The organism is Candidatus Eremiobacteraceae bacterium, assembly GCA_035710745.1.
Taxonomy (GTDB): domain Bacteria; phylum Vulcanimicrobiota; class Vulcanimicrobiia; order Eremiobacterales; family Eremiobacteraceae; genus JANWLL01.
On sequence record DASTCX010000016.1, the window covers coordinates 173014 to 229972 of the forward strand.

65 protein-coding genes (2 of these 65 running past the window's edge) are annotated in these 56959 nt (G+C 63.1%); 54 read left to right on the forward strand and 11 right to left on the reverse strand.

The genetic code is table 11. The features are described from left to right. On the reverse strand, positions 1–176 hold the beginning of the coding sequence (locus VFO25_06485) for a hypothetical protein (protein ID HET9342542.1). Its footprint begins 439 nt before the window's first position; only the first 176 of its 615 coding nucleotides appear in the window; the start codon lies at positions 174–176; its stop codon lies beyond the left edge, outside the window. 121 nt (positions 177–297) lie between these two features. Between VFO25_06485 and VFO25_06490 the strand changes: the two genes are divergently transcribed. The 4 genes from VFO25_06490 (at position 298) to mqnC (ending at position 5665) form a co-directional block, all read left to right on the forward strand. Then, entirely contained in the window at positions 298–2565 is a 2268-nt protein-coding gene (locus VFO25_06490; protein ID HET9342543.1) for a DNA translocase FtsK, read from the forward strand. 85 nt (positions 2566–2650) lie between these two features. Continuing rightward, complete coding sequence (locus VFO25_06495; protein ID HET9342544.1) at positions 2651–3742, forward strand: CofH family radical SAM protein; 1092 nt, start codon at positions 2651–2653, stop codon at positions 3740–3742. Beyond that, the gene (locus VFO25_06500) at positions 3739–4587 is read left to right on the forward strand and encodes a menaquinone biosynthesis protein (GenBank protein ID HET9342545.1); all 849 of its coding nucleotides are present in this window, start codon (positions 3739–3741) and stop codon (positions 4585–4587) included. The genes VFO25_06495 and VFO25_06500 overlap by 4 nt, the downstream gene beginning before the upstream one ends. Beyond that, complete coding sequence (gene mqnC, locus VFO25_06505; protein ID HET9342546.1) at positions 4580–5665, forward strand: cyclic dehypoxanthinyl futalosine synthase; 1086 nt, start codon at positions 4580–4582, stop codon at positions 5663–5665. Before VFO25_06500 ends, mqnC begins: the two co-directional genes overlap by 8 nt. A gap of 177 nt (positions 5666–5842) precedes the next feature. On the opposite strand, the gene VFO25_06510 is transcribed toward mqnC, so the two are convergent. From VFO25_06510 to mnmA, 4 genes are all read right to left on the reverse strand, one after another. Further along, positions 5843–6400, reverse strand: coding sequence for a hypothetical protein (locus VFO25_06510; protein ID HET9342547.1), 558 nt, complete (start codon positions 6398–6400; stop codon positions 5843–5845). Beyond that, on the reverse strand, positions 6397–6906 hold the full coding sequence (locus VFO25_06515) for a hypothetical protein (protein HET9342548.1): 510 nt from the start codon (positions 6904–6906) through the stop codon (positions 6397–6399). Before VFO25_06515 ends, VFO25_06510 begins: the two co-directional genes overlap by 4 nt. Then, the gene (locus VFO25_06520) at positions 6903–7565 is read right to left on the reverse strand and encodes a hypothetical protein (GenBank protein ID HET9342549.1); all 663 of its coding nucleotides are present in this window, start codon (positions 7563–7565) and stop codon (positions 6903–6905) included. Before VFO25_06520 ends, VFO25_06515 begins: the two co-directional genes overlap by 4 nt. 108 nt (positions 7566–7673) lie before the next feature. Beyond that, positions 7674–8807: a tRNA 2-thiouridine(34) synthase MnmA gene (mnmA, locus tag VFO25_06525; protein ID HET9342550.1), complete on the reverse strand. Its 1134-nt coding sequence runs from the start codon at positions 8805–8807 to the stop codon at positions 7674–7676. A gap of 163 nt (positions 8808–8970) precedes the next feature. Between mnmA and VFO25_06530 the strand changes: the two genes are divergently transcribed. The 8 genes from VFO25_06530 to secA all read left to right on the forward strand — a co-directional run bounded on the left by VFO25_06530 (position 8971) and on the right by secA (position 17719). After that, the gene (locus VFO25_06530) at positions 8971–9723 is read left to right on the forward strand and encodes a RodZ domain-containing protein (GenBank protein HET9342551.1); all 753 of its coding nucleotides are present in this window, start codon (positions 8971–8973) and stop codon (positions 9721–9723) included. Then, complete coding sequence (locus tag VFO25_06535; GenBank protein ID HET9342552.1) at positions 9716–10204, forward strand: YajQ family cyclic di-GMP-binding protein; 489 nt, start codon at positions 9716–9718, stop codon at positions 10202–10204. The genes VFO25_06530 and VFO25_06535 overlap by 8 nt, the downstream gene beginning before the upstream one ends. Further along, positions 10204–11580 carry a 30S ribosomal protein S12 methylthiotransferase RimO gene (rimO, locus tag VFO25_06540; GenBank protein HET9342553.1) on the forward strand — a complete coding sequence of 459 codons (1377 nt, stop codon included), beginning with the start codon at positions 10204–10206 and terminating at the stop codon, positions 11578–11580. The genes VFO25_06535 and rimO overlap by 1 nt, the downstream gene beginning before the upstream one ends. Before the next feature lie 53 nt (positions 11581–11633). Then, positions 11634–12944 carry an LCP family protein gene (locus VFO25_06545; protein ID HET9342554.1) on the forward strand — a complete coding sequence of 437 codons (1311 nt, stop codon included), beginning with the start codon at positions 11634–11636 and terminating at the stop codon, positions 12942–12944. A gap of 10 nt (positions 12945–12954) precedes the next feature. Next, positions 12955–13773 carry a polysaccharide deacetylase family protein gene (locus VFO25_06550; GenBank protein ID HET9342555.1) on the forward strand — a complete coding sequence of 273 codons (819 nt, stop codon included), beginning with the start codon at positions 12955–12957 and terminating at the stop codon, positions 13771–13773. Further along, positions 13770–13982 (forward strand): hypothetical protein, encoded by a 213-nt coding sequence (locus tag VFO25_06555; protein HET9342556.1) that lies wholly within the window; start codon positions 13770–13772, stop codon positions 13980–13982. The genes VFO25_06550 and VFO25_06555 overlap by 4 nt, the downstream gene beginning before the upstream one ends. A gap of 15 nt (positions 13983–13997) precedes the next feature. Then, positions 13998–14531, forward strand: a complete 534-nt coding sequence (raiA, locus tag VFO25_06560; protein ID HET9342557.1) for a ribosome-associated translation inhibitor RaiA — start codon at positions 13998–14000, stop codon at positions 14529–14531. A 491-nt stretch (positions 14532–15022) separates the two neighbouring features. Further along, positions 15023–17719 (forward strand): preprotein translocase subunit SecA, encoded by a 2697-nt coding sequence (secA, locus tag VFO25_06565; GenBank protein HET9342558.1) that lies wholly within the window; start codon positions 15023–15025, stop codon positions 17717–17719. Between the two features lie 133 nt (positions 17720–17852). On the opposite strand, the gene VFO25_06570 is transcribed toward secA, so the two are convergent. From VFO25_06570 to VFO25_06580, 3 genes are all read right to left on the reverse strand, one after another. After that, on the reverse strand, positions 17853–18323 hold the full coding sequence (locus tag VFO25_06570; protein ID HET9342559.1) for a hypothetical protein: 471 nt from the start codon (positions 18321–18323) through the stop codon (positions 17853–17855). 259 nt (positions 18324–18582) lie between these two features. Next, the gene (locus VFO25_06575) at positions 18583–18996 is read right to left on the reverse strand and encodes a nuclear transport factor 2 family protein (protein HET9342560.1); all 414 of its coding nucleotides are present in this window, start codon (positions 18994–18996) and stop codon (positions 18583–18585) included. A gap of 72 nt (positions 18997–19068) precedes the next feature. Then, on the reverse strand, positions 19069–19878 hold the full coding sequence (locus VFO25_06580) for a MerR family transcriptional regulator (GenBank protein HET9342561.1): 810 nt from the start codon (positions 19876–19878) through the stop codon (positions 19069–19071). A gap of 284 nt (positions 19879–20162) precedes the next feature. Between VFO25_06580 and VFO25_06585 the strand changes: the two genes are divergently transcribed. The 25 genes from VFO25_06585 to VFO25_06705 all read left to right on the forward strand — a co-directional run bounded on the left by VFO25_06585 (position 20163) and on the right by VFO25_06705 (position 39237). After that, positions 20163–20663, forward strand: coding sequence for a hypothetical protein (locus tag VFO25_06585; protein HET9342562.1), 501 nt, complete (start codon positions 20163–20165; stop codon positions 20661–20663). Positions 20664–20867: 204 nt separating this feature from the next. Beyond that, positions 20868–21740 carry a zinc-binding dehydrogenase gene (locus VFO25_06590; GenBank protein ID HET9342563.1) on the forward strand — a complete coding sequence of 291 codons (873 nt, stop codon included), beginning with the start codon at positions 20868–20870 and terminating at the stop codon, positions 21738–21740. Between the two features lie 25 nt (positions 21741–21765). Beyond that, on the forward strand, positions 21766–22080 hold the full coding sequence (locus tag VFO25_06595) for a hypothetical protein (GenBank protein ID HET9342564.1): 315 nt from the start codon (positions 21766–21768) through the stop codon (positions 22078–22080). A 318-nt stretch (positions 22081–22398) separates the two neighbouring features. Beyond that, positions 22399–22953: a DUF308 domain-containing protein gene (locus tag VFO25_06600; protein HET9342565.1), complete on the forward strand. Its 555-nt coding sequence runs from the start codon at positions 22399–22401 to the stop codon at positions 22951–22953. Positions 22954–22965: 12 nt separating this feature from the next. Next, positions 22966–23634, forward strand: coding sequence for a rhomboid family intramembrane serine protease (locus VFO25_06605; GenBank protein ID HET9342566.1), 669 nt, complete (start codon positions 22966–22968; stop codon positions 23632–23634). A gap of 22 nt (positions 23635–23656) precedes the next feature. Next, positions 23657–24079, forward strand: a complete 423-nt coding sequence (locus VFO25_06610; protein HET9342567.1) for a hypothetical protein — start codon at positions 23657–23659, stop codon at positions 24077–24079. A gap of 98 nt (positions 24080–24177) precedes the next feature. Beyond that, positions 24178–24576 (forward strand): DUF1801 domain-containing protein, encoded by a 399-nt coding sequence (locus tag VFO25_06615; protein HET9342568.1) that lies wholly within the window; start codon positions 24178–24180, stop codon positions 24574–24576. Then, on the forward strand, positions 24573–25271 hold the full coding sequence (locus tag VFO25_06620; protein ID HET9342569.1) for a DUF899 domain-containing protein: 699 nt from the start codon (positions 24573–24575) through the stop codon (positions 25269–25271). Before VFO25_06615 ends, VFO25_06620 begins: the two co-directional genes overlap by 4 nt. A 36-nt stretch (positions 25272–25307) precedes the next feature. Beyond that, positions 25308–25880, forward strand: coding sequence for a hypothetical protein (locus VFO25_06625; GenBank protein ID HET9342570.1), 573 nt, complete (start codon positions 25308–25310; stop codon positions 25878–25880). A gap of 99 nt (positions 25881–25979) precedes the next feature. Beyond that, complete coding sequence (gene prfB / locus VFO25_06630) at positions 25980–27035, forward strand: peptide chain release factor 2 (protein ID HET9342571.1); 1056 nt, start codon at positions 25980–25982, stop codon at positions 27033–27035. A 125-nt stretch (positions 27036–27160) separates the two neighbouring features. Beyond that, entirely contained in the window at positions 27161–27415 is a 255-nt protein-coding gene (locus VFO25_06635) for a hypothetical protein (protein HET9342572.1), read from the forward strand. 102 nt (positions 27416–27517) lie between these two features. Beyond that, positions 27518–28411 (forward strand): glycosyltransferase family 2 protein, encoded by an 894-nt coding sequence (locus VFO25_06640; GenBank protein HET9342573.1) that lies wholly within the window; start codon positions 27518–27520, stop codon positions 28409–28411. Continuing rightward, complete coding sequence (locus tag VFO25_06645; GenBank protein ID HET9342574.1) at positions 28387–29076, forward strand: uracil-DNA glycosylase; 690 nt, start codon at positions 28387–28389, stop codon at positions 29074–29076. The genes VFO25_06640 and VFO25_06645 overlap by 25 nt, the downstream gene beginning before the upstream one ends. 2 nt (positions 29077–29078) lie before the next feature. Then, positions 29079–30173, forward strand: a complete 1095-nt coding sequence (gene rlmN, locus VFO25_06650) for a 23S rRNA (adenine(2503)-C(2))-methyltransferase RlmN (GenBank protein ID HET9342575.1) — start codon at positions 29079–29081, stop codon at positions 30171–30173. Positions 30174–30207: 34 nt separating this feature from the next. After that, positions 30208–30582: a cupin domain-containing protein gene (locus VFO25_06655; GenBank protein HET9342576.1), complete on the forward strand. Its 375-nt coding sequence runs from the start codon at positions 30208–30210 to the stop codon at positions 30580–30582. A gap of 14 nt (positions 30583–30596) precedes the next feature. After that, positions 30597–30989, forward strand: a complete 393-nt coding sequence (locus VFO25_06660) for an MmcQ/YjbR family DNA-binding protein (GenBank protein HET9342577.1) — start codon at positions 30597–30599, stop codon at positions 30987–30989. 28 nt (positions 30990–31017) lie between these two features. Further along, positions 31018–31392, forward strand: coding sequence for a glyoxalase superfamily protein (locus VFO25_06665; GenBank protein HET9342578.1), 375 nt, complete (start codon positions 31018–31020; stop codon positions 31390–31392). Further along, a complete protein-coding gene (locus VFO25_06670) occupies positions 31389–32303 on the forward strand; it encodes an ATP-binding cassette domain-containing protein (protein HET9342579.1) in 915 nt (304 codons plus the stop codon). The genes VFO25_06665 and VFO25_06670 overlap by 4 nt, the downstream gene beginning before the upstream one ends. Beyond that, a complete protein-coding gene (locus VFO25_06675; GenBank protein ID HET9342580.1) occupies positions 32300–33619 on the forward strand; it encodes an ABC transporter permease in 1320 nt (439 codons plus the stop codon). The genes VFO25_06670 and VFO25_06675 overlap by 4 nt, the downstream gene beginning before the upstream one ends. An 82-nt stretch (positions 33620–33701) precedes the next feature. Beyond that, a complete protein-coding gene (locus VFO25_06680) occupies positions 33702–34433 on the forward strand; it encodes a beta-ketoacyl-ACP reductase (GenBank protein HET9342581.1) in 732 nt (243 codons plus the stop codon). An 81-nt stretch (positions 34434–34514) separates the two neighbouring features. Next, the gene (locus tag VFO25_06685; GenBank protein HET9342582.1) at positions 34515–35264 is read left to right on the forward strand and encodes a 3-oxoacyl-ACP reductase; all 750 of its coding nucleotides are present in this window, start codon (positions 34515–34517) and stop codon (positions 35262–35264) included. After that, positions 35261–37063, forward strand: a complete 1803-nt coding sequence (locus VFO25_06690; protein HET9342583.1) for an alpha/beta fold hydrolase — start codon at positions 35261–35263, stop codon at positions 37061–37063. The genes VFO25_06685 and VFO25_06690 overlap by 4 nt, the downstream gene beginning before the upstream one ends. Positions 37064–37078: 15 nt before the next feature. Continuing rightward, complete coding sequence (locus tag VFO25_06695) at positions 37079–37438, forward strand: helix-turn-helix transcriptional regulator (protein ID HET9342584.1); 360 nt, start codon at positions 37079–37081, stop codon at positions 37436–37438. Positions 37439–37501: 63 nt separating this feature from the next. Continuing rightward, positions 37502–37822: a hypothetical protein gene (locus VFO25_06700; protein HET9342585.1), complete on the forward strand. Its 321-nt coding sequence runs from the start codon at positions 37502–37504 to the stop codon at positions 37820–37822. Between the two features lie 104 nt (positions 37823–37926). Then, the gene (locus VFO25_06705) at positions 37927–39237 is read left to right on the forward strand and encodes a glycine--tRNA ligase (GenBank protein HET9342586.1); all 1311 of its coding nucleotides are present in this window, start codon (positions 37927–37929) and stop codon (positions 39235–39237) included. A gap of 26 nt (positions 39238–39263) precedes the next feature. Here VFO25_06705 and VFO25_06710 read toward each other — a convergent pair whose 3' ends face one another. Further along, positions 39264–39692 (reverse strand): Lrp/AsnC family transcriptional regulator, encoded by a 429-nt coding sequence (locus VFO25_06710; GenBank protein ID HET9342587.1) that lies wholly within the window; start codon positions 39690–39692, stop codon positions 39264–39266. Positions 39693–39973: 281 nt separating this feature from the next. Between VFO25_06710 and VFO25_06715 the strand changes: the two genes are divergently transcribed. The 4 genes from VFO25_06715 to VFO25_06730 all read left to right on the forward strand — a co-directional run bounded on the left by VFO25_06715 (position 39974) and on the right by VFO25_06730 (position 45345). Continuing rightward, entirely contained in the window at positions 39974–40378 is a 405-nt protein-coding gene (locus tag VFO25_06715) for a hypothetical protein (GenBank protein HET9342588.1), read from the forward strand. Positions 40379–40463: 85 nt separating this feature from the next. Beyond that, positions 40464–43250, forward strand: a complete 2787-nt coding sequence (gene ppdK / locus VFO25_06720; GenBank protein ID HET9342589.1) for a pyruvate, phosphate dikinase — start codon at positions 40464–40466, stop codon at positions 43248–43250. A 74-nt stretch (positions 43251–43324) separates the two neighbouring features. Next, positions 43325–44407 (forward strand): deoxyguanosinetriphosphate triphosphohydrolase, encoded by a 1083-nt coding sequence (locus VFO25_06725; protein HET9342590.1) that lies wholly within the window; start codon positions 43325–43327, stop codon positions 44405–44407. Beyond that, complete coding sequence (locus tag VFO25_06730) at positions 44404–45345, forward strand: hypothetical protein (protein ID HET9342591.1); 942 nt, start codon at positions 44404–44406, stop codon at positions 45343–45345. Before VFO25_06725 ends, VFO25_06730 begins: the two co-directional genes overlap by 4 nt. Here the strand turns inward: VFO25_06730 and VFO25_06735 are convergent. Further along, positions 45332–45472 carry a hypothetical protein gene (locus VFO25_06735; GenBank protein HET9342592.1) on the reverse strand — a complete coding sequence of 47 codons (141 nt, stop codon included), beginning with the start codon at positions 45470–45472 and terminating at the stop codon, positions 45332–45334. The two genes, VFO25_06730 and VFO25_06735, sit on opposite strands and share 14 nt — an antisense overlap. Here VFO25_06735 and VFO25_06740 point away from each other — a divergent pair. The 3 genes from VFO25_06740 to rpoD are packed head-to-tail and all read left to right on the forward strand — an operon-like array spanning position 45453 to position 48888. Further along, positions 45453–45851 (forward strand): hypothetical protein, encoded by a 399-nt coding sequence (locus VFO25_06740; GenBank protein ID HET9342593.1) that lies wholly within the window; start codon positions 45453–45455, stop codon positions 45849–45851. The genes VFO25_06735 and VFO25_06740 overlap by 20 nt on opposite strands. Positions 45852–45857: 6 nt before the next feature. After that, the gene (dnaG, locus tag VFO25_06745; GenBank protein ID HET9342594.1) at positions 45858–47630 is read left to right on the forward strand and encodes a DNA primase; all 1773 of its coding nucleotides are present in this window, start codon (positions 45858–45860) and stop codon (positions 47628–47630) included. 10 nt (positions 47631–47640) lie between these two features. After that, on the forward strand, positions 47641–48888 hold the full coding sequence (gene rpoD / locus VFO25_06750) for an RNA polymerase sigma factor RpoD (GenBank protein HET9342595.1): 1248 nt from the start codon (positions 47641–47643) through the stop codon (positions 48886–48888). A gap of 2 nt (positions 48889–48890) precedes the next feature. Here rpoD and VFO25_06755 read toward each other — a convergent pair whose 3' ends face one another. Continuing rightward, a complete protein-coding gene (locus VFO25_06755; protein HET9342596.1) occupies positions 48891–49169 on the reverse strand; it encodes a hypothetical protein in 279 nt (92 codons plus the stop codon). Positions 49170–49425: 256 nt separating this feature from the next. On the opposite strand from VFO25_06755, the gene VFO25_06760 reads away from it, so the two are divergent. From VFO25_06760 to VFO25_06805, 10 genes are all read left to right on the forward strand, one after another. Further along, entirely contained in the window at positions 49426–51012 is a 1587-nt protein-coding gene (locus VFO25_06760) for a HEAT repeat domain-containing protein (GenBank protein HET9342597.1), read from the forward strand. Between the two features lie 128 nt (positions 51013–51140). Further along, positions 51141–51692: a hypothetical protein gene (locus tag VFO25_06765; GenBank protein ID HET9342598.1), complete on the forward strand. Its 552-nt coding sequence runs from the start codon at positions 51141–51143 to the stop codon at positions 51690–51692. Beyond that, positions 51680–52375, forward strand: a complete 696-nt coding sequence (locus VFO25_06770) for a hypothetical protein (protein ID HET9342599.1) — start codon at positions 51680–51682, stop codon at positions 52373–52375. The genes VFO25_06765 and VFO25_06770 overlap by 13 nt, the downstream gene beginning before the upstream one ends. Before the next feature lie 65 nt (positions 52376–52440). Then, positions 52441–53100 carry a FliM/FliN family flagellar motor switch protein gene (locus tag VFO25_06775; protein HET9342600.1) on the forward strand — a complete coding sequence of 220 codons (660 nt, stop codon included), beginning with the start codon at positions 52441–52443 and terminating at the stop codon, positions 53098–53100. A gap of 1 nt (position 53101) precedes the next feature. Further along, positions 53102–53365 carry a FliM/FliN family flagellar motor switch protein gene (locus VFO25_06780; GenBank protein ID HET9342601.1) on the forward strand — a complete coding sequence of 88 codons (264 nt, stop codon included), beginning with the start codon at positions 53102–53104 and terminating at the stop codon, positions 53363–53365. Continuing rightward, positions 53362–54018 carry a flagellar type III secretion system pore protein FliP gene (locus tag VFO25_06785; GenBank protein ID HET9342602.1) on the forward strand — a complete coding sequence of 219 codons (657 nt, stop codon included), beginning with the start codon at positions 53362–53364 and terminating at the stop codon, positions 54016–54018. Before VFO25_06780 ends, VFO25_06785 begins: the two co-directional genes overlap by 4 nt. Before the next feature lie 10 nt (positions 54019–54028). Beyond that, positions 54029–54298: a flagellar biosynthetic protein FliQ gene (locus VFO25_06790; protein ID HET9342603.1), complete on the forward strand. Its 270-nt coding sequence runs from the start codon at positions 54029–54031 to the stop codon at positions 54296–54298. Beyond that, complete coding sequence (locus VFO25_06795) at positions 54295–54996, forward strand: flagellar biosynthetic protein FliR (protein ID HET9342604.1); 702 nt, start codon at positions 54295–54297, stop codon at positions 54994–54996. Before VFO25_06790 ends, VFO25_06795 begins: the two co-directional genes overlap by 4 nt. Before the next feature lies 1 nt (position 54997). Continuing rightward, positions 54998–56059: an EscU/YscU/HrcU family type III secretion system export apparatus switch protein gene (locus VFO25_06800; GenBank protein ID HET9342605.1), complete on the forward strand. Its 1062-nt coding sequence runs from the start codon at positions 54998–55000 to the stop codon at positions 56057–56059. Further along, a protein-coding gene (locus tag VFO25_06805; GenBank protein HET9342606.1) for a flagellar biosynthesis protein FlhA crosses the window boundary here: on the forward strand, positions 56056–56959 show its 5' end (the start). 1142 nt of this gene lie beyond the right edge of the window; 904 of the gene's 2046 nt are visible here — the first part of the coding sequence; the start codon lies at positions 56056–56058; the stop codon falls past the right edge of the window. The genes VFO25_06800 and VFO25_06805 overlap by 4 nt, the downstream gene beginning before the upstream one ends.

Below are 56959 nucleotides of genomic sequence, written 5' to 3' on the forward strand. Positions count from 1 at the left end.
TTCGAGACGTCGAACGAGGCGCCGCCGCCGAGCGCGTGCGCGATGTCGTCGACGCTCGCGTACCAGACGCCGCCGACCTGCACGGCGCGTATGTCGTGCGACTTCCCGGCGATCACGAAGTGAAGCACGTTCGCACCCAAAGCGATCGCGGCTCCCGCGAAAGCGCAAACGATCACCGCTATGGCCACTCTTGAAAATCTGCTCATGTCGTCGTCCTCAACGCATCGATGCACGTAGAGGGTTCCCCACGCTACGCAGGCCGCATTCCGGCGGCCATCGAACGTGCGTGCGCACGGGATGAAACGCGCGAAAGCGGCTGCTAAGTCGCGCCGGGTCGATCCGCTTCCGAGACTGACGCTCAACCTCGAGATCGTCGGCGTGGCTCTTCTTGCCATCGCCGCCTACGTCGCGCTCGCGCTGTGGGCGCCGAAGAGCGCCGGCTGGTTCGGTCCGGGACTCGCCTCGACGATCGGCGTTTGGTTCGGAGCGGCGGCTTGGATCTCGGTAGCGGGCCTGGTCGTCGTCGCTATCATCATCTTCCTGGAGATCCACGTCGTCCGCATCATGGCGTTCATGGCCGCCTGCGCGGCCGGCGAGTTTCTCGCTCTTGACGCCGCGCTTGGGATGTCGTCTCGGGGCGGAGCCGCCGGAAACGCCATTGCTTGGGGTCTCTCGCACGTCTTCGGTGCCGGCGGCGCAGACATCGCGATCGTCTTCGCCATCATCGCCTTCGTCGTCGCTCCTACCGGAGTCTCGATGAAGAAGACAATGGCGGCCGGTGCGGTTTGGGGAGCAGGCGCCATCGCCCGGCTCAGATCTGCGTATGGGGCCATCGTCGCACAGAGCGCCACCGCTCGCGAAGCCGATATCGAAGTTTCGAAGCTTCCGGCGATCCGTCGCGAGCCGCCGCAACCCGAGCGCGTCGACAAAGCCGTGATGGTCGAAGACCCGGCTGACGTCGCACTCGCCGAAATCGTGCCTGAGGCGGTCGTCGAGCGACCGGCGGCGACGCCCGTCGCGGAGCGCGGGATGCCGGAGCCGGTCACGACATTCGAGGCAGTGGAGAAATCCGCTCCGCCAAAGCCCGCGCGCGCTGCCGCGACGCCGCGGAGCGACAACGGCGACGCACCTATGCGCCTTACACCGGCGGGATACCGATTGCCGGATTTCGCCCTGTTCAACCCGCCGGAGAAAAGGGCGCACAGCGAAACGAGCGCGGCGAAGCTGCTCGAGGACACACTCGCATCGTTCGGCGTCGGCGTCACGGTCACGCACATCGAGCGAGGTCCGACCGTCTCACGTTACGAGCTGACGCCCGAGCGCGGCGTCAAGGTCAGCGCGATCAAGGCGCTTTCGGACAACATCCAGCTCGCGCTCGCTGCGCAAAGCGTTCGGATCGAAGCGCCGATCCCCGGCAAGGCGGCTGTCGGCGTCGAGGTCCCCAATTCGGCGGTCTCGATCGTCGCTATCCGCGAGATCCTCGACTATCTTCCCAAGGGCGACAACAAACTTTCGATCGGATTCGGAAAGGATATCACCGGCCGGCCGATCGTCGCCGACCTCGGTCGCATGCCGCACCTTCTCGTCGCTGGCGCGACCGGCGCCGGCAAGAGCGTCTGCCTCAACGTCATCATCGCCTCGCTCATAGCGACCTGCACGCCCGACGCGGTCCAGCTCCTCCTCATCGATCCTAAGCGCGTCGAGCTCATCGAATACAACGGCATCCCGCATCTGATCCGCGATTGCATCGTCGATCCGAAGCTCGCCGCCGGCGCGCTCTACGAGCTGACGAAAGAGATGGATACGCGCTACGAGCGCTTCGCGCGAGCGGGCGTGCGCAAGATCGAAGAGTACAACCTCGAGAATCCAGACGATCGCATGCCGTACATCGTCGTCGTCATCGACGAGCTCGCCGACCTCATGCTCGTCGCGCCGACGCGCGTCGAGACGAGCATCTGCCGGATCGCGCAGCTCGCCAGAGCGACCGGCATCCATCTCGTGGTCGCCACGCAGCGTCCGTCCGTCGATGTCATCACCGGTCTCATCAAAGCGAACATCCCATCGCGCATCGCGTTCGCGGTCTCGTCGCAAGTCGACTCGCGGACGATTCTCGACATGGCCGGTGCAGAACGGCTCCTCGGCCGCGGCGACATGCTCTTCTTGCCGATGGACGCGCCGAAACCGGTGCGCGTGCAAGGCGCGCTCGTCACGAGCGCGGAGATCGAGCGGCTTTGCGAATTCTGGCGCGCGCAAGACGATCCGGAGAACCGCATCGAGTTCGAAGTCGACGAAGTGGAAGAAGACGGCACGGGTCCGGCCGACGAGCTCGCATTCGATGCTGCGAAAGTCATCGTCGAACGTCAGATGGCGAGCGTCGCCTTGCTGCAGGCGGAGCTCAAGATCGGCCATCCGCGGGCGGTGCGGCTCATGAAGATACTCGAGGAGTATCGCGTCGTCGGACCGTCCGAAGGAACGAAGCCGCGCAAGATCCTTGTGGGGACGGGCGACGTCGACACGCTTGCGACGATTCTCGCACCCCGCCGCTCCGAGCAGACGCTGCTGTAGCTCTTTGGGAGCGGTCGACCGCCGCGGCCGTTCGATACCGGACACCCCTAGAGGTCGGCCGGGGCATGCGTGGAACCGCTCGGAAATGGCGTCCCCAACGCTCGAGTCGATCGCCGAGAAGGTTCGCGCGCACGCGCCGTTGACCCGAGAAGAAGGCGTCTTCCTATACAAGGAAGCGCCGTTTCACGCCGTCGGCAAGCTCGCGAACGAGCTTCGGACCGAGAAGAACGGGAAGCGCGCGTACTACGTCTTCAAACGCTACCTCAACACGACGAACGTCTGCTATGCGGGCTGCAAGTTCTGTTCGTTCGCCGCGCACGAGAAAGAAGAGCGCGCGTACCGGATGTCGGTCGACGAGATCATCGAGAAGGCGTGCGCCGAGCCGAACGACTACGACGAGTTGCACATCGTCGGCGGGCACGATCCGAAGCAGACGAGCCTCGACTTCTGGATACCGATGATCGAGCAGCTCCACGCGCGCATCCCGCACGTCCAGCTCGCGTTGTTCACCGCTGCCGAGATCGACTACATGTGCAAGCGGGCGCGCTGCTCGTACGAGGAAGGCCTGACGCGCATGCGCGATGCCGGTCTCACGTCGCTCAACGGCGGCGGCGCGGAGATTCTCGTCAAACGCGTGCGCGATATCGTCTGCCCGCATAAGGCGTCGGCCGAAGAGTGGCTCGAAGTCCACCGCGTCGCGCATAGGCTCGGCATCATGACGAACTGCACCATGCTCTACGGCCACGTCGAGACGGTCGAAGAACGGGTCGAACATCTCGCGCTGCTGCGCGAGCTCCAAGCCGAGACCGGCGGCTTCAAGTGTTTCGTGCCGCTCGCGTTCCATCCCGAGGAGAATGAGCTCGAGGAATACGGCTGGACGCAGGGCATCGACGATCTCAAGACCATCGCCGTGTCGCGCCTCATGCTCGACAACATCGATCACATCAAAGCGTACTGGATCTCGTACGGCATCAAGCTCGCGCAGCTCGGACTCCATTTCGGCGCCGACGATATCGACGGCACCGTCAACAACGAGCAGCACATCTATCGCGACGCCGGCAGCAAGACCGATCAAAGCACGCCTGCGGAGCAACTGCGCCGTGCGATCGAAGAGGCGGGCTTCGTGCCTGCTCGGCGGAACCTGCTCTACAAAATGATGGAGCCTGCGACCGCATGACCCGCGAGCCGCTGCGCTGCGGGCGCATCTCCTACACGAACGACCTGCCGATCTACGCCGCGTTTGACGCCGGAGCCGTCGAGTGCCCGGCGACGCTTGTGTCCGGGGTGCCGACGCGGCTCAACCGGATGCTCGTCGAGGGCGAGCTCGACGTCAGCCCGATCAGTTCGTTCTTCTGCGCCGAACATGCGGGCGAGCTGCTCGTCCTGCCGGGCGTCTGCATCGGCTCGCGCGACGCGGTGCGTTCTATCTATTGTATATCGTCGACGCCGCCGCGCTCGCTCGCCGGCGTTCCGATAGCCGTGACCGGCGAGAGCAGCACCGGGCGCAACCTCTTCGCGACGATTTGTGCGGAGAGCTACGGCTTCGCGCCCAGGTACGTCGAAGCCGACGACCCCTTCGAGGCGTATCGTAAGGACGGCTCGCCGTGCCTGCTCATCGGCGACAAGGCGATCGATGCCTATCTCGCGGCCGGCAGTGGCGACTCGTACGATGTCGGCGAGCTGTGGCATGGATTGACCGGCAAGCAAATGGTCTACGCCGTGTGGGCCGTGCGCCGCGAGGCGGCGGAACGCCGCCCCGACGAAGTCGACGCGCTCTCGCGCTCGCTCATCGACGCGGCCGCGTGGGGGATGGCGAACATCGATCGGGTGATCGCCGACGCACAGGCGCGCATCGGCCGTCCCGACGGTTTCTACGCCGACTACTACCGCACGCTCGATTTCTATTTCAACGAGAGCGCGCGGCTCGGCCTCGAGACGTTCTACGGACTCGCGGCGAAACACGGGCTGCTCGCTCGCGTAAGCGGATTGAAGATGTTCACGAAGGATTTGGCCCGTGTCTGACGTCAACGCGCTGCTCGACCGCGCCGCCGAGGGCGGACGGCTGACATACGATGAGGGCCTTCGCGTCTACCGCGAAGCGTCGCTCTATGATATCGGTGCAGCCGCGCACCGAAGGCGCACGGCGCTCTATCCGGGCGACGACGTCTCGTACGTGATCGACACGACGATCAACTATACGAACATCTGCGACGTCCACTGCACGTTCTGCGCGTTCTTCCGGCCCGAAGGACATGCCGAAGGCTACACGATGTCGATCGACGAGGTGTTGAACCGCGTTCGATGGGCGGCAGACCAGGGCGCGACCCAGATCATGATCCAGGGCGGCGTCAATCCGCAGATCCCGATCTCGTACTACATCGAGCTGTTCGAAGCGGTCGGTACCCAGTTCCCGCACGTCGATATCCATTCGCTCTCGACGAGCGAGATATGCGGGATCGCGAAGCGCGAATCGATGACGGTCGAAGACGTGCTCAAGACGCTGCGCGCCGCGGGCTTGAAGTCGCTGCCGGGCGCCGGCGCGGAGATCCTCGTCGAGCGCGTCCGCAAGCGCATCTCAGCGCGCAAGATCGATGATGACCGGTGGATCGAGGTCATGCGCGTCGCGCAACGGCTCGGGATGCCGACGACCGCGACGATGATGTTCGGATCGATCGAGACGGATGCGGAGCGCATCCAGCACCTCGACGTCCTTCGCGAGCTTCAGGACGAGACCCACGGATTCACCGCGTTCATCCCTTGGTATTATGTGCCGTTCAAGACGCCGCTCCGCGGCAAAGAGTCCAACGGCCTCGAGTATCTGCGCGTGCTCGCGATCAGCCGCCTATACCTCGACAACTTCGCCCATCTGCAGTCGTCGTGGCTGACGCCCGGGATGAAGCTCGGTCAGCTCGGCCTCATGTTCGGCTGCGACGATATGGGCGGCACGATCCTCGAGGAGAAGGTCGTGACGCTCGCGGGCAGCACGAACACTGCACACCGCTCCGATCTCGAGCGCGCGATCCGCGCCGCGGGCTACAAGCCGGTCATCCGCGACACGTACTTCAACAAGCGCGACTACCCGCTCGCTACATCGGCGTAAACAAGGGCGAACGAAAGATACGGGGAGCGGTCGAGATTTATCTCGACCGCCGCGGTCCTTCAAAACAATTCAAGGGGAGCGGTCGAGATTTATCTCGACCGCCGCGGTTTCTCCAATGCAAGGCCGTCTCCGGTCGAGCTGAAGCTCGACCGCTCCCTTTTCGGGGCACGCCGCGCGCTACGGCTTCGAGGCGATTCGCAGGAAATCGATGAGGCTGTCGACCGGCGGCGGTAGGTCCTTGCGGTGGATCATCGCCGTCATGTAGGCGTCTTTGGTCGCGTTCGGCGCGAAGGCGGCGAGCCGTTTGAGAAAAGCCCGCAAGTTCAGCTCGCTCGAGTAACCGGCGTCGGGACCGAGCGCCTTGCGAAAGTTGAACGACTGCGCGAGCAGATACCAAACCTCGGAAACGCCGTCTACACGAAGGGCGACGACGTGGTCGAGGTTCTGGTTCGTCGCCGTCGCCTCTTTGCCGCCCGATTGCCTCACGACCGGCATTCCGATCGCAGCGGTCGCGACGAGGGTTCCATAGTCGAGCGTTCGCGAGGCGTCCTTGATGACGACGATCTGGTCGTGCCGGATCTGTGCTCCTGACAATGCCGAAATCGCCCCGGAAGCGACATCGCGCGACCCCTCGCCACCACGCAAGCTGATCGAAAGCGCGCTCGCCTTATCGTCGAACGTCAGCAGATCGATGCGCGCATTCGGAGGCGGGGCGTAGGACTGGGGTTCGCTCACCGCGAGACGACCTTGAAGAACTCCATAAGGCTGCCGAGCGGCGGCGGCAGCGGCAGATCGGCGAGAAGCGCGGTGACGAAGCCGTCTTGAACCGCTTGGGGGGCGAAGGTCGTCAATCGTTCGAGCAGCAAGCGCAAGTTCTGCTCGAGCGCGTTACCCGCTTGGGAGCCGAGGCTTTTCCGGAAATTGAACGAGTCGGCGACGAGATACCATAGCTCGCCGACCTTCGCGGCACGAATCGCTATGACGTATTGACGCACCTCGGTCTTCGTCTCGCCTTCCTTGCCCATCATCACTTCGACGAGCGACGGCGACACGAGCGGCGCCGGATGGAGCCCTTCGCTGCGGATCTCGGCTCCATGGATCGCCGAGATGGAGGCCGGCGACACGATGCGCTCGGATCCGCCGTCGTCGAGCTGCACGCGCAGCTGGTTGTCGCCGAACTCCATGCTCGCGATGCGCGCGTTCGCCGGCAGCGAGATCTGGAAGTCGTCCGTCTCCGTCATGTCGACCATGGCTCCGATACGAAGTTGAACACATGCTGGTCGGGATAAAGACCGCCCACCTTGGCCTTCGTGAGCGCGCTCATGAGGGTAAGCCCGTCGGCGCTCGCCTGCGTTATCGAGATGACGTTGAACGGCGCCAGCGGATCGTTCGGGTTTGCGGCCGCCAACTCGATGATGAGCCCGTCGGTGTAGTCGTAGTAGTCGCGCGTCCGCGTGTCAGTCGTCCCGACAACGACGTCGTACGCATCGCGACGACCGGTGCGCTTCGCCTTGTGCGCTTTGAACGCCGCCTTCATCGCGTCTTCTTGGATGCCGAGCGAGATGCCGAACGGGCCGACGTAGGTCGCGTCGTCGGCGACCGTGATCGCGACGACCTTGTCGTTCTCGAGCAGCACTTGTCCGAAGCCGTACGTCATGACGTACGCGGACACGTTATTGGTCAGCGAGAAAGGTGCTTGCGTCTTCGCATCGCCGAGGATCGACTCGACCTGATCCTTGGTCATCCCGGGATGGACGCCGGCCTTGTAGCCGTTCGTCTGCGGCGCCTGCGGCCCGCACGCGACGAGCGACGCGCTCAACGCGCAGGCGATCGCGAGTGGGAGCAGCAGGCGGCCCGGGAGCCCGCGACGGCGATCATCCGCTTGCCAAAGTGGCGCCACAACGACCCCGTACCTGATTGCGCCGGGGCCATCCTTCTTGGAAGGCGCATTTGCGAAGCGAGCTGTGACCGCCGGCAACCCGATCGCCGGAGCCAATCCGGCACGCCTTTAGGCCTCGATGATGCCGCTCGCTACCACTTCGTCGGCGGCCGTATCGTAAAGCACGAGAAGCTGACCGGGCGAAACGACGGGTGCGGGTTCGCGCAGCCTGACGACGAGCCGGTCGCCTTCGAGCGTCGCGTCGGCAGCCAATGCCTTGCTTCGATATCTGCAGACGGCGAGAAGACCGGCGCCGCGCTGCGACGCCTCGAACAGCTCCGGCCGAAGGACGTTCGCTCGACTGCACGCGATTTCAACGCGCTCGAGATCCTCGCGTCGTCCGATGACGACGGCGTTCGCCCGACGATCCGTCTTCACGACGTACCACGGTCCATCGCCGAGACCCGAAGCGGCTATCCCTCGCCGCTGACCGACGGTATAGCCGAGCAGCCCATCATGCGCGCCGACCTGACGACCGTCGACCGTGACGAGCGGACCGGCGACTGCACCGTCGGGATGCCTTTCGAGGATGAACTTACGATAGTCGCCGTCGACGAAGCAGAGATCCATCGAGTCGGGTTTGTCAGCGATCGCGATCTCGAGTTCGCGTGCGGCGGCGCGCGTCGACTCCTTCGTCCGTTCGCCGAGCGGCGCGATGACCGACGCGAGCTGATCCGCGCGAAGACCGGCGAGCATGTACGACTGATCTTTCGTACGGTCGACTGCACGACGTAGATGCGGGCCATCCTCCTCGTTCGTGATGCGCGCGTAGTGGCCGGTGATCATCGTCGTCGCGCCGACAGCGCGCGCGAATTCGAGCAGCGCGCCGAACTTGACAAGGTTGTTGCAGGCGACGCACGGATTGGGCGTGCGGCCGGCAAGATATTCGTCGCAGAAATAGTCGACGACCGCGCGGTGAAAGGCGCCCTCGAAGTTGACGACGTGGTGGGGGATGCCCAGCGACGAAGCGACCGACCGCGCGTCTTCATAGGCCGTTGGGCCGCAGCACTGACGCGTCTTCTCGGCGATGTCGTCGTTGCCGGGCGTGAACAACCGCATCGTGACGCCGACCGCTCGAGTGCCGGCTTTGACGGCGAGCGCGGTCGCGACGGCGCTGTCGACACCGCCGCTCATCGCGGCGAGCGCCGTCGTTCCGGGTTGCGCGGCGAAGGTGGCACGCAAGTAATCGATGTCGGAGGTCACAGATTCGGTTTCCACGTGAAATCGTGTGCCGCTTGAGCGCTTGGCTGCTGTAGTCCCGCTGGAGGACTACCGATGGAGGGATATAACTTCTTCGTCCCGGCACGCGCTTCTTCTCGCAGCGCCCGTACGCGGACATGACGCACGATCTTGGGGCGTCGGACACATGGCAGACATCGGATCACAGCTCAAGACGGCGCGCGAACGGCTCGGCATGACGACGGTCCAGGCCGCGCAGCGCCTCCACATGCGCGCGATGTTCGTCGACGCCATCGAACGCGAAGAATGGAAGACCATCGGCGAGCCGGTCTACGTCCGCGGCTTCATCCGCAACTACGCGCGGCTGCTCGGACTCGACCCCGCCGCATGTGTCACGACGTTCAACGCATCGGATTTCGTCGAGGCCGCGACGGCCGAAGTCGCGCTCGACTTCGATCAGCCGGCGCGCAACCGCTTCAGATATCCGTGGCTGCTCGCCGGGATGTCGGCGCTGGCTGCTTTTCTCGTCATCAAGGTCGTGTGGACGATGGTGGTCCCCAGCGCAGCCGGACACACGGAGCTTCGCCCACCCGCAGCCTCGGCGATGGTCGCGACGAACGCGCAGGCACTCGTGCCCGGACCGAACGCAGCGGCGAAGGGGTCGCAGAGCGGCGTCGATCTGCGCCTCGAGCTGACGCAATCGTGCTGGCTTTCCGTCATCGTCGACGGCAAACGCGTCGTCTATCAGACGCTGCCGGCGGGCACGGTCAAAGAATTTCACGGCGTCCGCGAGATCACGCTACGCGCCGGCAATGCCGGCGGAGTTATGGCGACCATCGACGGGCAGCATCTCGGCACGCTTGGCGGTCCGGGGCAGGTCGAAGACCGTGTTTTCGCAGTGAAGACGCCCCCGGTCGGCCAAGAAGGGGTGCATGAGTGACTTTTCGTTCGATGTCGTCTCTAAGGTAGAGAAACAAGCGCTCGAGGACGCCGTCAACCAGGCGGCCCGCGAGGTCGCGACGCGCTTCGACCTCAAGAATTCCAAATCGTCGATCGAGCAGACCGGCGAGGACATCACGATCGTCGCCGACGACGAGATGAAGCTCCGCAATGTCGTCGACATCCTCCAGACCAAATGCGTCAAGCGCGGCGTGTCGCTCAAGGCGCTGCGTTTCGAAAAACCGGAGCCGGCTTCAGGGGGCACGCTCCGCCAAGTCGTCAAGGTCGAGCAAGGCATCCCGACCGACAAGGCCAAGAAGCTCGTCCAATCGATCAAAGAGTCGAAGCTCAAGGTCTCGACGCAGATCCAAGACGAGCAGCTGCGCGTCTCGAGCAAGTCGAAGGACGATCTGCAGAAAGTCATAACGCTCATCAAGTCGATGGAATTGGACTATCCGGTCCAGTTCGTGAACTACCGCTAGTGGCCGTCGCATCGAGGCCCGATCGAGTCTTTCTCGCAAGTCTCGGCTGTGCGAAGAACCTCGTCGACAGCGAGGTCATGCTCGGCCGTCTCGCATCGGACGGGTGGGCGCTGACGACCGACGCCGACGACGCGGATGCGATCGTCGTCAACACGTGCTCGTTCATCGACCCCGCGAAGGCGGAGTCGACCGACGAGATACTCCGCTACGCCGGCGCGAAGCGAAGCGGGCAGCTCCTCATCGTCGCCGGCTGTCTCGCGCAGCGCTACGGCGCCGAACTGCGCGAGCTCGTTCCTGAGATCGACGCCGTCGTCGGTACCGGCGCGTTTCCGAAGATCCGCGAGATAATCGAAGAGGCGCGCAGCGGCGCGCGTCCGCTTCATCTCGAGGATCGCGACGCGTACATCGACCGGCTCGGCTTTCTGCCGCGCGTCGTCACGACGCCGCGCGCTACCGCGTACTTGAAAGTCTCGGAAGGCTGCAACCATATCTGCGCGTTCTGCATCATCCCGACGCTGCGCGGCATCGGCAAGAGCCGGACGATCGAATCGCTCGTCGCCGAAGCGGAGTCGCTCGTCGCCGGCGGCGCGCAAGAGCTCGTCATCGTCGCGCAAGACACGTCGGATTTCGGACGCGACATCGGCATGAAAGACGGCCTCGCGCAACTCATCGAGGCGTTCGAGTCGATCGACGGCCTGCGCTGGGTGCGGCTGCTCTATCTCTACCCGACGTCGGTGACGAAGCGCATCGTCGACTCGATGCGCGCATCGACGAAGGTCGTGCCGTACGTCGACATGCCGCTCCAGCACTCGCATCCCGACGTGCTCAAAGCGATGCGGCGTCCGCCCCAGCCACAGCGGTATCTCGAATTGTTCGACGAGATCAGAACCGCGTTGCCGGGCGCGACGATCCGGAGCACGTTCATCGTCGGCTTCCCAGGCGAGACGGACGAGCACTTCGAGCATCTGCTCTCGTTCATCGCCGGAGCAAAACTCGATCGTGCGGGTTTCTTCGAATACTCGCGCGAGGAAGGCACGGCCGCCTATGCGATGCAGAACCGCGTCGCGACGCGCGTCAAACGCGAGCGGATCGCCCGGGCGCGCGATCTGCAGCGAACGATATCGAACGCGAACGACGCGGCGCGGATCGGCGAGCGGCTCGACGTGCTCATCGAACAGCGACGGTTAATGCCCGCGTCATCGAATATTCGAGCGGCGCTCGGGACACGGCTCGTGTCTGTCGGCCGCTCTATGCGCGAAGCGCCAAGCGTTGACGGAAACGTCTACATCGCGGGCGAGCACGCTGTCGGTTCATTTGTGGATTGCACCATCAACGGGCATACTGAATTCGACCGATACGGGACGCTTGCCGGGTAAGGGGGGCCTGCGAGCGCGTTGTCCAAGCCTGTTTCCTCCATAGGGAAGGCGATTTGAGCGAAGAGACGACCGACGAGCGGCTCGGTGACGAGCAGCCTGCGGATGAGCAGGCGCCCGACGACACCGCCGCACCCGAATCGACACCGCAACCCCTGCCCCGCCCCCGCAAGCGTACGATAGGACTTGCCGTCGCGCTCGCGCTGCTGTGCATCTTCGCGACCGCGGTGACCGCATACGTCACGGTGAAGGGCGGTATCCGGCAAGCGCTCGAGGGGGTTTTCGCCCCAGACCTGCCGTCTGTTTTCGGTAAAGACCAGATCCGCGTCTTGGTCATGGGTATCGACGACAGCTGGACCGACACCGACGAAGTCTATACGTCGCAATCCCGCTCCGACACGAACATCGCCGTATCGATCGACTTGCATTCGCATCAGATCGGCGTCGTCTCCATCCCGCGCGACCTCTGGGTGGACATCCCGAAGGACGGCTACGGCAAGCTCAACGAGGCGATCGCCGACGGCGGGCCGGAGCGAACCGAAGCGACGCTCGAAAAGAACCTCGGCACGCCGCCCTTCGACTACTACATGGTCCTCAACATCAACGCGACGAAGGAAGTCGTCGACGCGATCGGCGGCCTCGACGTCGACGTCGAAAAGGACATGGACTACGACGACAACTGGGGGCACCTGCACATCCATTTGAAGAAGGGGCTCCACCATCTCGACGGCGATCAAGTCGTCGGTTACATTCGATACCGCCACGACGCCGAAGGCGACTTCGGCCGTATGCGCCGGCAGCGCCAAGTGGTCTCGCTGTTGGTGAAGCGGATGAAGGATCCGTCGATCGTGACGAAGATCATTCCGCTCATCGGCGTCGTCCGCCAAAATGTCCGCACGAACTTGTCCTTCGACCAAATGCGCGCGCTTGCGATTGGCCTGCAAGACGTGACGCCGCAGATGGTCCACGAGGCCGAAGTACCGGCGAACGTCGGGTGGACCGACGGCGAGTCCGTCTTGTTCGCAGACCAGTCGCAAGCACAATCGATCGTCCATAAATATCTCGTGGTCGGCTTCAGCAATACGTTCGATCCCTCGACCGTGCATGTGAGGGTCGAGAACGGGTCCGGTACGCCCGGCGCAGCGTCGGCGATGGCGGACTATCTGCGTCGCCGCGGCTTCACGATCGTCGAGACGGGCAACGCGTCGACGTTCAACAATCCGAGGACGAAGATCACGGGCGCCGACCAAAAGGTCGTAGCGGAAGTCGTCAAGGACATGCCGGTGCACAATCCGGCGATCGCGGTCGGAACGGTTCAGGGCGGCGACGTCGACATCGTCGTCGGTCAGGACTACAGGACGCAATAACGGCCCCGGCGTGAAGCGTTTTCTGATCGCCGCGGCGATAGTCGCGGTCGTTCTCGGCCTGGTCGTCGGCCTGCGGCGCTGGATACACCACGCGCAACTCGAGCTCGTACCCGTCCTCATCGTACCGGGCGAAGATGCGCACACCATCGTCGATCCGCCGCCTGGAGCGATCGCGACGCGCATGATGCTCGACCTGCGCGAGATTGTCTCGCGGCCGTCGCGTCCGCGGCTCGCCGTGCTGACGTTCGATGACGGGCCGTATCCGGTCGAGACGCCGGCGCTGGCCGACGAGCTCGCCCGGCTCCATCTCCCCGCCGAATTTTTCCTCATCGGCCGCGACGCTCTGCAACAGCCGGCGATCGCGCGCCGACTCGGCAGCGGCGGCAACGAGACCGGCAACCACAGCATGACGCACCCCGAGATGTCGTCGCTCGCGTACGACGCGCAGCGCGCCGAGATCGAGCAAGGTGCGGTCGCGGTGAGCGCTACGACCGGACAGCGCGTCGTCTATTTCAGGCCGCCGCACGGCAACTACGACGAAAACACCATCAAGGCGGCGCTCGACCTGCGGGAGACGGTCGCGCTCTGGAACGACGATCCAGGCGATTGGCGCACGCTGTCGCCGGATGCGATAGCCAAGCTCGCGGTCGAGCAGGCCCGTGCGCCAGTCGTCATCTTGCTCCACGACGGGAAAGACTCGACCATCGGTGCGCTGCCCGCGATCGTCGGCGCATTCCGCCGCGCCGGTTATCGATTCGTGACGTTGAGCGAACTGCAAAGAGAGGTGCCCGTCGACGAGATCAACGATCCGATAAGGGTGACGCTGTGAAACGACAGATCATCAAGACGAAGCCGGTTCGGCCGTATCGCGTCGCGCGCATCATCATAGCGGCGTTCGTCATCGCGATCGTCGCAGCGCTCGCCTTCGAGCTATGGACGAGGGCGCATGCGGCGCACGCATTAGCGGCCCACGCGGTCTTGCTGCTGCAGGACTCGCCGACAGCGGTCTCAAATCCGCCAAGCCCCGCCGTCCTGTAGTTGAAGGGGATGCCGATGCAGATCTACATCAAGGGTCACGGGCTGCACGTCACCGATGCGCTGCGAACCTACGCCGAAGAGAAGATCGGTCATCTCGACCACTATTTCGATCACATCATCGACGCGCATATCACGATGCGTACCGAACGCAGCGCGCAGATCGTCGACGTGACGCTTCACGTCCGTCACTACATCATCAAAGCGGAAGAACGATCGGGCGATATGTACGCGTCGATCGATCTCGTCCGCGACCGCCTCGAGCAACAGATCCGCAAGTATAAAACGCGCTTGATCGACCGCCACCATCGCGGCAACGGTAAGCTCGAGAGCGAGACCGGATCGGCGCCACCGCCCGACACCGACGAATCGCCGCGCATCGTCCGCTCGAAACGCTTCAACGTCAAGCCGATGAACGCAGAAGATGCGGCGCACCAGATGGAGCTGCTCGATCACAGCTTCTTCGTCTTCGTGAACGAAGAGACCGAACAGCTCAACATCCTCTACCGTCGGAAGGGCGGCGATCTCGGCATCATCGTGCCGGTGACCTGAAACGCCAGGAGGGTATGTAGCGGTCGAGCTTCAGCTCGACCGCCGCGGCCTATGCAAGAAGGGGAGCGGTCGAGATTCATCTCGACCGCCGCGGCTTATGCAAGAAGGGGAGCGGTCGAGATTCATCTCGACCGCCGCGGCCTTTCTAAGCGGCGGGTAAGCGCAGTCCGACTAGCGAAACCGCCCTCGAGATTATGTTCCTTCATCTTATCATCGTCGCCGCGCTCCTATCGAACGGTTCGCACTGCGGCCGAGTCGCGGGAAGCCACGCGGCGCTCGTCTACCGGATCCCAGCCGACGCTCAGGCGTCGCGCTTGCCCACGCACGCGCGGGCGACGCGGCCCTCTGCCCACCGAACCTCGATTGACGAGACCCTCGCGACGCCCCGGCATCGCTTTAGCCTCACGACGCAACTCCGGCGCTGAGACGCGGTTTCGGCCCGCAAAGGCCGCCGCTTCTGTCACTCATCTCAGCCGGAGGTCGATACCCCAGTGTCATCCATCCTCAGCACCCTTAAGACGTGGGTCGACGGCAACGACCGCGAGGTCGCCCGCCTGCGTCGCAATGTCTCGAAGATCAACGAGTTCGAGCCCTCGATGCAAGCGCTCAGCGACGAAGAGCTCGCCGGTAAGACGGTCGAGTTCAAGCAGCGCCTCGAGAACGGCGAACCGCTCGACGATCTGCTCGCAGAAGCCTTCGCGGTAGCGCGCGAGGCCGGCAAACGCGCGCTCGGCATGCGTCACTTCGACGTACAGCTCATCGGCGGGATGGCGCTACACGAAGGCAAGGTCGCCGAGATGCGTACCGGCGAGGGCAAGACGCTCGTCGCGACGCTGCCCGTCTACCTCAACGCGCTCGAGGGTCGCGGCGTCCACCTCGTCACGGTCAACGACTACCTCGCCAAACGCGACGCCGAATGGATGGGTCCGCTCTACAAGTCGCTCGGGTTGTCGGTCGGCATCATCCAGCATTTCCTTCCGCCGCCCGAACGTCGCGCGGCGTATCAGAGCGACGTCACATACGTCACGAACAACGAAGCGGGCTTCGATTACCTGCGCGACAACATGGCCCCGCGGATCGATTATTGCGTGCAGCGAGAGTTGCACTACGCGATCGTCGACGAAGTCGACTCGATCCTCATCGATGAAGCGCGCACGCCGCTCATCATCAGCGGTCCGCCTGAGGCCGTCCTCGGACCCGGCTATAAAGACCAGTCGCACCTTTACGAGCACTTCGCGCGCAACATCATGCCGCAGCTCATCAAGGACGAGGACTATACGGTCGACGAGAAGATGCACGCGGTGCCGATCACGGAGAAAGGCGTCGCGAAGACCGAGCGGCTGCTGGGCGTGCAGAACCTCTACGATCCCGCCAACCTCGAGCTGACGCACCAACTGATGGCGGCGCTCAAGGCGAAAGAGCTCTTCCGCAAGGACGAGCAGTACGTCGTCAAGGACGGCGAGATCATCATCGTCGACGAGTTCACCGGCCGACTCATGTACGGGCGCCGGTATTCCGACGGCATCCATCAAGCGATCGAAGCGAAGGAAGGCATCAAGGTCAAGAGCGAGGACCAGACGCTTGCGACTATCACGTTCCAGAACTACTTCCGGCTCTACGGCAAGCTCGCGGGCATGACCGGCACCGCGAAGACGGAAGAGCGCGAGTTCCGCGACATCTACGGGCTCGACGTGCTCGTCATCCCGACGAACATGCCGGTGAAGCGCAAAGACCACGACGACGTCGTCTACAACCACGAAGACGGGAAGTTCCGCGCGGTCATCAACGAGATCATCGAACTCCACAAGGCCGGGCGGCCGGTGCTCGTGGGCACCCGCTCGATCGAGAAGTCCGAGCGCCTGTCGGCGATGCTGAGCAAGCGCGGCATCGAGCACAACGTGCTCAACGCGAAGTATCACGAGAAGGAAGCCGAGATAATCAAGGATGCCGGCCTCGCCGGCAAGGTGACGATCGCGACGAACATGGCGGGCCGCGGCGTCGATATCAAGCTCGGCGAACACGTGACCGAAGCCGGCGGTCTCCACATCATCGGCACCGAGCGGCATGAATCGCGTCGCATCGACAACCAGCTGCGCGGCCGATCGGGCCGTCAGGGCGACCCGGGATCGTCGCGCTTCTACGTCGGGCTCGATGATGAACTCATGCGCATCTTCGGCGGCGACCGTATCCGCGGCATCATGGAGCGCTTCAATATCGACGACGACACGCCGATCGAGGCGGGCATCCTCACCGCGAGCATCGCGAACGCACAGAAAAAAGTCGAGGCGCACAACTACGAGACGCGCAAGCACGTCCTCGAATACGACGACGTCATGAACAAGCAGCGGACCGTCATCTACAGCGAGCGTCGGCGCGTTCTCGAAGGGCACAACCTGCGCCCGTCGCTCACAGAGATCGTCCGCGCGAAAGCCGCGACGGCCGTCGACGCGAACTGCCCGGACAACGTCCACCCTCATGAGTGGGATCGCGAGCAGATCCTCACCGATCTCGAGCCATCGGTCCACGGCATCGGCAAGCACGTCACCGCGTCCGAGCTCGAGCGGCTCTCGAAGGACGAGATGATCGACTTGCTCGCCAAGGCCGGCGACGAGATCTACACGGGCAAGGAAGACCGTCTCGTCAAGCGCTACTCGGAGCTCGACGAGACCGGATTGCACGAGGGGCTGCGCATGCTGGAGCGCGGCACGATGCTCCAGATCATCGACCGCTTATGGATCGACCATCTCTACACGATGGATAGCCTCAAGCAGGGCATCGGCCTGCGTGGATTCGGCCAGAAAGATCCCCGCGTCGAGTACGAAAAGGAAGCGTTCGATCTCTTCGAAGACCTAAAGGTCTCGATCCAAGACGAGTTCCTCGCCGCGATGTATCAGGGCGACGATTTTCACCTCGTGCAGCAGCAACCACCACCGTTGCAAGCACCACCGACGCAAGCGTTGCCGGATGCGCCCTTCGAGGCGCCCAACGCGCAGTCATCCGCGGCCGACCGGACGCTGCCGCTCGATCAAAACGCTGCACGACGTTTCGATCGGCTGCATACGAACCGCGACGAATCGTCGGTGCAAAAGCCGTTGCGCAAGACCGAGGGTAAGGTCGGGCGCAACGATCCGTGCCCATGCGGCAGCGGCAAGAAATTCAAGAAGTGCCACGGGCTGACCGCAGTGTAAAAAGACTTACGCCCGGGCATTATGGGACACCCTGATCCGCTGGTCACCGCCCCGAAGCTCGCCACCCAATCGTACGGCGGCTACGTTCGTCGAGTTCAGATGTTTGTGTCGGCTCCCGAACTTGTAAGCAGCCTCAGATTTTTTGACGACTCGCCGTCATAGTAAATGGTTCGGTAAAAATCTCCTTGGAATGAACGTCGAACTGCCTGAACGTGCCGGTACCGTGGAGCGTGTCCCCGGCCGCGTTTAACCGCATTACCCCTTTGCTGACAAAGGTGCCGACGTCGACGCCCTTGAGATCGAAGACGTAGCCCTTTTCAAGATATCCGAACGAACCGTCGTCGTTGCGTGCGTAGGCACCGATCGTCGGACTGAACTTGAAGCCTTGGAATTGCTCGTCGACGCTTCCGGTCGCGACATACGACCCGCGGGAGATCGCATAAAAGTACCGATAAGTACTTCCACCCGTGATGACCGCTTCCCAAAGGCCTACGAGGGCATCAGGGTCCGCATCAGTTTCTGCCGCGTACGCGGGTTCTATCGATGCCAGCGGCGCGATCGAGCCGGCGAAACCGAGCACCTTCAAGAAATCTCTCTTCAACATAACAACGCCCTCCCTGAGCTTTACCCGGGCATTATGGGACAGGCTCGATAACTCTTGCAGCGTCGAAAGCGACGATCACTGCGCCTCGATCGATGAAGCGATGTTTTCGATGATTCAGCGCAACGTCCGCTCCGCATTCGGAAACGTCCGGTAGCTGCGCGCGTCCGCTCACTCGTATCGCCTGCGGCGGGTATTTTCAAGCGTAAGATTCCGTGTTTTCGGTGCCCTCGCTGGCGGATCGCAAGAGCAACTGGCACGCCTAAGACGTTATGATTCGTCCGTCCCAGTCTCCGCCGGCTGGCGCCGAGGCATGCTGATGGATCAGCTGCCACTTACCTTCCCGTCGCTCGAAGCAGTCTGTTTCGCGCACCGTCATTTGCTTAGCAGCGCCGTCTTTAAGGACGATGTTTACCCTTTGTACCGTACAGACGATCCCCATGTCACCGTTCAGCATTACTTCGGTGTCGAGGATGTCCACGTGACACGACTCGAAGCCCGCAAATACACGATCGAACATTTCTCTTGCGGGTTGAACGCCTTTCGACGCGAAGGGCGGAATATCGTACCAAAGTGCGTCCGCTGCCCAATGCCGCGTACTTTGGGCTCCGGTCATGGATTCTGCCATTTCTTTGACGATGGCAACGATGGCTTGTTTGTCTGAATGTCGGTCCATGCATTGATTGTCGGGCATCCCGTTACGGGAGAGTCAAGCCCCCGGGAGCGCTAGCCGGCGGCGCGGGGTATGCTAGTGTAGAGCGGACGTATCTTTGGAGATTGGCCAGCAGATTTCCGTAAGAACTGTGTCGTTGGTGGAGGTTCCGCCAACTTCGACGTAGCGTTCGCGAATAGGACCGCACGCGCCTAGAGCGTTCTCGGCGACGTACTTGCCGAGGGCCGCATACGAAGGTCCGGCGCCTGCGAGCGCGCCGCGATGAACCGCAACGGCGAGTTCTGCTGCCGGAATCTCGACCACCTGAACTCGACCGGACTGCGTGACCGGTTTCGAAATCGGCACGTAGATTTCGCTTGCACCGATCTCGTCGGTAAACAGTTCAGTCGCATAAAGGCCTCCCCCGGGTCCGGCGGGTTCCTGACCGGCGGCGCGCAGCAGACCGTATATCTCTTCGAAGGCCTCAGACCACCAAGCGTCGATCGCACTCAGGTGTATGACTTCGGTAACGGCTGCAACCTGCAAGGCTGGGACGAAACGATGCTCTACTTTGATCGGAGTAGATGGGTTAAGCATTGCGCGGAGTAGCGACACCGTCTGCCGCGTGCTTTCAAGCTGGGCTTCCATACGCTTGAGGTGAGCTATGATAATCTCGTCGCGCTCGGTCTGACCAGAGGCCCGCAGAACCGCTTTGACTTGATCGACCGGCATATCGAGATTTCGTAGATGCCGAATGGCTTGTGCTTCTTTGATCTGGTCGATGCCGTAAAAACGATATCCCGTGCGTGAGTCCACTTCTACAGGACAAAGCAAATCGACGTCGTGATAGTGGCGCAGCGCTTTCACGCTTAGATGCGTCGCCCGAGAAAAGTCGCCAATCGCCATGCGAGCTTCCATAATCCGATTCCGTTAGTGGAGAGTCAAACCCAGCCCTCCGAACCTAAACTCGGACGTTCGTGAAATCCGCAGCGGACGTTGGAGATTGGTACCGGACGTTTTGCGTTGACCTCAGCCCTGCGAAGTCGACCAACGAGCAGGGGGTTTCCGGGCACGGGGTTTTTGCCTGACCGCGGCGTAAAAAGCGCTCTGCCCGGAAACCCTCTCGCGCGAACCGAAACGGTGTGTTGCGTCTAGGTAGCATCTGGTTCGGCTTCGGGAGGGCAAGTGTCATGTCATGGGAAGCTTTGACAGCAGTGGTTTCAGTCTTATCCGTAGTTGTGCTGGCGGCCGCTGCCATTGCAGCGGTCATCCAAATTCGCCACCTCCGAGCGGGCAATCAGCTCGAAGGGTTCCTCGAAGTATCGCGCGAGCTTGAATCGCCGGAGCTTCTTACCGCCCGCGCCTTCGTTGAATTAGAGTTGGCGGACAAATTAGAGGACGACGTCTACCGCCAGGAACTGATAAGCGGACGCTTTGATCTCATGAGGCATCCGGAGATTCGTATTGCGAATTTTTGGGAGAAAATGGGTGCGTTGATACGTCATGGCGTACTCGATGCGCCGCTGTTCTATGATTTTTTTGCTCACAGATGTGCCGTTCGCTGGGAGCAACTTCGTCCTGTCGTAGAGCTCATGCGTCAAAGGGACGCCCTCATGTGGGGCGATTTCGAGCATATAGCTGATCGGTGCCAACGTTATTTGGAGCATGGGCGTCGCGGCGGATCGTGGTAGCCCAGCACGGGGCTTTTTGACTTCACGGAGGTTTCGCGATGAACCGGAAGGATGTCGTTAATCGCCTCGGTTTGTTACTGGCTAGAGGTTTTGCCCTAAGCTTGTTTTTTCAACTATCGGCATGTGGTGGTGGAGGCGGATCAGAAAGCGTAGCGCCGCCTCCGATAAAGCATTGCATAGAGAATTGCACCGTAGCACCATTCAATGTCACAAGCAACTTTGCTCTCCTTGAAACCCAGTCCCCATTTCCCGGTCGCATATTCGACGGGCGCTGGAGCTGATTGGAATGTCCTGTCGTGGGGCCAGCAGCCCGGGGTAAACTGGAAGCCCTTTACTATCACAAATCCTTCGACGACTGAGGAAGTATTCACATCATCCACGCTGGCGACGGCCTATGATCCAATGTCGGTATCTTTTCAAAGCGATCCCGATACTGGAACGTGGACCTCAACTACCTTTTCTCAAACCGCAACAACGTATTGCGGCTCAGCGCCCCAAGAGTTCGATCTCTTTCTTCAGCCAAACGACGCCATGTTCGTCCCGACAAACCCGAGTGGAATTCTACCGGCGAACGACTACCCCACGGGAAGCATTCCTACTTTAGACGAGATAGGGGACTTTGAGTTCCAAGGCACCGTGACAGTTGTCACCGCGGTCTGTGAAGGCGCGAACGCGGAGCTGATACGATCCTTGGGTGCGGATCGAGTCATCGACTACGAAAAAGAAGATTTCACAAAAGATCGCGAGCGCTATGATTTCGTCTTTGACGCGATAGGCAAGAGCAGCTTTCTCAAATGCAAAGCGCTCTTGAAACGGGATGGGCAGTATACGTCGTCGGGCGGGGCTGAGAACGCGTTCTTCGCGCTCGTTACCCCATTGCTGGGCGGGAAGAAAGTCCCGTTCGTCCCTCCGAGAGACGTCGCGGCCACTTTGAGGTTCATCCTTGATATCATCGAAAGAGGTTGCTTCAGGCCGTTGATAGACAGGACGTATCCGTTGGATGAGATCGCGGACGCTTTTACGCACGTAGCATCCGGTCAGAAACTAGGCAACGTAATCGTTGTCGTGGATGATTGACCTTTCCGCGTGGAGATGAGAGAGCATGGGCTGGGAAGCGGTTACGGCTATCAGCACCGCGATCATGGGACTTGTGATCGCGGTGACCGCGTTCGTCGGCCTCGATCAGCTTCGGCAGTTACGTGAACAGCGCCGCGATTCTGCGACCGTCGAACTAGTCCGAACCTTCCAAGATGTCGATTTCACCCGCGCTGTCGGCCTCGTCTTTACACTACCGTCCGGCATCTCGGCGACGGACTTGCGGGCTCAAGGACGCGAGTACGAGGAAGCTGCGCGCTTAGTGGCGCTGCGCTTTGAGAGCCTCGGTGTTGCTCGTCTTCCGGCGAGCCGTCGCATTTGACGTGACCCAGGAGCTCATCGGCGGCGCCGTCGTCACCGTGTGGGAGCGACTCAAAGATTCGATCCGAGAGACGCGCGAAGCTCAACAGTATCCGATGTGGATGGAGTGGTTTCAATGGTTGGCAGAGCAGTTTGCGAGGCAGGACCGCTTGCAACAGAGTCCGGCCCACGTCCAGCATCGTGACGACTGGTCTCCGGGTCACTACTCGCCTCACACCTCAAGTCGAACGGTCGTTCGCGAGGCTGGTCTTACGCGTCGGCTGAACTGCGCCTGAACATCTCGCTTGCACCTTTCGCAGCACGTTGAATGGAGGCCGTCATGATCGACGCGATCTCTAGCAGGTGGTGGATTTTCCTATTGCGCGGACTCGCGGGTATCGCAGTCGGCGTCATCGCGTTCGTGCAGCCCAGCGCCGCACTTATCGGGCTCACGCTCGTATTGGGATTTTACTCGTTCCTCGTCGGCGCGCTCCTGATCGCCGTCGCCGCTACCGGCGTCGCCGGAGATCGCTGGTGGGCGCTCTTGCTCGAAGGCATCATCGGCGTGGTCATAGCGGTTCTCGTCTGGTCGTGGCCGGTCGAGAGCACCCTTACGTTCGTGTATTTCGTAGCATCGTGGTTCATCCTGACAGGGATCCTCCAGGTCGCAGCCGGGATACGTTTCCGCGACGTCATCGATAACGAATGGCTGTACATCGTGGCGGGGATCATCTCCGTCGCTTTCGGCGTTTTCGTGTTCCGCATGCCCGAGGGAGGTGTCGTCGCGACGGCGTTCCTGTTCGGTTGGTATTTCCTGCTCTTCGGTCTGGTGCAGACGATGTTCGCGTTCAGGCTGAGATCGCTGAACGCCGGCATGACCAAGCGCGCCGCGTAGCCGGATCATGCGATGAGCGTAATCCCTCTCACCGACGCGTCACGCCGTCCGGCCGGTTTTCCCGTCGTCACCATGACGATCATCGTCATCAATGTGATCGTGTTCATCCTCGAGCTCGCGAACGGCGATGCATTCGTCTCCAGGTGGTCACTCGTGCCCGCCGACATCTCGGCAGGTCATCACCTGGAGACGATCTTCACCGCCATGTTCATGCACGCGAGCTGGTCGCACATCATCGGCAACATGGTGTTCCTATGGGCCTTCGGGCCGGAGATTGAAGACTCGATGGGCCGTGGGCGCTACGCCGTGTATTATCTACTCGGCGGAGTAGCAGCGATGCTCGCCCAAGTCGCGTTCGATCCGCACTCAACGGTCCCCAACCTCGGGGCCAGCGGCGCGATCGCGGCAGTCATGGGCGGTTTCCTCGTCACGTATCCGCGCGATACTATCCGCTCGCTGCTCGTGATCTTCGTGTTCGTGCGCGTGGCGTACATCCCGGCGGCGCTGTTGGTCGGTGGTTGGTTCCTGCTGCAGCTCTTGAGCGTCGGTACGATCGCCGCGACCCAGAGCGGCGGCGTCGCGTACGTAGCGCACATCGGCGGGTTCATTTTTGGAGCAGTCACGGCGCGGCTCTTCGAAGATCCAGCGCGCATCGCTCGCCAGCGGATGACCGTTATGTAGGCGGCGAGAAAGTAGATAGGACATGACTGACGCTCGACCAGCGCCGGAGCTTTCGCTGTTCCGGCTCTACGTGCTTCGAGCGATGTACTTGCTCATCGCGTTCGCCCAGGGGAGTCAGACCTGGCCGGCCATCATACACCATACCAAGCCGTGGGATATGTGGCACGGCGTCGGGATGAGTTTCCTCGGCGCGCTGACCGCACTCTCACTTTTGGGAGTTCGATACCCGGTCAGGATGCTGCCGCTTCTGATCTTCGAACTGGCGTGGAAAATGTTGTGGGTCCTTGCGGCTTGGCTCCCGCTGTGGCTCGCGCACCACGTCGATGCCGACACGGCCGATAGCTTCTTCCCGATAATCGTAGGCGTCGTTCTCGTACCACTCGTCCTTCCGTGGGGATACATCTGGAAGAACTACGTGACAGCGCCAGGCAACCGTTGGAAATAGCGTCCATGGCCTTCGTACCTGAAGCCCTCACGAAGGCGTTGGGGTAGAACTGACAAATCTTACCGGCCGCTACGGAGCGATATATGGGGGCCGGCGAAATGATCAAGAAGAGCAGCGCGAAGAAAAGTGAGTCTCCATCCAAACTGATAGATGGAAGGATAAGGGAGCTCGACGATTGGCGCGGCAAAATGCTCGCGCGGCTGCGCTCTCTCATCAAGCAGGCCGATCCTAAGGTGGTCGAGGAGTGGAAATGGCGCGGGGTCCCGGTGTGGGAACACGATGGAATTATCTGCACGGGTGAGTCCTACAAGAGCGTTGTAAAGCTGACGTTCGCTAAGGGAGCCTTCTTGAAGGACCCTTCAGGCCTATTCAACTCGAGCCTGGAAGGCAACCTCAGACGTGCCATCGATATTCGCGAGGGCGAGAAGATCGATGAGAAGGCGTTCAAGACGCTGATCAAGGCCGCTGTGAAACTGAACTCCAGGAGAGCATCATGACCACCGGAAGTCCGAACACGGGCATCGCGATGAGCACGCCGCCGATCGTATCGGCGGAAGCGTGGGAGGCCGCACGCCAAAAGCTGCTTGTGAAGGAAAAGGAGTTGACTCGCGCGCGCGACGCGCTCGCCGCCTCGCGGCGGCGGATGCCATGGGTGGCGGTGCCGAAGCGATATGCGTTCGACGGGCCGGAAGGGAAGGTTGGCTTGCTCGACCTTTTCAAGGGCCGGCGTCAGCTGGTGGTCTACCGCGCGTTCCTAGAGCCTGGCGTGGAGGGGTGGCCCGACCATGCATGCGTCGGCTGCTCGCTGATAGCCGATCACATCGGCAACCTCGCGCATTTGAATGCTCGCGACACGACGCTCGTGTTCGTCTCTCGCGGGTCGCAGGCGGACATCGAACGCGTAAAGGCCCGCATGGGCTGGCAGCACATACCGTGGTACACGATCACCGATGAGTTCGACAAAGACTTCGGCGTCGACGAGTGGCACGGCACGAACGCGTTCATCAGAGACGGAGACAGCGTGTTCCGTACCTACTTCGTCAACAACCGAGGCGACGAGGCGTTCGAGAACACGTGGAGCTACCTCGACCTGACGGCGCTCGGACGGCAAGAGGAGTGGGAAGACTCACCCGCGGGCTACCCGCAGTCCCCGCCGTACAAATGGTGGGAGTGGCACGAAGAGTACCCCTGAGGGTGAACCGCGCACGAGTGAGAACGCCCTAGCGCGATGCAGCCGTTCGACTTCGTCATCACTTTCTTTTCGTTCATCTTCTCGCTCGCGCTCGCGCACCTGCTGCTCGCGGTCGGACAGATGATCCGTCACCGTCGCGAGCTCGTCTTCGATTGGGCGCATGCGTTGTGGATGTCGGTCGCGCTCGGTACGCTCACCATAAATTGGCTCAGCTTTTGGGACGGCCACACGCTTGGGTCGCTTTCAATGGCGACGATAGCGATCGGCTTGGCCTTCTGTATCAACCAGTACTTGGTCTGCGCGCTTGTCTCGCCCCGAATACCGCGCGAAGACGGCGTCGACATGCGCGCCTTTCACCAGCAGCAAGGTCCTACATACATATTTGCGATTCTCGTGCTCTGCGTGTTCTCGATCGCGGTGAATCTGCTCGGCGGGTCAGCTCTCGACATGACGAATTGGGCGACGCAGAACGCCGGCGTCCTCGCGATGCTCGCCGTCCTCATACCTGCGCTCGTCTGGCGTGCACGCTGGGTCCAGGTCGTGTCGCCTGCGATTCTCATCGTGCTGATCGGCGTGTTCCTCGTAACCTACTATCCGGTGCTTCGCTGACCGTCAGCGACGCTCGGCGATAAATGACGGACGAGCCGTCGCGGCGAATCGAGACGACGATGAACGAACAACTTCGAATCGAACTCCAAAGGATCAAAGATCGCCTGCAAACCCTCAAGGTGCGTCTTTGACTATGCCGGCAAGCTCAGCCAGATAAACGCGCTCGAAACCGAGACGCACGACCCCTCGTTCTGGAACGACCCGCAATCGGCGCAGAAACATATGAAGCGCCTCGCTGATCTGCGCGCCGAGATCGCCGTGCTCGAGCCGCTCGTGCTGAAGGCGAACGAGATCGGTGAGTTCCTGGAACTCGGCGAGGCAGACGGTGCGCTTGAAACGGAGCTAGCCGCAGAGATCGACGTGTTGCGTAAGCGCGTCGATGAAGCCGAGATGTCGGCCGTGCTTGACGGCGAGTACGATTCCCACGACGCCATCGTCAGCATCCACGCCGGTGCGGGCGGCACGGAGGCGTGCGACTGGACCCAGATGCTCGCCCGCATGTATCTGCGCTGGGCGGAACGTCACGGTTACCGCACCGAAATCGTCGACTCGCTCGAAGGCGAAGAGGCAGGACTCAAGAGCGTCACGTTTCTCATCGAGGGCCGCAACGCGTACGGATATATGGAGAGCGAACGCGGCGTCCATCGACTGGTCCGCATTTCGCCGTTCGACGCGGCCAAACGCCGTCACACCTCGTTCGCATCGGTGGACGTGACGCCCGACGTCGAAGAAGGCGAAGCGATCGAGATCAAGCCCGACGACATCGAGGTCGAGACGTTCAAGAGCGGCGGAGCAGGCGGCCAGCACGTCAACAAGACGGAAAGCGCCATCCGGATCACTCACAAGCCGAGCGGCATCATCGTCGCCGTTCAGAACGAACGATCGCAGCTCGCCAATCGCAATCGAGCGATGAAGATGCTCGCTGCCCGCCTAGCCCAACGCGACCGCGAAGAGCGACAGGCGAAGCTTGCGGCGCTCGGCGGCGACAAGAGCGCTATCGAGTGGGGAAGTCAGATCCGGTCGTACACTTTGCAGCCCTACACGATGGTGAACGACCATCGGACCGAGGTGAAGGTCACGGACGCGCAAGGCGTGCTCGACGGCGACCTCGATCAGTTCATGTGGGCGTATTTGCAGCAGCGACGCAGGACATAGTTTACGGTTGCTCTGCTCGTCGGGCGCAGGTCCGGGACAAAACGCGCCGAAATATAGGGGTGTATCGGTCCCGCGGTCGTCGTCAGACTAGAGACGAAAAGACGACGCGCGACGGGAGAAAGGGGGTGGTCGCCGTCAGTACAGACAGTAGTAGATTTCACCCAGGTCTTACGGTCGGCGAAGCGTTCGCTCTCCACCCCGGTGCGAGAGCGGTCTTCGCCAACTTCCACCTCGGCGGATGCGCCCACTGCGCGATCTCGGAGTTCGAGACCATCGAGCAGGTGAGCGAGGGATATGGGATCCCGCTGGAGATGATCATGGATGCCCTCAACGGGCTTCCGGTTCTGAATCCCCAGGTTCCGGTCGAGAAAGCCTCTTAGAACTTCCGGTAAATCCACCCCCGAGCGTCCGACACGGACGCTCGTTTTTTTATACCGCGCGCTAGAAATGGCCGCATCCGCCGTCCGAGGAAGTCGCCGAGGATGCCAAGGGTTTCGGTGATCGTCGTCAGCTACAATGCCGCCGATCAGCTCGAGTCGTGCCTGCGTTCGCTGGCGGCACTGCCGGAAGTGCGGCGAGACGCGTCGTTCGCCCAGGTGATCGTGTCGGACAACGGCTCGGCCGACGACAGCGTCGCGCTCGCCAAGCTGGCGTTCCCCGGAGTCGAGGTCATCGAGAACAAGGCGAATCTCGGCTTTGCGAAGGGCTGCAACGTCGGCGCGCGTTTTGCGAAGGCGCCGCTGCTGTTCTTCTTCAATCCCGATGCGGTCGCTCATCGGGCGCTGCTCGAAAACGCCGTCGCATACTTCGACGCACATCCCGACGTGGCGATGGCCGGCGCCAAGCTGCTCGATGAGGACGGTTCCGTAGCCGAGTCGTGCGGCGAGTTCGACACGTGGTGGCAGGCGTTCTTGCGAAGCTCCGCGTGGGGCGACCTGCCGATCTTTCGCAAGCAGGCCAACGGCTACAAGCTCCGACGGTGGGACTATTCGACCGAACGCGACGTTGATCTCGTCGTCGGCGCGGCGATGTTCATCCGGCGCGACGTGTTCGAACAGTTGGGCGGGTTCGACGAGCGTTTCTTCCTCTATCATGAGGAGATCGACTTCGCGCATCGTCTCCGCGACGCAGGCAAGCGCGTCGTCTTCCTGCCGCAGTGCGTCGTCACGCACCTGAGCGAGCAAGGCGGTTCGCGCAAGACGTGGGGCAAGACCGGCGTGCTCAATTGGCGTCAGCGCAGCCGCCGGTTGTATTGGATCAAGCGCCACGGCAGGCTGTGGTACTGGTCGCTCAGCGCAGCGCTGGCGGGGAGATACTTGTTGTTCGTCGCAATCGTCGCCGGAGTGGTCGTGTGGATACGAAGCGTTCTGCATTAGCGACCTTGCACGCACAAGCGGATGCGTGCCGCCGCTGCGCGATCGCGACGACGCGCGATAAGATCGTCTGCGGCGTCGGCGATCCCGATAGCCCGCTCATGATCGTCGGCGAAGGTCCGGGCGAGAACGAAGACCGCAAAGGAGAGCCTTTCGTCGGACGCGCCGGCGAGCTGTTGACGAAGATGCTCGCCGCGATCGGTCTGCGCCGCGAGGACGTCTTCATCACGAACACGATAAAGTGCCGCGCCTCCACGGAAGAGAACGGCCGGGTTTACAATCGCGCGCCGATGCAGGAAGAGATCGCCAACTGCCGCGAGTTCCTCGATCGCGAGATCGCGATCGTCAAGCCACGGGTCATCCTTGCCGTCGGCGCTCCCGCAGCGAAATCGTTCCTCGGGGCCGGCTTCAGCATCACCCGTCAGCGCGGCATCTGGTACGCCGGGCCCGCCGGCACCGATCTCATCGTCACGTTCCATCCGGCGTATATCTTGCGGCTGACGGGCGGCCAGATCGACGCCGTGAAGCGACTTGTATGGAACGATTTGCAGGCAGTGCGGCGCAAGCTCGACGAATTGAAACAGGCCGACGATGAACGAGGCGAGGCCGGCGCCGGTCGAGCTGAAGCTCGACCGCTACAAGAGGAACCCGAGCTCAAGCTTTTTTGACGATGACGAAGACGCACGAACGCGATCCGCGCGACATTTGGTGGAGCGGACGCGCCCGCGAAGCCGGATTCGAGAGCGCCGAGGCCGCAGCCGCGGCGCTCGGCTTGCAGCGCTATCGCCTCGACCAGATATATCGCGCCGCGACGAAAGAGCTTGTCAACGACTTTACTGCGATCTCCGTCTTGTCGACCGACCTGCGTAAGCATCTCGCCGCACGATTCAAGCTCTCGAGCCTAGCGCTCGAGCGCGAGGTGACGTCGAAAGACGGCCAGACGACGAAGTTCCTCTTCGCGCTGCACGACGGCAAGGAAGTGGAAGCCGTCCTCATGCGTCATCGCGAAGGGCGGACGACCGCGTGCATCTCATCGCAAGCTGGCTGCGCGCTCAAATGCGACTTCTGCGCCACCGGGCAAGGCGGATTCTTCCGCAACATGACGGCGCTCGAGATCTTCGACCAAGCCGTCCACGTCGCACGGCGTGCGAGGCAAGACAAGCTCGGCCTCACCAATCTCGTCTTCATGGGCATGGGCGAACCGTTCCTCAACTACGACGCGGTGATGGACTCGGTCGCGCTGCTCAACGATGGACAAGGCTTCAATCTCGGCGCGCGCCACATCACGATATCGACCGCCGGCGTCGTGCCGGGCATCGAGAAGTTCGCGAAGGAAGGTGTCCAGATCAATCTCGCGATCTCGCTCCATGCGCCCGATGACGTGCTTCGAACCGGACTCATGCCTATCAACAAGAAATGGCCGATCGCGAAGCTCATGGACGCGGTCAAAGAGTACATCGCGGCGACGAACCGCAAAGTCTTCTACGAGTACCTGATGCTGGCCGGGGTGAACGACAGGCCCGAAGACGCGCGCCAGCTCGCCGATCTACTCGGTGGTCCGCTCCACCACGTGAATCTCATACCGTACAATGCGACCGACGCGCCGTATCGACGGACGGCGCCGGCCGCGATGCGACGTTTCCAAGAGATCCTACGCGAGCGCGGCGTACCTTCGACTATCCGGCACACGATGGGCGACGATATCGCCGCTGCCTGCGGTCAACTGCGCGTGGACACGCTGACCCAAACGCACAAGGCCGTATGAAGACGTTAGACGAGCAGCGACTAGGAGCGAAATCATGATCGACGATCGAGAATTGGCCGTGATCATCAAGCGGTTCGAGTCGCCGGACGAGGTCCGCGAATTCGAGAAGGGGCGCTTCGAAGTGGTCCGCGTCGGCGGCATGACGATCGGACGCGCCACGTACCAGCCTGGTTGGAAATGGTCGGCTCACGTCGGCGCCGGCCTGGGCAAGACGTCATGTGAGGTCGAGCATGTCGGCCTCGTCGTTTCGGGTTGTGCGACAGCCGCGATGGATAACGGTGACGTGCTCGAGATGCGCGCTGGCGATCTGTTCTACATCCCGCCGGGTCACGATAGCTGGGTTGTCGGCGACGAACCGTACGTGTCGCTGCACTTCCATGGCACCGACGCCTACGCGCGCAACAAATAAGATCACGATTTGATATGGCGACGTGGCGCGATGTCCGCCGGCTTGCGCTGGCGCTGCCCGGTACGAGCGAAACCGCCTCGCGCGATCATGCCGCGTGGACCGTCAACGACAAGTTCTTCGTGTGGGAGCGCCCGCTGCGCAAGTCGGATCTCGAAGCGCTGGGTGCGCACGCCCCGAAAGGTCCGATACTCGGCGTCCGCACCTCGGGCCTTGAGATGAAAGAAGTGATGCTAGCGAGTGATCCGGGCGTGTACTTCACGACGCCGCACTTCGACGGTTATCCTGCGGTGCTCGTCCGCCTCGACAAGATCGCCGTCAAAGATCTCAAAGATGTGATACGCGAGGCGTGGCTCGCACGCGCGCCCAAGAAAGTCGTCGATGCGTTCCTTAATAAGAGCCGAAGGTGAAATCGAAAGCCCGCGGTAAGCATCGAGCATGCCCTCGCTCCTTCAGCGGACGATTCCCGTCCTGCGCATGTTCGACGTCGCAAAGGCTCGGGAATTCTATATCGATTATCTCGGCTTCAAAGTGGAATTCGAACACCGCTTCAACGACAACGCTCCGCTTTTCATGGGCATCTCCCGCGACGGCCTCATGCTCTACCTGAGCGAGCACCACGGCGACGGCAGCCCGGGCGTGCACCTCATCGTCGAGACGACGGGCGTCGACGACTTGCTCGAGGAGCTCAAAGCCAAACACTACCGCTACATGAACCCGGGCATCCAGGAGCAGGAGTGGGGCTCGCGCGAGTTGGGCGTCGTCGACCCGTCGGGCAACAAGATCTACTTCAGCGAGCGCAAGCGATCGTGACGCCGAAAGTGACGCTCGACGTCGACAACATCACGAAGACGTTCACGAATGTCCGCGCGGTCGATGGACTGTCGTTCACCGCCAAGTCTGGGACCGTGTTCGGCCTGCTCGGACCCAACGGTGCGGGTAAGACGACGACGATCCGTATGGTGCTTGACATCATCGTGCCGGACTCGGGAGCGGTTCGCTGGCAAGGCAAGACGGTCGATGGGGATAGCCGCCGCACGTTCGGCTACCTGCCCGAGGAGCGCGGACTTTACCCGAAAATGAAGGTGTGCGACCAGCTCATGTTCCTCGCGCAGCTGCACGGGCTCTCGGCACCAGTCGCAAAGAAGACCATCGAAGATCTTGCCTCACAGCTGAGTCTCACCGAGCATCTCGAGAAGGCGCCGCAAGAGCTTTCGAAGGGCAACCAGCAAAAAGTCCAATTCATAGCGGCCGTCGTGCACGCACCTCCGTTGCTCGTCCTCGACGAACCGTTCTCCGGGTTCGATCCGGTGAACGTCGAGGTCGTCAAGAAATCGATCCGGCAACTCGTCGAGGCCGATACGACGGTCCTGCTTTCAAGCCACCGCATGGAACAAGTGGAAGAGCTCTGCGAGGACGTCTGCATCATCGACCGCTCGCGTGCAGTCCAGTCGGGTAACCTGCGCGAGATCAAGCGCAACTGGCCGGACCGCTTCATCCGGATGACGCAGCTCCCGAATACGGATTTCCTCAAGGCGTTCCCGGGCGCATCGGTATTGCCGAGCCGCAACGGTTACCTCGATGTGAAACTCCCCGCCGGACATGCGCCGGCGGAACTGGCGCGCGCGGCGATCGCGAGCGGGCCTCTCGACCACTTCGAAGTCGTCGAGCCGAGCCTCAACGATATCTATCTCGCCGCGGTCAAGCCGGAGCAGACGCCATGAGCACGGTGTGGCTGCTCATCAAGCGCGAATTCGTCGAGCGCGTGCGCCAACGGTCGTTCATCGTCGCAACGGCCCTCGGCGTCGTGCTCATCATCGGGCTGGCGCTCATCCCATCGATGATCGCCGGTTTCGCGAGTTCGACGTCGACGAAGTTCATCGTCGCGACGCCGGATTCGGGGACGACGACCGCGGTCGAGAAGGCACTTGAGAAGACCGGGAATATCGTCGAGACCGACCCGACGATCCACCCGACGACGGGCGATCTCCCGCCTTCATTGAGGGCGAAGCTCATGCGGGGGAAATACGACGCCGCGCTTATCGCCTATCGCGACGAGAAGCACCAGCTCGCGTTTGCGTACTACCCGAAGTCGTCGAACGCGCTTCAGAACGCCGACGATGTCCGATCATCGCTTCAGCGAGCTGTCATACTCGCCGACGTGAGCGCGACGCAGCGCGACGCCGTTTCCCAAGCGCTCAAGTTCCCGTTCGACGTCCACAGCCTGAACGCGCGCTACAAGAACGCGAACGATGAATTCTTTTCCCAAGGCATCGTCTATTTTCTGCTCATCATCTTGTATATCGCCGTCATCACGTACGGCATGCAAGTCGCAACGGGCGTCATCGAAGAGAAGGCGAACCGTATCATGGAGGTCATGATCGGCGCCGCGCGTCCGACGCAGCTGCTGGCAGGCAAGATCTTCGGCATCAGCGCGGTGGCGCTGCTCCAGTTGACGATCAACGCCGTGGCCGCGGCCGTCGCCGCGATCATCGCGGGCGTTCTATACGGATCATCGCCGAACGGCCAGCAAGCTGTGGCGCTCGCGCAGAAGACGCAATCCGCCCAGCAGCAGCAGCTGACGCACCTCATCGCGACGCAGGGCCTACCCCACGTGCCCTGGGGTACGCTCGCATTCCTCATCGTTTTCTTCTTCCTCGGGTTTTTCTCGTACGCGGCCATCTACGCCGGTGTCGGTTCGCTGCTGAGCAAGCCGGAAGAAGTGCAGCAGTACTCCATGGTCTTCATGGCGCCGATCATCGCGGCGTACGTGCTGGCGATCTTCGCGCTGCAGTTCCCGGACCTTAACATCGTCGTCTGGGGCTCGATGATCCCGCTCGTCAGCCCGCTGCTCATGTTCACCCGCATATCGACGACCGACGTGCCCGCATGGCAGATCGCGGTCTCGATCGGCGGGTCGCTGCTCGCGATATGGGGCCTTACGATTCTCGCGGGCAAGCTCTACCGGGTCGGCGTGCTCATGTACGGGAAGCCGCCGCGGCCGAGCGAGATCTGGCGCGCGCTGCGCGCCCATACGTAACGACCTCGGGAGGACCGCGGCGGTCGACCGTAAAGGTCGGCCGCTCCATCGCCCTCACGACATAAGGAGACAGACACACGTGTTGAGCGAACGCGTCGCCATCGTCACGGGCGGCACACGCGGCATCGGCGCCGCGATCACCGCCGACCTCGCCTCGCGCGGCTGCCACGTCGCCGCCGGCTACAGCAAGGACCGCGAGAAAGCGGACGAGCTGCGGAAAAACCTTCCCGACCATTCGGTCTCGATCCATCAGGGCCGCGTCGATGATCCGGCGTCGTGCGAGCGCGTCGTCAAAGAGGTCCTGCGCGATTTCGGCCGCATCGACTACCTCGTCAACAACGCCGGCATCACGATAGATAAAACCGTGCGGAAGATGACGCCCGACGAGTGGCATCAAGTTCTCCAAGTGAATCTCTCGGGTGCTTTCCATATGACCAAAGCGGTGCTCGAGCACATGCTCGAGCGGGGATCGGGGCGTATCGTCAACATCAGTTCCGTCATCGGCGAGACCGGCAACGTCGGTCAGGCGAACTACGCTGCGTCAAAAGCCGGATTGTTCGGCCTCACGAAGAGTCTCGCGCTCGAGATGGCGCGAAAGGGCATCACCGTGAACTGCGTCGCGCCGGGCTTCATCGAGACCGAGATGGTCGGCGCCATGCCGAAAGCCGTGCTCGATACAGTCATCGAACGGATCCCATTACGCCGGCTCGGCCGGCCGGAAGAGGTCGCGCGCGTCGTGCGATTCTTGCTCGAAGACGAGGCCGGCTACATCACCGGCGCGATCTACAGCGTCAACGGCGGATTGGAGATGTAGCGGTCGAGATTTATCTCGACCGCCGTCGCCGGTCGAGCTAAAGCTCGACCGCTACAGGGACCCTGATTCGAAAGGAAGATCTTGAACAACAGTTCTCTTGACGGGCGCGTCGCGATCGTCACCGGCGGCGCGCGCGGCATCGGTGCGGCTATCGCGCGCGCATTGTCGGCCGACGGGGCTCGCGTCGCGATCACCGGCCTGGGCGGCGATGCCGCTGCGGGCGCGACGCTCGCCGGCGAGCTCGGCAGCGACCGCTGCCGCTTCTACGAAAGCGACGTCGGCGATTTCGACGGCTGTACCGGTTTGGTCGGCTCCGTTCTTCGCGACTTCGATCACGTCGACATACTCGTCAACAACGCCGGGATCACGCGCGACCACACCGTCCGCAAGCTCGCGGTCCAGGACTGGCTTGACGTCATCAAGACGAATCTCAACGGTCCGTTCTTCATGATCAAGTCGGTTTTGGACCACATGATCGAACGCGGTTACGGCCGCATCGTCAGCATGAGTTCGGTGATCGCGCACACGGGCAACGTCGGCCAGGCGAACTACGCGGCTTCAAAAGCCGGTCTCCTCGGCCTCACGAAGTGCGTCGCGCTCGAGACGGCATCGCGCGGCATCACGGCGAATTGCGTCGCACCCGGCTTCATCGACACCGACATGGTCGCCGCGATGCCGGCGGCGGCGAAAGAGGCGAGCCTCGCGCACGTCCCCGAACATCGGCTCGGAAAGCCGGATGAGGTCGCGCGCGTCGTCCGTTTCCTCGTGGACGAGAACGCGAGCTTCATAACCGGAACGGTCGTGAACGTCAACGGAGGTCTGTACATGTGATCGGCTCGATACCGGTCGAAGAGCTCGGATACGGCATGGATATCGCCGGCGTCGATCCCGCGGCGCTCGGCGAAGCCGTCCGCGCCGTCGTCGCCGACGTCATGTCCGATCCGCTGCGCCTGACGACGTGGATGACGAAGGTGAGCCTCGGCGAGCAAACGCTCGGGCTGAACATGCTCCGACGGCTCGCTGGCGAGAAACCCGATGCGGCCGCCGTTCCCGGTTCCGGCGACCGGCGATTCGCCGACGCCGCTTGGCAAGAAAATCCGATGCTGGCGTCGATGGCCGAGGCGTATCTCGTGCGGGCGCGGGCAGCACTCGAGCTCGTCGACGTATCGCGCGTTCCGGAGGCGACGCGCCGCAAAGCGCGCTTCGCGCTCGGCATGCTCATGGATTCGCTCGCGCCGTCGAACGTGCCGTGGATCAACCCGGCTGTCGTGCGCGAAGCGATGAACACCGGCGGCGCGTCGCTCGTCCGCGGCATGGAGAACTTCATCGAAGACGTCCGAACGAATAGCGGCCGTCCGCGCCAAGTCGACACGGCGCCGTTCCAGATCGGCAAGAACATCGCGGCGACGCCCGGGCGCATCGTGCTCCGCAACGAGCTCATCGAGCTCATCGCGTACGAGCCGCAGACGTCGACCGTCTTCGAACAGCCGCTGCTGTTCAGCCCACCGTGGATCAACAAGTACTACATCATGGATCTCGCGCCGAAGCGCTCGTTCGCGGAGTGGGCGGTCACGCACGGATTCACGACCTTCTGCATCAGCTATCGTAACCCGGACGAATCGATGGCGCGCCTGTCGATGGACGACTATTTCCGACTCGGACTGCTCGCGGCGATCGACCGCGTCCAGGAATTGACCGGTGCGAAGACGGTGAACCTCGCGGCGCTATGCCTTGGCGGAACGATGGCCGCGCTCGCGCTTGCCTATTTCGCGGAGCGCGGCGAAGGCAAACGCATCGGCTGGACGACGCTCACGAACGCGCTCGTCGACTTCTCCGAGCCCGGCGAGCTCGGCGTGTTCACCGACGAGCAGACGATCGAGCGGCTCGAGAGTAAGATGGCTGAGCGCGGTTTTCTCGAGTCGACGGAGATGTCGGGGACCTTCGATTGGCTGCGCGGCAACGATCTCGTCTGGAACTACGTCGTGACGAACTGGTACATGGGCCGAAAGCCGCCCGCGTTCGACATCCTCGCATGGAACAGCGACGGTACGAGGATGCCTGCCGCGATGCACTCGCAGTACCTGCGCTCGTGCTATCTGCAGAATTCGCTGGTCCACAAAGCCGCGTTCTCGCTGCTCGGCGCGCCGATCGACTTCTCGAAGGTGAAGACACCGCTCTACGTGCTTGGCGCGGAGACGGACCACATCGCACCTTGGCGCGCGACCTATCGCACGACGCAGATCGTGGGCGGCGACGCGCGCTTCGTCCTGACGTCGAGCGGTCACGTCGCCGGCATCGTCAACCCGCCGGACAACCCGAAGGCATCGTACTGGACGCTGGACGGACCGATCAAGGGCATGTCGGCCGAACAGTGGCGAGCGAAAGCGCAAAAGCATCAGGGCAGCTGGTGGGAAGATTGGGCCGCCTGGGCGTCGGCGCGATCCGGCAAACGCGTCGCGCCGCCGAAGCTCCCGCCGGGAGATCCGGCTCCGGGCGGCTACGTCAGAGGCATCGTCGGCGAACCGACAGTCGCGGCCGCGAAGCAGAAACCAGCGCGATCGAACGGTAAGCCGAAACCGAAGAACGGGGCGAGACGTGCGAGTCGATCAAACAAGTCCGGCCGTTCCTGATCTCGAGGTGGCACGATGAGCGACAAGGACGAACCGCTGCGGGGTTTCGGCGACTTCCTCAAAGCGCAGCGCGAGCTTGCGAATCTCTCACTCCGCCAACTGTCGGAGATGGCAAAGGTCTCGAACCCATACCTGAGCCAGCTCGAGCGCGGGATGTACAAGCCATCGGCGGAGGTGCTCAAGAACATCGCCGAAGCGCTCCACATCTCGGCCGAAACGGTCTTCGCCCAGGCCGGTCTGTTCTATCCCGAATCTCGGGACGAGCACGGCTTGGTATCGAGCGTCGAGGACGCGATCAAGCTTGATAAGCGCCTCTCGACCGACCAAAAGGAGACGCTCATACGAATTTATAGGGGATTCGTCGAGCGCGCTTGACATCCCACGCTTCTGCTTGGTATACTTAGCACATCACTCAAGCAGCAGCTAAGGAGACCAAGCATGTCCGAGTACACCGAGTTCGTCGCCAAGACGCAGAGCGACATCCTCACCGCCGTCAAGACGGCGCAAGAGAACAACGTCAAGGCGATGCAGAGCTTCGGCGACGCGATCGCCGAGTTCGCGAGCCGTTCGAGCAAGTCGATCGGCAGCGAGACGAAGCTCCCGACGCCGGTCGAAGTCATCGAGTCCGCGTTCGGCTTCACCACGCAGCTCGTCGAACTTCAGAAGAACTACTACGTGAAGATGGCCGAGACGTTCGCCGCCGCGCAGAAGAAGGCGAACGAGACGTTCGCGCCGGTCGCCGTCGCGTCGAAGAAGTAACAAGCCCGCTTCTGTCTGGTATCGCCGAGCGTAGCTCGGCAAGATACGGCCGGCCGAAAAGGTCGGCCGTTTGTTTTTCATAATACAAGGCCGATGGTGACGCGATGACGCGGCCGATGCCGAGCATGGATGAGATCACGGCGCTTGCGAAGCGCCGCGGTTTCATATTCCAGTCGAGCGAGATCTACGGCGGCGTCAACGGCGTGTGGGACTACGGACCGCTCGGTGTCGAGCTCAAGCGAAACGTCCGCGAGGCCTGGTGGCGCGACAACGTGTCGCTGCGCGACGACGTCGTCGGCGTCGACACGGCGATCATCATGCACACGGACGTCTGGCGCGCGTCGGGGCATCTCGAGAACTTCCACGACCAGATGGTCGACTGCAAGACGTGCAAGAAACGCTGGCGCGCCGACCATCTCACGAGCGACCGTTGCCCGGCTTGCGGCAATGCGACGCTCACCGAGCCGCGCGACTTCAACATGATGTTCAAGACGTTCGTCGGCGCGATGGAAGACGCGTCGTCGACCGCGTATCTGCGGCCGGAGACTGCGCAAGGCATCTTCGTCGATTTCAAGCTCATCGCGCAAACCGCGCGGATGAAGCCGCCGTTCGGCATCGCGCAGATCGGCAAGGCCTTCCGCAACGAGATCACTCCCGGCAACTTCACGTTCCGCTCGCGCGAGTTCGAGCAGATGGAGCTCGAGTTCTTCGTTCCCCGGTCGCCCGAAGGCGAGGACCTGCGCTGGTACCGCTACTGGGTCGACGAGCGCTACGACTGGTTCATGCGGCTCGGCATGTTGCCTTCCCGGCTGCACAAGCACGAGTACGAGGGCGACGAGCTCGCGCACTACAGCAAGGCGACGACCGATCTCGAATACGACTGGCCGTTCGGCACCTCTGAACTCGAGGGGATCGCGCATCGCGGCGTCTACGATCTGACGCAGCACGTCGAGGCGAGCGGCAAAGATCTCGCGTTCTTCGACGAAGAGTCGAAGGAGAAGTATCTGCCGACCGTCATCGAGCCCTCGCTCGGCGTCGATCGCGCTCTGCTCGCGTTCTTGATCGACGCGTACGAGAAAGAAGCCGATCGCACGGTGTTGCGTTTCCATCCGCGTCTAGCTCCGTACAAAGTCGCGGTGTTCCCGCTCGTGCGCAACAAGCCGGATATCGTCGAGGTCGCGACGCGGATCGAGAAATCGCTGCGTCCGTCGTTCCGCACGACGCTCGACGACTCGGGCAACGTCGGCAAGCGCTACTACAGACAGGACGAGATCGGCACGCCGTACTGCGTCACCGTCGATTATGAATCGCTCGATAAGCAAGACGTAACGGTCCGCGACCGTGACACCAAAGAGCAGGTGCGCGTGTCGATCGACAAACTCGAAGTCTACCTGCGCGAACGGTTACAACTGTAGTAGGCCGAGCGAAGCTCGGCTAGGATCTAGACCGAGATCTCTCGCAGCACGAGCCGGCTGTACGTGTCTTGCACGCCGGTCTTTTCGCGCAGCGCGCCGATGACCGTGTCGAGATCGTCGGTGTCGCGACATGCGACGCGCAACTGATAGTCCGACTTGCCAGTCATGAGCGTCGCGCTCAACACGCCGGGGATATCTTTCACCGACGTTTCGAAGCCCGATCGCGACAGCGCCGGCGGAAGGCGCACGTCGATGAGCGCGAGGAGCGAACGCCCGACACGCGCGTGATCGACCGAAGCGTGAAAACCTGTGATGACGCCAAGTCTCACGAGGCGTCGCAGTCTTTCCGCGGCTGCGTTCGCACTCAGGCTGACGCGTGTGCCGAGGTCGCGGTAGCTTATCCGCCCATCCCGCGACACGATGCCGAGAATTTCCCTGTCGAGTTCATCAAGCACGGCGATGCTCTCACTACTAGTTTTATGGTACCTACTAATATTATGGTAGTTGCCCCGGGTCGCCTGCGATTGGCACAGAGTTGGCGGCTTTTCTGCGCTAAAACGGCGAGCGACGTCCGACAAGCAACGCGCACCGAAGATATCTAGCGATCGGCCTCCGATTTTGTTGCAAACCCTCGCGCCGACGCTTGCGGCCGTCGGAAAAGGTCCCTAGTTGTCCCGCGTCAAAAGACAGCAACGGCTTATCATGCCGCGCCGGCCCGCCGACCTCATGGGGCCGAGTGGGGTTTTTATTCGCGACCCGCCAGGCGCCCGCACGGGCGCCGTTCCAGGCGGCGTCTATCGGGGGCATCCGCGTTGAGATCTTCCAAACCAGCGCCGAAATCGAAGAAGCCGGTCAGATCCGCGCGCGCATCCGCGCGGCCCGCCGCGAAAAGCGCACCGAAAAGCGTTCCCTCGAAGAGCGCATCTTCGAAGGCGGCCAAGAAGCCCACGAACGGCAAGGCGAGCGTCAAACTGCCCGCGTCGAAAACGCTCGCTGCAAAAGTGCCGCCCGCCAAAGTGCCAGCCGCGAAAATACCAGCCGCGAAAATACCAGCCGCGAAAATACCGGCCGCAAAAGCGCTCGCGGTAAAGACTCCTCCGGCAAAAGCGACATCGAAAAAGGGCGAGCCGCGAGCCGCTGAAACTCAGACGCCGCCCGCGCCGGTCGAAGCGCCGCCGCAACCCGAAGAAGAGCAAGAGCCGGTCTACAAGATCGAGCCGATCCCCGTGCTCGCCGACATCGTCCGCAAGCCGATGCCGCCGCTGCCGCCGCCGAAACGTGTCCAAACGAAGAAGCTCGACCCGCCGACGAAGCTCAACCTCGTCAAGATGACGTATTCGTTCGAGGAGGGCGGCGCGGAACTGCGCGATCTCCTCGGCGGAAAAGGCGCCGGTCTCGGCGAGATGACGCGCATCGGCTTGCCGGTGCCGCCCGGATTCACGATCACGACAGAAGTTTGCCGGCGCTACATGGAGCTCGGGCGCCAACTCCCGCCGGGACTCGAGGAAGAGATCCACCGGCGCGTCGCCGAGCTCGAGCGCAAGACCGGCAAGGAGTTCGGCGGCGAGACCGATCCGCTGCTCGTGTCGGTCCGCTCAGGCGCGCGCGTCAGCATGCCGGGCATGATGGACACGGTCCTCAATCTCGGCCTCAACAACCGCACGTGCAACGCGCTCGTCGTCCTCACGAAGAACGACAAGTTCGCGTGGGATGCGTACCGGCGTTTCGTCCAGATGTTCGCGACCGTCGTGCTCGGCATGAAGCGCGAGCCGTTCGATGAGGTCGTCAAGCGCTACATCGCCAAGGCGCGCATCGAATCGGAATCCGATCTCACAGCGCTCGCCTTCCGCAATATGACGAGCGAGTTCAAAGCGCTCGTGCGGCATCACACGAAAAAGGATTTCCCAGAAGACGTCTTCGTCCAGCTGCGCATGGCGGTCGAAGCGGTCTTCAACTCGTGGAACAGCAAGCGCGCGATCGAGTATCGCAAGCACGAACGCATCCCCGATTGGTGGGGCACCGCGGTGAACGTCGTCGCGATGGTCTTCGGCAATATGGGCGAGGACTCGGGCACGGGAGTCGCGTTCACGCGCAACCCCTCGACCGGCGACAAGAAACTCTACGGCGAGTTCTTGCCGAACGCGCAGGGCGAAGATGTCGTGTCGGGCAGCCGCACGCCGTTCCCGATCGCCGAGCTCGAGAAGCGCAACCCGAAGCTCTACAAACAGTTCGCCGACATCGCCGCGTCGCTCGAGAAGCATTACCACGACATGCAGGACATCGAGTTCACCGTCGAGCGCGGCAAGCTCTACGTGCTGCAATGCCGCAGCGGCAAGCGAAGCGCAGCGGCCGCGATCCAGATCGCGGCGGACATGGTCAAGGAGCACCTCATCCAGCGCGAGGAGGCGCTCACGCGGATCGATCCAGGATCGATCCAGGCGCTGCTCCACGCGCAGCTCGACGAGAAAGCTCGCGGAACGCCCCTTACGAAAGGCCTCAACGCGGCGCCGGGCGCGGCCGCTGGCATCGTCGTCTTCGATCCGGACACCGCCGTCGAGATGAAGCGCGAGAACAAGAAGACGATCCTCGTCCGGCCGATGACGACACCCGATGACGTCCACGGCATGATCGCGGCGGAAGGCATTCTCACGTCGCAGGGCGGCGCGACGTCGCACGCGGCCGTCGTCGCCCGCGGCATGGGCAAGCCGGCGGTCGTCGGGACCGAATCGATCCTCATCGACCTTCGGTCGCGTACGTTCACCGTGAAAGGTCACGTCGTCCGCGAGGGTGATTCGATCACGATCGACGGCACGACCGGCAACGTCTACCTCGGCGAGCTGCCGATGCAGGCGGCGCGGCTTTCGCCCCAGTTCCAGCACATCCTCGCATGGGCCGACGATTTCAAACGGCTCGGCGTCTATGCGAACGCCGACACGCCCGAAGACGCGCAAAAGGCGCGCGACTTCGGCGCCGAAGGCATCGGGCTGTGCCGCACCGAGCACATGTTCATGCAGACCGAGCGTCTGCCGGTCGTCCAAGAGATGATCATGGCGGAGACGCCCGACTCGAGACGCAAATGTCTCGAGCAACTGCTGCCGATGCAGCGCGACGATTTCCGGGGCATCCTCAAGGCGATGAAGGGGTTGCCGGTGACGATCCGGCTGCTCGATCCGCCGCTCCACGAGTTCTTGCCGAGCCTCGAAGATCTGCTCGTCGAGACGACCGAGCTGCGCGTGAGCAAAGCCGATCCGTCGCTGCTCGCGAAAAAGGAGAAGGTCCTCAGGCGCGTGCGCGCGCTCCACGAGACCAATCCGATGCTCGGCTTGCGCGTGTGCCGCCTCGGCATCGTCTATCCCGAGATCTATCAGATGCAGGTACGCGGGATCATGGAGGCCGCTGCCGAGCTGAAGAAAGAGAAGGTCGACGTGCGCCCGCTCATCATGATCCCCGGCGTAGGGACCGTGACCGAGATGAAAGCGCTGCGCGACCTCGTCGTCAACGAAGCGGAGCGTATCCTCAAAGAAGCGGGCGTCAAGGTCCATTACGAGGTCGGCACGATGATCGAGCTGCCGCGCGCGTGCCTCGTCGCGCATCGCATCGCCGAGCATGCCGAGTTCTTCTCGTTCGGCACGAACGACCTGACGCAGACGGTTTTCGGCTACTCGCGCGACGATGCCGAGGGCTCGTTCATCCCGGTCTATCTCGACCGCAAGATCTTGCGCGAGGACCCGTTCCAAGTCATCGATCAAGACGGCGTCGGCGAGATGATGAAGATGGCGATGGAGCGCGGCCGTATGACGCGCGACGACATGAAGATCGGCATCTGCGGCGAGCACGGCGGCGACCCGACCTCGGTCGAGTTCTGCCACAAGATCGGGCTCGACTACGTGTCGTGTTCGCCGTTCCGCGTGCCCGTCGCGCGCCTTGCGGCCGCGCGCTCGGTGCTGCGCGAGCAGGCGGAGGCCGCCGCAGCGGCGTCTGACGGTAAGAAGAAGAAAGTCGATCAAGACTGACGATGACCTGGGAGCGGTCGAGATTCATCTCGACCGGCCGAGCGTAGCTCGGCTGATGCGTGATACCTGAGGAAATGCCCACCACCCACACCATCCGCGAAGAGCTCGAGGCGCGCGAGGCGGCGACCCTCTCGCCGCACGCGGCGCTCTCGAAGGACTCGCGCGGCAGGCGGACGCCCGAAGAGCCCGATCCTGTTCGGACGTGTTTCCAACGCGACCGCGACCGCATCGTGCACGCCAAAGCGTTCCGGCGCCTCATGCACAAGACGCAGGTCTTCCTCACGCCGCTCGGCGACCACTATCGGACCCGCCTCACGCATTCGATCGAGGTCATGCAGCTTTCGCGCTCGATCGCGCGCGGCCTCAATCTCAACGAAGACCTCGCTGAAGCGATCGCGCTCGGTCACGACCTCGGCCATTCGCCGTTCGGCCACGCGGGCGAATCCGCGCTCACCGAAGCATGGTCGAAGTACGAGCCCGGTGCGAAGTTCATCCATTCGCAACAGAGCTTGCGGGTCGTCATGTACATCGAGCGCCGCGGCGAAAAAATCGGCTTGAACCTCACCGAAGAGGTGCTCGACGGCATCGGCAAGCACAGCAAGAACAAAGGCAGCCTCGCGGGTTGGCAAGATCTGCCGTTCACGCTCGAAGGTCAGATCGTGCGCTATTGCGACCGGCTCGCATACATCAACCACGACATCGACGACGCGATCCGAGCGGGCGTCATCGCGGAAAGCGATCTGCCGCGCAAAGCGGTCGAAACGCTCGGGCCGAGCGGATCGATCCGCATCGAGACCGTCGTCCAAGACATGATCGCGCAGTGCCGAGGTAAGGACGAGATCAAACTGTCCGATCCGGTGCTCGAAGCGGTCGAGGCGATCAAAGACTTCATGTTCCGCAACGTCTATCTCAACGACGCGGCCAAGCGCGAAGAGCCGAAGGCGCAGAACATCGTCAAGCGTTTGTTCGAATACTACATGGAGCACCCGCACGAGCTGTCGCCGGAGTTCACAAACGGGCTGCCGGCCGACGACACGCTCGGTCGCCGCGTCTGCGACTACATCGCCGGCTTCACCGATCGTTTCGCCATCAAGCGCTTCCGCGAGCTCTTCGTCGATCCGCTCGAAGCGCAAGTGCCGAAGGAGTGGGATGTATGAGTATCTTGCTCGCGATCTGCATCATCGGCAGCTCGGTTTTCGCGAAATTACCTGCCGACAACCAACCGACGCTGCGGCAGGCGATCGTCGCCGCCGGCGTGACCGCGCCGAGCGGACACTTCGCGAATATCAACAATGAGATCACCGGCTGGTCGTACGAGTGCGACGGCAACAACTACGCTGCCGCGTATTTCGTGGCAAATGCGGGGCCGGCCGATTTAGGCAAGCTCTGGATCGCGCGTTACGACGACGGCAAGAAGACATGGACAGAATCATCGTCGATGCCGCCCGGATCGGGTGCCAAACAGGCTAACGCGCAGGAAGTCATCACGCTTTTCTACGACGGCTATTATCTCTACGTCCAGCTCCAAGATGCATCCAGGTCGCCGGCGACGTTGCAGTTCAATACCGATCTCACGTACAAACGCGAATTTTTCGGTGTGACGAAGGTAGGGATCACGAACGGCGCGCTGTTCTACGCGCCGAACACAAACGCGCTCCCCGGCGACCCGCTCGCGGCGATCTTCGATCCGGACTCGGGCACGTCGCGTGCCATCTTCCCACCAGCAAAGCCGACATCGACGATTGAATCCGGCGAGAAGTTGGAGGCCCAGGAGCTCAAGACGTGCGGCCAGCAGTGGTTCGACGAGCACGGCCTCAAGGTCGACCCCAAACACCCGTTCAGCGGAGTCGGCGATGCGCGCTCCAATCTCTCGACGGACTCGCTCGCTTTCGCGGTGATTTACGGGAACGGCCAGATGTGCCAAGAGGCTGAGCGCAATCCCATTGGCGCGGTCTACGTTTACATCCACCCCGATGACCCGAAGCGGATGAGATTCGTAGAGCAACCCATCACCGACTGGAAGCACGTCGACGAACTGCAACTCGACCCATTGCTCACCAAAGAGAGCCTCGCCAAGCTCTTCAGCACGTCGTGATCGCCCACGCCGCGTTGCCCTTGGCATTCGCGCTTGCGATCGCGTCGCCGGCGCCGTCACCAACAGTGAGCGCCGCGTTCGCCTCGCCTGCGCCCGCGGCGACCGCGATGCCGGTCTTAGCGGGCATAGCACTCGAAGAAAACGCGAACGACGCACTTCGGATGTACGGCTGGCACCAAGATGAATGCGCCTCCATATCAGGGCGCGACGTGTGCGGGATCCCTCTGTTCTCACAGCACGTGATCATCGTGCTCACGCTCGACAGCCGGGTCCACGTCGTCGGGGTCGAAGGGTCGAGCGACCCGAGGTCACACTACGCCGATCCGTTCAGCATAAAGCTCGGGGACCCGGTCGACCGGTTGACAACAGTCCGCGGGAAACCGGACGCGTCCTACGATGACGGCGACGATCTCATCGTCCGTTATGGTCTTTCCAATGGCGTCAACTGGATTTACAGGATCCACGACACGATGATCGATCAGATCGAGCTGAGCGACGGAACGTAGAGCATAATGCCGTTTGATGCCGGCGTCGTCGCCGAGATCCAAGCGAAGGTCGATCTGCTCGCGTACGTCAGCCAGTACGTGACCTTGAAGAAGCGCGGCCGCGAGTACCTCGGGCTGTGTCCGTTCCACGCCGAGAAAACGCCGTCGTTCTCGCTCAACGCGGATAAGCAGCTCTGGCATTGCTACGGCTGCGACGCCGGCGGGGATCTCATCAAGTTCGTGCAGCGCTACGAGAACGTCGACTTCCAGACGGCGCTGCGGATGCTCGCGCAGCGCGCCGGCGTCGAACTGCGCGAATCGAAAGACGCCGGCCGCCGCAGAAGCGAACGCGAAGCGATCTACGAAGCGAACGCCGTCGCCGCATCATACTTCGCAGCGGAGCTCAAGAAGAGCCGCGCCGCGCTCGACTATCTGCGCAGCCGCGGCGTCGCACTTGAGACGGCGGAGAAGTTCGGCATCGGGTTCGCGCCGGACTCTTGGGACGGCTTCGTCGCCGCCGCGCGCAAGTCGGGCGTCGATCTCGAGCTGGCGGCGCGCGCCGGTCTCGTACGCGCGCGACCGCAGAGCGACGGGTACTACGATTTCTTCCGCAACCGCCTCATGTTCCCGATCCACAATCTCACCGGCGAGGTGATAGCGTTCGGCGGCCGCGCGCTCGGCGACGAGACGCCGAAGTACCTCAACACGCCGAGCACGGCCGCGTACACGAAAGGCCATCACGTCTACGCGCTCAACGTCGCGCGGCGCGCAGCGGCGGCGGACGGAGCGATCATCGTCGTCGAGGGGTATATCGACGCGATCGCCCTCCACCAAGCCGGCTTCGCGAACGCCGTCGCCAGCCTCGGCACGGCGTTCACTCTCGAACAAGCGCGCGAACTTCGGCGCGTCGCACCGAACGTCTACCTGAGCTTCGACGGCGACAAGGCGGGCGTCGCCGCGACGACGCGCAGCATCGATATGCTCGTCGACGAGGGGTTGACGGTCGAAGTCGTCGCGCTGCCCCCCGGGAAAGATCCCGATGAAATCGTGCGTACCCAGGGGGCACCGGGTTTTCGCGCGCTCCTCGACGGATCGGTGCCGTGGAAAGATTTCAAGCTCGAACTCGCGTTCCGCCACGCGGCGGCGGCGAAGTTCGTCAACCCATCCGACATCGCGCGCGAGGTGATGAAGGTCGTCGTCCAGGAGCGCGATCCGATCGTCCGCGACCGCTACGTGAAAGCGATCTCGCGCAAGCTCGATATTTCGGAGACCGCGCTGCGGCGCGTCGAACGCGGCGAGCCGAGCGCGGCGCGTGCTATGGGGCAGTATCCGCCGCGACGGCCGTTCGAGCAGATCCGCGCGCCGTCCGCGGAGCGCGAACTCGTCCAGCTGCTGGTCGTGCGGCCGGCGCTGGTCGAACGTGCAGCGTCGCGGATCGACGCGGACGAATTCGAAGACGCCGTCATGTCCGACGTGTTCCGCCACCTGAGCGCGAATCGCGCCCGGCTCGCCGAGGGCATGAACCCGCTGACGCTCTTCACGGAGGATGCGGTCGGCGCGGACTTGTCTCGTCTTGCGCTCTCGTCGCCGCCGCTCACGATCGAGGAGGACGAACAACGCTTCGACCGATTGATCGAGCGCTTCGAGCGGAAGCGGATGGAGCGGAGGCTTTCCACGATAGATGAAGAACTCAACGGGCTCCTGACCCGTGGATTGCCCGTGCCCGACGTGCTGAGAGACGAATATAATTCGCTCACGACGTCGTTGCGTGGGTCTAGGCCGAATGGCAAAGAGGAATGACCCCTTAGCGATGTCCCCCCGCAGCTCGAAACGCCCAGCAGACGACGATCAACCGAAGGACCCGAACCCGCAGCAACCCGACGCTGCTGCGGCCGCCGCTGCACGCGCTACAGCGGTCAAGTCGCTCATCGAACGCGGCAAGAAAAAAGGCTCGCTGACCTACGACGAGGTCGCAGCGGTCTCTGCACAATTCGACGAGGACGATCCCGAGAAGAGCAACGAGCTCGTCGAAGAGATCATGGCGGCGGGCATCGAGATCACCGAGTTGCCTGAAGTCGGCGCGGAAGAGAAGGAAGACGCGGAGACAGAGCCCACGCCGGTCGAAGAGCCGACCGACGAAAGCCTGCTGCCTCCGGGCATGTCGCTCGACGATCCGGTCAGGCTGTATCTCAAAGAGATCGGGCGCGTGCCGCTGCTCGATATGGCGCAGGAACAGGAGCTCGCTCGCGCCATCGAGCGCGCCGAAGAAGAGACCGATCGCGCGAAGAACAACGGCGGCGCCGCGAACCCGCTCATCATCGAAGCCGGCGAGGCGGCGAAGCGCCATCTGACCGAGGCGAACCTGCGACTCGTCGTCAGCATCGCGCGCAAGTATGTCGGACGAGGCATGCTCTTCCTCGACCTCATCCAGGAAGGCAACCTCGGCCTGATCCGTGCGGTCGAGAAGTTCGACTACAAAAAGGGTTACAAGTTCTCGACGTATGCGACGTGGTGGATCCGCCAGGCGATCACCCGCGCGCTCGCCGATCAGGCGCGAACGATCCGCATCCCGGTGCACATGGTCGAGACGATCAATCGGCTCGTCAAGATATCGCGTCAGTTGCTCCAAGAGCTCGGCCGCGATCCGTCGGTGGAAGAGATCGCCAAAGAGATGAGCCTCTCGGCCGACAAGGTGCGCGAAGTCATGAAGATCGCGCAAGAGCCGATCTCGCTCGAGACGCCGATCGGCGCGGAAGAAGACAGCCATCTCGGCGACTTCATCGAGGATCCGGAAGCGATCGCTCCGGCTGAAGCCGCGTCGGTGACGATGCTCAAGCAGAAGATGGGCGACGTGCTGCGCAATCTCACCGATCGCGAACGCAAAGTGCTCGTCCTGCGATTCGGTTTGGAAGACGGTCACCAGCGGACGCTCGAGGAAGTCGGCCAGGAATTCGGCGTGACGCGCGAGCGCATCCGGCAGATCGAGGCGAAGGCTCTGCGTAAGCTACGCCATCCCAGCCGTGGCAAAGCGCTGAAGGACTACTGGCAAGCGGACTAACGCTACGTCTTTTTCGACGCCTTCTTGCCTTCTTCGATCAGCTTCTTGACTTTTTGACCGCCGATCTGTCCGATCGTCTCGTAGAATTTCGGCCCGTAGCGATTGCGCGTCGCTTCGCCGCCCTTCTTGCCGCCGAGCTTGCCGATGTTCTCGTAGAACTCGTGTCCGTGCGAGTGTTTCGTCGCCTCGCCGCCCTTGCGGCCGATGCGCTCGTAGAACTCCGAGCCATAGCGCTGCTTGACGGTCTGGCCGCCCTTGCGGCCGGCCTCGCGGACCGTCATGCCTTCGGAGGGTTTTTGATTTTTCGATGCCATGAAGAATTTGGGGACCCTTGCTTGAACTGTTGCCCTACCTGACACATTCTACGCATGCTCGGCGGAGATAACTCTCGGGACGACGCACGGTGCGGTACAAGGCCCCGTCCTCGTATGCGACTAATGCCGCGGCGACGATGACGAGACCACGACGCAGGGGGTTTTCATGCGGGCTTTGATGACGCGCCGATTCTCTTCTATCTTGGTGCTCGCAACGGTTTGCGTGGCGCTGCCGCTGGCGTTAGCCGCGGCGCCGACGCCCGCGCCTTCGGGTTCGCACCTCGCATTGCCGTCGCCGTCGCCGCACGCGTCGGCAACCACGGCGCCCGCGCCGACGCCTACTCCGGTAACGAACATACTCCCGCCGCCGTCTCCCAGCATTCCGGCGACGACAACGCTCGGCAGGATCGGCGCGCTCGAGCGCGCCGGCGCCGGACCGTTGAAGTCGAACGATCATCATCCGCGTCGCACGACGTCGCCGTCGGCGCTGACTTCGTATTTGAAAGACAGCGATCCCGAAGTGCAAGCCCGCGCGGCGATCGCGATCGGTCGACTGCGTTATTCATCTGGTGTCGGTCCGCTCGTCGACGTCTTGCAAAGCCAGACCGCATCCGATGACGTCAAGGCCGCTGCGGCCTTCGCGCTTGGCGTCATCCATTCGACCGATGCGACGGCGGCGCTCACGGCAGCCGCGCTGCACGGATCGTCTCAGGTCGCCGGCGCCGCAGCCGACTCTCTCGGCCGCATCGGCGGCGACTCGGTGATCGACACGCTCGACCGGCTCGTCAAATCGCGCGATCCGTACGTCCGCGGCATGGCGGCGATCGGGTTAGGCGAGGCGACGACGACGATCGGGCCGCCGCGGCCCATCGACAGCGCGTACCGGATCAACGCCGGCGTCGCCGTCGCGAGCGCGCTTCAATACGAGCGCGATCCGGAGGCGAAGTGGCGCGAGGCGTGGGCGATCGGCAGGTCGTTGTACGACGTCGATCAGCAAAGCTTGCGCGCGATGCTCGCCGATCCTCAAGAGCTCGTCCGGCAGTACGCGGCGCAGGGCATGCGCCGGCTCAAAGATCCGAAGTATGCGCTTGCGCTCCATCTCGCCGTGAACGATCCGTCGTGGCGCGTGCGCGTCGAAGTCGCGCGTGCGCTCGCGGTGTTCCGCGACAACACGCGGGTCGATCTGACGCCGCCGTCGATCCCGTCGAGCGATCAACAGATGCCGAAGGCGCTGCCTACATCGGCGCCGTACGGGCCGCATCCGCAAGTCGCCGTCGTGACGAGCAAGGGCATCATCGTCATCGAGATGTTCCCGGACGAAGCACCGTACAACGTCGACAACTTCCTCTATCTCGTCGATCGCGGATACTACAATAACCAACAGCTCTTCCGCGTCATCCAGAATTTCGTGATCCAAGGCGGCGATCCGACGAACGGCGGCGCCGACGGCGGCCCCGGCTACTCGGTGCCGGCGGAGCTCGATCCGCTGCAGCAACTGACCGGCGTGCTTGCACTGGGTCTGGATTATCCGGACAACATCCATGCCGACGTCGATTCGGGCGGCAGCCAGTTCTACATCACTGAGTCGCCGCAGCTCCACCTCGACGTCAACTTCACGACGATGGGGCGCGTCGTGAGAGGCATGGCGGTCGTCGACGCGATCCGCGTCCACGACGCCGAGAGCGCTGCAGATCGCGCGAAACCGGCGGACATCGTCCGCCGGATGTTCCGCTGCGAACCGGTCACGCCGCAGACCGACGACATCGAGAAGCTCTTGCGCACGAAAGAGATCGGCTACAACGCCCAATGACCTAAACACGATCTGATGGAGCGGTCGACCTTTACGGTCGACCGCCGCGGCCTAGCCATTTACGACCGCGTCGCAACCCGTTCACAAGCGCCTCCTACATTATAGACCGGTAGGAGGTGCTTGCCTTTATGGACTCTGCGCAACCAGCGCCGGCCGTCACCGCGAACGCGAATAGCTCGAGCAAAAAGCCTGTCCAGGCGGACGCCGCCTTTTCGCGAGCACTCAGCGAGGGCCTCAACGACGTCGCATTCGCGTTCGATGGCGCCTTCCGCCCGGCTGATTCGATGTCGCTCGCGGAGCGTGCGGCCTACGGCCTGAGATCCAAAGAACACACTGTCAGTCATCGCAAAGCATCCGCGCCGGCGCATGGCGTGGGGGCGGCATCTCCCGATCGACACCGAGTACATGAGCGCGCGCCGCGACCGTTCGACGCGGCACCGCGCGCGATCCATGGTGATCGCATCGCGATCGCCGTTCCAGCGGCGGCCGCTGTCGAAGAGGTTCGGCGAGAGGCGCGGCTGCGGCACGCCTCATCGTCGGACGCGCTGCCGGATCGCGCGCGCCAAGGTCGATTCGTCGGCTATTCGGGTTTGTGCACTTCCGCAAAAGTCGGGCAGGCGCGACTCGACGTGATGGTAAGCGGTGGCGGCATTGCGAGCGTGATGCAATGGATGCGGTAGCATCCGAAGTCGACGCTTTGACCGCCGACGCGCGACGGGCGGCGCATGTGGGAGCGATCGGCGATGCCCCCGATCATCCGGGATCGATTGTGACGAAGCCGGTCGAAAGCGTATTCGTGCCGACGACTCCATCCGCATCGCCGCTTGCGGTCTCAATCGATGGCTCCGGGTTTTTCGTCGTCTCGCGCGCGGGGCGAACGTTTTATACGCGCCTCGGAGACTTCCGTTTCGACGAACATGGTAAACTCGTCGATGGCGAAGGTCGATCGGTGCTCGGTCTTCCTGTGTTCCATGCCGCGCATCCCGGACCGCTCGTACAGATCGAGCGACGCGACGCCAAGGCCGCCTCCATCGACGCAAACGGAAATGTGTTAGTCAATGGCGCGAGCGGACCGGAAACGATCGGGCGACTGGCGCTCGCGGTCTTTCCGGCTCCCGAGCGCCTTCGACGGATCGACGACACCTCGTTGCGCTCGACCGCGGAGTCCGGCGATCCGCAATTCATCGCGCCAGGAGCACCAAACGTCGGCCGACTGAAAACGCACGCGCTCGAAAATGCGCTCGTCAACGTCGCGGGCGATCTCGAAGGGATGTGGCGTGCGCAGCGACGAGGCGAGACACAGGCGGCGTCGGCTGCAGCGGAAGATTCGTGCCAGCGAGCCGTGTTGGCTTTGGTCCGTTGAAGCGGCCTGTCTGGAAGCGCCATCGGTCCGAACGCGCGACCGTTGCGGACCCGGCCCCCGCTCTGTTGGCGCGCGCGGCGGCGGCGATCGAAGCGCAGGCACCTAAGGCGCTCAAGGGACGTGGTTCGGTCGTCGGTCAAACGCCGGCGCAGCGCTCATTGACGGCAGAAGAAATCGAATCTGCCCACGTTTGGCACAGCGACGATGGCGACGGCCTCGACTTGTGGTGCATTCTCGGCCTCGGCGGTGCACGCACGCTTCTGGGCATCGTCCTTCACGGGCCAGCGGGCGACGAGCCGACGCCCCTAGAGCGGAACATCGTCCGCGAGACCGTCGAGCGGTTGTTGGCGGCGACCGGTCGCGTCTGGGAAGAGCAAGCGGCATCGAGGCTGCCGGTGCTCCCTGGCTGGTGCTGCCGCTTGGACCTGACGGACGCCCTCGGCGCAAAGTCGACGTTCACGCTGATCGCTCCCCAGCGCTGCGCTCCGACGCGAAAAGTCGAGCGAGTCGATCTCCGAGCGATTCCCGTCAAGCTCGATGCCTCGTTGCCGGCCACCCAGATGCGGGTCGACGCCATCGCCTGCTGGAGCAAAGGCGACGTCATCACGTTGGCGTGCGCGCCCGATGTGCAGGCGAGTCTGCGCGCGGGCGTCGCATACGTTGCGGCCGGCTCGCTTGGCGCGTCGCGCGGAAAACGCGCGATTCTCGTGACGCGCTCCGCCTGAAATGGACGAGTCGATCGCCGGTGCAGACCGAGCGCCGTACGCAGCGCTCGGCGAGATCGAGGTGACGGTCGCAGTTCGCCTCGGCGGGGTACGTATGCCGCTGCACGCCGCCGCCGAGCTCGGCGAAGGATCGCTCGTGACCCTCGACTGCACGCCGGAATCGCCCGTCGCGCTCCTGGTCAATGGTGTTGCGATCGCGCGCGGCGAGCTCGTCGTCACCGAGGACGGCGCGCTCGCGGTGGAGATATCGGACGTCAAGCGATGACGGAGATCATCGATCGCGCCGTGTCGCACCCGGCGGGCTCGCCGGTCGACTTGCTCGTCGCGCTCTTCCTGCTCGGCATGCTTCCGCTGCTCGCCGTGTCCGTCACGTCGTTCACGAGGATCATCGTCGTCCTCGGCTTGTTGCGCGCATCGCTCGGAGCGTCGTCGCTGCCGCCGAACATCGTGCTCGCAGGGTTAGCGATGATGCTCACGTGCGTCGTCATGGCTCCGACCTTCGCGCGCGTACAGCAGGCGGCGATCGAGCCGCTCGGCGCGAAGCGGATCGCTCCCGCGCAAGCGATCGCGCGCGGCGCGGCTCCGCTACGCAGCTTCATGCTTGCCCAATCGCGCGCGTCCGACGTCGAGTCGTTCGAGCGGATGGAACGTTCGAAGCAAACCCGCGTGGCGGACGCGCCCTTCACCGCGGTCGCACCCGCGTTCCTCATCGGCGAGCTTCGCGCCGCGTTCGCGATGGGATTCGCACTCGCGCTGCCGTTCGCCGTCGTCGATATCGTCGTCGCCGCCGTTCTCATGTCCCTTGGGATGTACATGGTATCGCCGGCAGCGATCTCGCTACCGATCAAGCTGTTGTTATTCGTGGTCGCCGACGGGTGGGCGCTCGTCGCCGGGGCGCTCGTCGCGTCGTATCGCTAGAGCGCCTCACGTGGAGAGCATCGCGGTCTCGCTGATGACCCAAGCGCTGAGAACGGCGGCTCTCATCGCGCTGCCCGCCGTGATCGTCGTCGCGATCGTCGGCGTCGTCATCGGCTTACTCCAAACCCTCGTCCAGGTCCAAGACCAAAACGTCGCCTTCGCGCCGAAACTCGGCACGATCGCCCTTCTCGTATCCGTCGCCGGACCGGCCGCGTTCTCGCTTCTGGAGATGCTGCTCGTCGGTGCCATCCACGCGCTGCCCGAAATCGCACGCGTGTGATCGATCAGCACGTCGTGCCGGACGTATGGATCGCCGCTTTCGTCCGAGCGAGCGCGTTCGCCGCGACCGCGCCGATCGTCGGATCCGGCGCCGTTCCCCGCATCGTTCGCGGTGGGCTCGCTCTGACGATCGTGCCCGTCCTAGCCGAAAGGCTTCCGCACGATCGCGGCCTTGCGGCGTGGCCCGAGCAAGCGATCGTCGGCGCAGCGTTCGGCGTCGCAGCCGCGATGGTCGCAGCCGCCGTGTCGGCGGCCGGATCGGTCATCGATTCTTCGATGGCGACGCGGCCGTTCGGCCGCGACAGCATCTTCGGCGGCCAGCAGGGACCGCTAGGCCGCCTATACTCGCTCGCGTTCGCAGCGATATTCCTATCGTCGGGTGCGATGACGCACCTCTGCTCGCGGCTCGTCGACGCATCGTCGTCGGCGATGCACGTCATGTCGGTCCGCGGTGCCGCGACTCTCGTCGCCGAAAGTTTCGAAGCGTCCCTCGACATCGTAGCGCCTGCGATCGCGGCGCAGCTCATCGCGACACTCGCGACCGCGATGGCAGCGCGGGCAGCGCCGCGGATCAACGGGCTCATGCTCGCTTCTCCTGCCGCGACCATGGCGGTGCTGGTCGTCGTGCTCGCCGGTGTCGCGCCGGCGTTTCGCGGGCTCGCGCGAGTCGCGTGGTCGAGCGCATCGACCGTGCCGTGATATGAGCGACGGGCACGAACGGTCCGAGCCGGCGACGCCGAAACGGCGAGAGCGTGCTCGGCGCGAAGGCGATCGTCCGCGAAGCACGCTCGCTCCGTCCGCGCTCGCGATCTCGTGCGCGATCATTCCCGCGCTATACGGCACCGGGTTCGCTTCGTCGTGGATCGCCGCATTCGCCGCTGCGGCGGACCTCGCCGCCGAGGCAGGGGCGCGCCGGATCGCACCGGTGCAGACCTTCGTCGTCGCGACGACCCCCGCGGAATGGATCGTCTGTCTTCTCGCGTGCCTCGGTTCCACACTCGCAGCGGTCGGATCTGGCGCCGCATCCGGCGCGCTCGGGTGGTCGCCAGGTTCGATCGGGCCGAAATCGTGGAGTCGAGCATTCCGACTGCGGCCGCCTATCGATTTCGAAACGTTCATGCAGACGCTCGTATCGGCGATCGCCGCCGTGGCGGTCGTCGTCGCCGCGCTGCCGGCGGTGGCCGATGTCGTCGAGCATGTCGGCGGCAGCTCGTGGCGATCGACGACCATGGTGCTCTCGGACGCTCTATATGGTCTGTGGTGGCGAGTCAGCGCGGCCTTGTGCGTCATCGCCGTCGCGGAAGTCGCGATCGCGCGCCGTCGGCACGCGACGCGCCTACGGATGACACTCCGTGAAGTCCGCGACGAACGCACCGAGCAGGAGGGTAAGCCGGAAACCCGATCGAGGCGCCGCGGAATCGCCATACGTCGCGCGAAGAGGATACGGCTCGAAGCGCTACGCCGTGCATCGGCCGTCATAGCGAATCCGACGCACGTCGCCGTCGCGCTTCGGTACGATCCTCCCGGAATCGACGTCCCCGTCGTCGTCGCCGCCGGCGCCGGTTTGGCGGCGACGTTCGTCCGCACGATCGCGGCATATCACGAGATCCCGGTCATCGAATCGCCGGAGTTGGCACGGGCGGTCTTCGCGCGCGTCGACATCGACGAGCCGGTCCCCGAAGAATTCTACGCCGCGATCGCGGCGATCTTCGCGTGGCTGATGCGCACACGTGGGCGGCTTGGCGGAAATCCGGATCGGTGATCGCCATTCAGCCTAAAACCGCGCTCGCGTTCGCGGTGCTGGCGATCGTCGCCATGCTCGTCGTGCCCCTGCCGCCGGTGTTGCTTGATGCGTTACTCGCTTTGGACGTCATGGGCGCCGCGGCGGTGCTCGTCATCGCCCTCTCGATCCAAGATCCGCTCGAGCTGTCGGCCTTCCCCGCGCTCCTGCTCATCGCGACGCTTTTCCGCCTCGGCCTCGACGTATCGGCGACGCGTCTCATCTTGACGCAAGGCGCGATCCCCGGCGGCGTCGGATCCGTCATCCCCGCTTTCGGCGCATTCGTGATGCGAGGCAATGCGGTCGTCGGTCTGCTTCTCTTCATCATCCTCATCGTCGTGCAGCTCGTCGTCGTCACGAACGGGGCCCAGCGGGTCGCGGAAGTCGCGGCCCGGTTCACGCTCGACTCGATGCCTGGAAAGCAGATGGCGATCGACGCGGATCTGCACGCGGGGATCATCGATGCGGCGGGCGCCAAGGCACGACGGTGCACGCTTCAATCGGAGGCAGATTTCTACGGCGCGATGGACGGCGCCGGCAAGTTCGTGCGCGGCGATGCGGTGGCAGCGCTCGTCATCGTCGGCATCAATCTCGTCGCCGGCATCGCGATCGGGGTTTTCCAAGAACACATGGATGCCGCGAACGCGGCCGCGACGTACGCCCCGCTCTCGATCGGCAACGCGATCGCGACGACGCTGCCGGCTTTCCTGCTCTCGACGGCCACCGGCATCATGGTCACCCGCGCGGCATCGGATGCGGGGCTCGGCGATGACCTCGCGCGCCAGCTCGTCGCACATCCGAGCGCGCTCCGCGCGGTCGGCATCGCGATGCTCGCCCTCGCACTCGTGCCCGGCTTGCCGCACCTCGCATTCGGCCTGCTCG

Coding starts and splice junctions, on each gene's coding strand:
- VFO25_06490 (HET9342543.1), top strand. CDS start 298: ATGAAACGCGCGAAAGCGGCTGCTAAGTCGCGCCGGGTCGATCCGCTT.
- VFO25_06495 (HET9342544.1), top strand. CDS start 2,651: ATGGCGTCCCCAACGCTCGAGTCGATCGCCGAGAAGGTTCGCGCGCAC.
- VFO25_06500 (HET9342545.1), top strand. CDS start 3,739: ATGACCCGCGAGCCGCTGCGCTGCGGGCGCATCTCCTACACGAACGAC.
- VFO25_06515 (HET9342548.1), bottom strand. CDS start 6,906: ATGACGGAGACGGACGACTTCCAGATCTCGCTGCCGGCGAACGCGCGC.
- VFO25_06530 (HET9342551.1), top strand. CDS start 8,971: ATGGCAGACATCGGATCACAGCTCAAGACGGCGCGCGAACGGCTCGGC.
- VFO25_06535 (HET9342552.1), top strand. CDS start 9,716: ATGAGTGACTTTTCGTTCGATGTCGTCTCTAAGGTAGAGAAACAAGCG.
- raiA (HET9342557.1), top strand. CDS start 13,998: ATGCAGATCTACATCAAGGGTCACGGGCTGCACGTCACCGATGCGCTG.
- VFO25_06570 (HET9342559.1), bottom strand. CDS start 18,323: ATGTTGAAGAGAGATTTCTTGAAGGTGCTCGGTTTCGCCGGCTCGATC.
- VFO25_06575 (HET9342560.1), bottom strand. CDS start 18,996: ATGGACCGACATTCAGACAAACAAGCCATCGTTGCCATCGTCAAAGAA.
- VFO25_06580 (HET9342561.1), bottom strand. CDS start 19,878: ATGGCGATTGGCGACTTTTCTCGGGCGACGCATCTAAGCGTGAAAGCG.
- VFO25_06585 (HET9342562.1), top strand. CDS start 20,163: ATGTCATGGGAAGCTTTGACAGCAGTGGTTTCAGTCTTATCCGTAGTT.
- VFO25_06590 (HET9342563.1), top strand. CDS start 20,868: ATGTCACAAGCAACTTTGCTCTCCTTGAAACCCAGTCCCCATTTCCCG.
- VFO25_06595 (HET9342564.1), top strand. CDS start 21,766: ATGGGCTGGGAAGCGGTTACGGCTATCAGCACCGCGATCATGGGACTT.
- VFO25_06600 (HET9342565.1), top strand. CDS start 22,399: ATGATCGACGCGATCTCTAGCAGGTGGTGGATTTTCCTATTGCGCGGA.
- VFO25_06605 (HET9342566.1), top strand. CDS start 22,966: ATGAGCGTAATCCCTCTCACCGACGCGTCACGCCGTCCGGCCGGTTTT.
- VFO25_06610 (HET9342567.1), top strand. CDS start 23,657: ATGACTGACGCTCGACCAGCGCCGGAGCTTTCGCTGTTCCGGCTCTAC.
- VFO25_06615 (HET9342568.1), top strand. CDS start 24,178: ATGATCAAGAAGAGCAGCGCGAAGAAAAGTGAGTCTCCATCCAAACTG.
- VFO25_06620 (HET9342569.1), top strand. CDS start 24,573: ATGACCACCGGAAGTCCGAACACGGGCATCGCGATGAGCACGCCGCCG.
- VFO25_06625 (HET9342570.1), top strand. CDS start 25,308: ATGCAGCCGTTCGACTTCGTCATCACTTTCTTTTCGTTCATCTTCTCG.
- VFO25_06640 (HET9342573.1), top strand. CDS start 27,518: ATGCCAAGGGTTTCGGTGATCGTCGTCAGCTACAATGCCGCCGATCAG.
- rlmN (HET9342575.1), top strand. CDS start 29,079: ATGACGAAGACGCACGAACGCGATCCGCGCGACATTTGGTGGAGCGGA.
- VFO25_06655 (HET9342576.1), top strand. CDS start 30,208: ATGATCGACGATCGAGAATTGGCCGTGATCATCAAGCGGTTCGAGTCG.
- VFO25_06660 (HET9342577.1), top strand. CDS start 30,597: ATGGCGACGTGGCGCGATGTCCGCCGGCTTGCGCTGGCGCTGCCCGGT.
- VFO25_06665 (HET9342578.1), top strand. CDS start 31,018: ATGCCCTCGCTCCTTCAGCGGACGATTCCCGTCCTGCGCATGTTCGAC.
- VFO25_06675 (HET9342580.1), top strand. CDS start 32,300: ATGAGCACGGTGTGGCTGCTCATCAAGCGCGAATTCGTCGAGCGCGTG.
- VFO25_06695 (HET9342584.1), top strand. CDS start 37,079: ATGAGCGACAAGGACGAACCGCTGCGGGGTTTCGGCGACTTCCTCAAA.
- VFO25_06700 (HET9342585.1), top strand. CDS start 37,502: ATGTCCGAGTACACCGAGTTCGTCGCCAAGACGCAGAGCGACATCCTC.
- VFO25_06705 (HET9342586.1), top strand. CDS start 37,927: ATGACGCGGCCGATGCCGAGCATGGATGAGATCACGGCGCTTGCGAAG.
- VFO25_06725 (HET9342590.1), top strand. CDS start 43,325: ATGCCCACCACCCACACCATCCGCGAAGAGCTCGAGGCGCGCGAGGCG.
- VFO25_06730 (HET9342591.1), top strand. CDS start 44,404: ATGAGTATCTTGCTCGCGATCTGCATCATCGGCAGCTCGGTTTTCGCG.
- VFO25_06740 (HET9342593.1), top strand. CDS start 45,453: ATGCCGGTCTTAGCGGGCATAGCACTCGAAGAAAACGCGAACGACGCA.
- VFO25_06735 (HET9342592.1), bottom strand. CDS start 45,472: ATGCCCGCTAAGACCGGCATCGCGGTCGCCGCGGGCGCAGGCGAGGCG.
- dnaG (HET9342594.1), top strand. CDS start 45,858: ATGCCGTTTGATGCCGGCGTCGTCGCCGAGATCCAAGCGAAGGTCGAT.
- rpoD (HET9342595.1), top strand. CDS start 47,641: ATGTCCCCCCGCAGCTCGAAACGCCCAGCAGACGACGATCAACCGAAG.
- VFO25_06755 (HET9342596.1), bottom strand. CDS start 49,169: ATGACGGTCCGCGAGGCCGGCCGCAAGGGCGGCCAGACCGTCAAGCAG.
- VFO25_06765 (HET9342598.1), top strand. CDS start 51,141: ATGGACTCTGCGCAACCAGCGCCGGCCGTCACCGCGAACGCGAATAGC.
- VFO25_06770 (HET9342599.1), top strand. CDS start 51,680: ATGGATGCGGTAGCATCCGAAGTCGACGCTTTGACCGCCGACGCGCGA.
- VFO25_06780 (HET9342601.1), top strand. CDS start 53,102: ATGGACGAGTCGATCGCCGGTGCAGACCGAGCGCCGTACGCAGCGCTC.
- VFO25_06785 (HET9342602.1), top strand. CDS start 53,362: ATGACGGAGATCATCGATCGCGCCGTGTCGCACCCGGCGGGCTCGCCG.
- VFO25_06800 (HET9342605.1), top strand. CDS start 54,998: ATGAGCGACGGGCACGAACGGTCCGAGCCGGCGACGCCGAAACGGCGA.